The sequence below is a fragment of the Kitasatospora sp. NPDC114501 genome (assembly GCF_055633695.1).
In genome coordinates, this window is record NZ_JBVKDS010000020.1 from 105,421 (window position 1) to 162,178 (window position 56,758).

The 56,758-nt window shown below is 74.8% G+C and carries 47 protein-coding genes and 2 pseudogenes (1 of these 49 cut by a window edge); 25 read left to right on the plus strand and 24 right to left on the minus strand.

The genetic code is table 11. The features are described from left to right. From ACZ7RU_RS32135 to ACZ7RU_RS32150, 4 genes and pseudogenes are all read right to left on the minus strand, one after another. Positions 1-1,805: pseudogene (locus ACZ7RU_RS32135) on the minus strand (ABC transporter ATP-binding protein); its annotated part reaches 157 nt to the left of the window's first position; the annotation flags it as partial. Continuing rightward, entirely contained in the window at positions 1,802-2,380 is a 579-nt protein-coding gene (locus tag ACZ7RU_RS32140) for a TlpA family protein disulfide reductase (protein WP_470344495.1), read from the minus strand. The pseudogene ACZ7RU_RS32135 and the gene ACZ7RU_RS32140, both read right to left, overlap by 4 nt. A gap of 1 nt (position 2,381) precedes the next feature. After that, positions 2,382-2,933: a MauE/DoxX family redox-associated membrane protein gene (locus ACZ7RU_RS32145; RefSeq protein WP_470344496.1), complete on the minus strand. Its 552-nt coding sequence runs from the start codon at positions 2,931-2,933 to the stop codon at positions 2,382-2,384. A gap of 146 nt (positions 2,934-3,079) precedes the next feature. Continuing rightward, positions 3,080-3,280, minus strand: coding sequence for a hypothetical protein (locus tag ACZ7RU_RS32150; RefSeq protein ID WP_470344497.1), 201 nt, complete (start codon positions 3,278-3,280; stop codon positions 3,080-3,082). Between the two features lie 321 nt (positions 3,281-3,601). Here ACZ7RU_RS32150 and ACZ7RU_RS32155 point away from each other — a divergent pair, with 321 nt between their 5' ends. After that, positions 3,602-6,463 (plus strand): AfsR/SARP family transcriptional regulator, encoded by a 2,862-nt coding sequence (locus ACZ7RU_RS32155; RefSeq protein ID WP_470344498.1) that lies wholly within the window; start codon positions 3,602-3,604, stop codon positions 6,461-6,463. Between the two features lie 417 nt (positions 6,464-6,880). Here ACZ7RU_RS32155 and ACZ7RU_RS32160 read toward each other — a convergent pair whose 3' ends face one another. Then, on the minus strand, positions 6,881-7,612 hold the full coding sequence (locus ACZ7RU_RS32160) for a DUF7873 family protein (RefSeq protein ID WP_470344499.1): 732 nt from the start codon (positions 7,610-7,612) through the stop codon (positions 6,881-6,883). Between the two features lie 70 nt (positions 7,613-7,682). On the opposite strand from ACZ7RU_RS32160, the gene ACZ7RU_RS32165 reads away from it, so the two are divergent. Then, positions 7,683-8,612 carry a hypothetical protein gene (locus ACZ7RU_RS32165; protein WP_470344500.1) on the plus strand — a complete coding sequence of 310 codons (930 nt, stop codon included), beginning with the start codon at positions 7,683-7,685 and terminating at the stop codon, positions 8,610-8,612. Here ACZ7RU_RS32165 and ACZ7RU_RS32170 read toward each other — a convergent pair. Next, positions 8,585-9,946 (minus strand): PucR family transcriptional regulator, encoded by a 1,362-nt coding sequence (locus tag ACZ7RU_RS32170; RefSeq protein ID WP_470344501.1) that lies wholly within the window; start codon positions 9,944-9,946, stop codon positions 8,585-8,587. The genes ACZ7RU_RS32165 and ACZ7RU_RS32170 overlap by 28 nt on opposite strands. A gap of 139 nt (positions 9,947-10,085) precedes the next feature. Further along, complete coding sequence (locus tag ACZ7RU_RS32175; protein ID WP_470344502.1) at positions 10,086-11,066, minus strand: helix-turn-helix transcriptional regulator; 981 nt, start codon at positions 11,064-11,066, stop codon at positions 10,086-10,088. 216 nt (positions 11,067-11,282) lie between these two features. Between ACZ7RU_RS32175 and ACZ7RU_RS32180 the strand changes: the two genes are divergently transcribed. After that, positions 11,283-11,873: an isochorismatase family protein gene (locus ACZ7RU_RS32180; RefSeq protein WP_470344503.1), complete on the plus strand. Its 591-nt coding sequence runs from the start codon at positions 11,283-11,285 to the stop codon at positions 11,871-11,873. 300 nt (positions 11,874-12,173) lie between these two features. Then, positions 12,174-12,761, plus strand: a complete 588-nt coding sequence (locus ACZ7RU_RS32185) for an ADP-ribosyltransferase (RefSeq protein WP_470344551.1) — start codon at positions 12,174-12,176, stop codon at positions 12,759-12,761. Between the two features lie 107 nt (positions 12,762-12,868). Here ACZ7RU_RS32185 and ACZ7RU_RS32190 read toward each other — a convergent pair whose 3' ends face one another. From ACZ7RU_RS32190 to ACZ7RU_RS32200, 3 genes are all read right to left on the minus strand, one after another. Further along, complete coding sequence (locus ACZ7RU_RS32190; RefSeq protein WP_470344504.1) at positions 12,869-13,588, minus strand: hypothetical protein; 720 nt, start codon at positions 13,586-13,588, stop codon at positions 12,869-12,871. After that, complete coding sequence (locus ACZ7RU_RS32195; protein WP_470344505.1) at positions 13,581-13,781, minus strand: hypothetical protein; 201 nt, start codon at positions 13,779-13,781, stop codon at positions 13,581-13,583. Before ACZ7RU_RS32195 ends, ACZ7RU_RS32190 begins: the two co-directional genes overlap by 8 nt. A 157-nt stretch (positions 13,782-13,938) precedes the next feature. Beyond that, positions 13,939-14,352, minus strand: a complete 414-nt coding sequence (locus ACZ7RU_RS32200; RefSeq protein WP_470344506.1) for a MarR family winged helix-turn-helix transcriptional regulator — start codon at positions 14,350-14,352, stop codon at positions 13,939-13,941. Positions 14,353-14,406: 54 nt separating this feature from the next. On the opposite strand from ACZ7RU_RS32200, the gene ACZ7RU_RS32205 reads away from it, so the two are divergent. Then, complete coding sequence (locus ACZ7RU_RS32205) at positions 14,407-15,237, plus strand: SAM-dependent methyltransferase (protein WP_470344507.1); 831 nt, start codon at positions 14,407-14,409, stop codon at positions 15,235-15,237. A gap of 79 nt (positions 15,238-15,316) precedes the next feature. On the opposite strand, the gene ACZ7RU_RS32210 is transcribed toward ACZ7RU_RS32205, so the two are convergent. Further along, the gene (locus ACZ7RU_RS32210; protein WP_470344508.1) at positions 15,317-15,991 is read right to left on the minus strand and encodes a helix-turn-helix transcriptional regulator; all 675 of its coding nucleotides are present in this window, start codon (positions 15,989-15,991) and stop codon (positions 15,317-15,319) included. Positions 15,992-16,152: 161 nt separating this feature from the next. On the opposite strand from ACZ7RU_RS32210, the gene ACZ7RU_RS32215 reads away from it, so the two are divergent. Then, complete coding sequence (locus ACZ7RU_RS32215) at positions 16,153-19,362, plus strand: bifunctional cytochrome P450/NADPH--P450 reductase (protein WP_470344509.1); 3,210 nt, start codon at positions 16,153-16,155, stop codon at positions 19,360-19,362. A 119-nt stretch (positions 19,363-19,481) separates the two neighbouring features. Here ACZ7RU_RS32215 and ACZ7RU_RS32220 read toward each other — a convergent pair whose 3' ends face one another. Further along, positions 19,482-20,366, minus strand: coding sequence for a S1 family peptidase (locus ACZ7RU_RS32220; protein ID WP_470344510.1), 885 nt, complete (start codon positions 20,364-20,366; stop codon positions 19,482-19,484). Positions 20,367-21,169: 803 nt separating this feature from the next. After that, positions 21,170-21,862, minus strand: a complete 693-nt coding sequence (locus ACZ7RU_RS32225; RefSeq protein WP_470344511.1) for a phosphoribosyltransferase — start codon at positions 21,860-21,862, stop codon at positions 21,170-21,172. 350 nt (positions 21,863-22,212) lie between these two features. Here ACZ7RU_RS32225 and ACZ7RU_RS32230 point away from each other — a divergent pair, with 350 nt between their 5' ends. The 6 genes and pseudogenes from ACZ7RU_RS32230 to ACZ7RU_RS32255 all read left to right on the plus strand — a co-directional run. Next, positions 22,213-22,665, plus strand: coding sequence for an STAS domain-containing protein (locus ACZ7RU_RS32230; protein WP_470344512.1), 453 nt, complete (start codon positions 22,213-22,215; stop codon positions 22,663-22,665). An 11-nt stretch (positions 22,666-22,676) separates the two neighbouring features. Continuing rightward, complete coding sequence (locus ACZ7RU_RS32235) at positions 22,677-23,174, plus strand: ATP-binding protein (protein WP_470344513.1); 498 nt, start codon at positions 22,677-22,679, stop codon at positions 23,172-23,174. 129 nt (positions 23,175-23,303) lie between these two features. After that, entirely contained in the window at positions 23,304-23,675 is a 372-nt protein-coding gene (locus ACZ7RU_RS32240; protein WP_470344514.1) for an STAS domain-containing protein, read from the plus strand. A 164-nt stretch (positions 23,676-23,839) separates the two neighbouring features. Beyond that, positions 23,840-28,033 (plus strand): HAMP domain-containing protein, encoded by a 4,194-nt coding sequence (locus ACZ7RU_RS32245; RefSeq protein ID WP_470344515.1) that lies wholly within the window; start codon positions 23,840-23,842, stop codon positions 28,031-28,033. A gap of 46 nt (positions 28,034-28,079) precedes the next feature. Continuing rightward, on the plus strand, positions 28,080-30,437 hold the full coding sequence (locus tag ACZ7RU_RS32250; protein ID WP_470344516.1) for a PP2C family protein-serine/threonine phosphatase: 2,358 nt from the start codon (positions 28,080-28,082) through the stop codon (positions 30,435-30,437). A 65-nt stretch (positions 30,438-30,502) separates the two neighbouring features. Continuing rightward, positions 30,503-30,615: pseudogene (locus ACZ7RU_RS32255) on the plus strand (aminoglycoside phosphotransferase); the annotation flags it as partial. A 23-nt stretch (positions 30,616-30,638) separates the two neighbouring features. On the opposite strand, the gene ACZ7RU_RS32260 reads toward ACZ7RU_RS32255, so the two are convergent. After that, positions 30,639-31,169, minus strand: coding sequence for a TetR/AcrR family transcriptional regulator (locus ACZ7RU_RS32260; protein WP_470344517.1), 531 nt, complete (start codon positions 31,167-31,169; stop codon positions 30,639-30,641). A gap of 551 nt (positions 31,170-31,720) precedes the next feature. Here ACZ7RU_RS32260 and ACZ7RU_RS32265 point away from each other — a divergent pair. Further along, positions 31,721-32,104 (plus strand): hypothetical protein, encoded by a 384-nt coding sequence (locus ACZ7RU_RS32265; RefSeq protein WP_470344518.1) that lies wholly within the window; start codon positions 31,721-31,723, stop codon positions 32,102-32,104. A 45-nt stretch (positions 32,105-32,149) separates the two neighbouring features. Beyond that, on the plus strand, positions 32,150-33,292 hold the full coding sequence (locus tag ACZ7RU_RS32270) for a baeRF2 domain-containing protein (protein WP_470344519.1): 1,143 nt from the start codon (positions 32,150-32,152) through the stop codon (positions 33,290-33,292). Between the two features lie 84 nt (positions 33,293-33,376). On the opposite strand, the gene ACZ7RU_RS32275 is transcribed toward ACZ7RU_RS32270, so the two are convergent. The 5 genes from ACZ7RU_RS32275 to gcvPA form a co-directional block, all read right to left on the minus strand. Next, the gene (locus ACZ7RU_RS32275; RefSeq protein ID WP_470344520.1) at positions 33,377-34,030 is read right to left on the minus strand and encodes a GntR family transcriptional regulator; all 654 of its coding nucleotides are present in this window, start codon (positions 34,028-34,030) and stop codon (positions 33,377-33,379) included. A 90-nt stretch (positions 34,031-34,120) separates the two neighbouring features. After that, a complete protein-coding gene (locus ACZ7RU_RS32280) occupies positions 34,121-34,867 on the minus strand; it encodes an SDR family NAD(P)-dependent oxidoreductase (protein WP_470344521.1) in 747 nt (248 codons plus the stop codon). A gap of 27 nt (positions 34,868-34,894) precedes the next feature. Then, a complete protein-coding gene (locus ACZ7RU_RS32285; RefSeq protein ID WP_470344522.1) occupies positions 34,895-36,094 on the minus strand; it encodes an ATP-NAD kinase family protein in 1,200 nt (399 codons plus the stop codon). Next, positions 36,091-37,692 carry an aminomethyl-transferring glycine dehydrogenase subunit GcvPB gene (gene gcvPB / locus ACZ7RU_RS32290; protein ID WP_470344523.1) on the minus strand — a complete coding sequence of 534 codons (1,602 nt, stop codon included), beginning with the start codon at positions 37,690-37,692 and terminating at the stop codon, positions 36,091-36,093. Before gcvPB ends, ACZ7RU_RS32285 begins: the two co-directional genes overlap by 4 nt. Continuing rightward, a complete protein-coding gene (gcvPA, locus tag ACZ7RU_RS32295) occupies positions 37,689-39,047 on the minus strand; it encodes an aminomethyl-transferring glycine dehydrogenase subunit GcvPA (protein WP_470344524.1) in 1,359 nt (452 codons plus the stop codon). The genes gcvPB and gcvPA overlap by 4 nt, the downstream gene beginning before the upstream one ends. Before the next feature lie 96 nt (positions 39,048-39,143). On the opposite strand from gcvPA, the gene ACZ7RU_RS32300 reads away from it, so the two are divergent. Genes ACZ7RU_RS32300 through ACZ7RU_RS32325 form a run of 6 tightly spaced genes read left to right on the plus strand, consistent with a single transcriptional unit; the run spans position 39,144 to position 47,374 of the window. Further along, a complete protein-coding gene (locus tag ACZ7RU_RS32300) occupies positions 39,144-40,535 on the plus strand; it encodes an ABC transporter substrate-binding protein (protein ID WP_470344525.1) in 1,392 nt (463 codons plus the stop codon). Positions 40,536-40,546: 11 nt separating this feature from the next. Further along, complete coding sequence (locus ACZ7RU_RS32305) at positions 40,547-41,476, plus strand: carbohydrate ABC transporter permease (RefSeq protein ID WP_470344526.1); 930 nt, start codon at positions 40,547-40,549, stop codon at positions 41,474-41,476. Further along, positions 41,473-42,345, plus strand: a complete 873-nt coding sequence (locus tag ACZ7RU_RS32310) for a carbohydrate ABC transporter permease (protein WP_470344527.1) — start codon at positions 41,473-41,475, stop codon at positions 42,343-42,345. Before ACZ7RU_RS32305 ends, ACZ7RU_RS32310 begins: the two co-directional genes overlap by 4 nt. Next, entirely contained in the window at positions 42,342-44,447 is a 2,106-nt protein-coding gene (locus ACZ7RU_RS32315) for a beta-galactosidase (RefSeq protein WP_470344528.1), read from the plus strand. The genes ACZ7RU_RS32310 and ACZ7RU_RS32315 overlap by 4 nt, the downstream gene beginning before the upstream one ends. Continuing rightward, complete coding sequence (locus ACZ7RU_RS32320; protein WP_470344529.1) at positions 44,444-46,639, plus strand: MGH1-like glycoside hydrolase domain-containing protein; 2,196 nt, start codon at positions 44,444-44,446, stop codon at positions 46,637-46,639. The genes ACZ7RU_RS32315 and ACZ7RU_RS32320 overlap by 4 nt, the downstream gene beginning before the upstream one ends. A gap of 42 nt (positions 46,640-46,681) precedes the next feature. Continuing rightward, positions 46,682-47,374 (plus strand): ribonuclease H family protein, encoded by a 693-nt coding sequence (locus ACZ7RU_RS32325; RefSeq protein WP_470344530.1) that lies wholly within the window; start codon positions 46,682-46,684, stop codon positions 47,372-47,374. Positions 47,375-47,587: 213 nt separating this feature from the next. Here ACZ7RU_RS32325 and ACZ7RU_RS32330 read toward each other — a convergent pair whose 3' ends face one another. Next, entirely contained in the window at positions 47,588-48,886 is a 1,299-nt protein-coding gene (locus ACZ7RU_RS32330; RefSeq protein ID WP_470344531.1) for a hypothetical protein, read from the minus strand. A gap of 452 nt (positions 48,887-49,338) precedes the next feature. On the opposite strand from ACZ7RU_RS32330, the gene ACZ7RU_RS32335 reads away from it, so the two are divergent. Beyond that, positions 49,339-50,085: a hypothetical protein gene (locus ACZ7RU_RS32335; RefSeq protein ID WP_470344532.1), complete on the plus strand. Its 747-nt coding sequence runs from the start codon at positions 49,339-49,341 to the stop codon at positions 50,083-50,085. Positions 50,086-50,159: 74 nt separating this feature from the next. Beyond that, positions 50,160-50,912, plus strand: coding sequence for a dienelactone hydrolase family protein (locus ACZ7RU_RS32340; RefSeq protein ID WP_470344533.1), 753 nt, complete (start codon positions 50,160-50,162; stop codon positions 50,910-50,912). A gap of 106 nt (positions 50,913-51,018) precedes the next feature. Here ACZ7RU_RS32340 and ACZ7RU_RS32345 read toward each other — a convergent pair whose 3' ends face one another. After that, entirely contained in the window at positions 51,019-51,321 is a 303-nt protein-coding gene (locus tag ACZ7RU_RS32345; protein ID WP_470344534.1) for a hypothetical protein, read from the minus strand. A gap of 360 nt (positions 51,322-51,681) precedes the next feature. On the opposite strand from ACZ7RU_RS32345, the gene ACZ7RU_RS32350 reads away from it, so the two are divergent. After that, positions 51,682-51,948, plus strand: coding sequence for a hypothetical protein (locus tag ACZ7RU_RS32350; protein ID WP_470344535.1), 267 nt, complete (start codon positions 51,682-51,684; stop codon positions 51,946-51,948). Here ACZ7RU_RS32350 and ACZ7RU_RS32355 read toward each other — a convergent pair. Continuing rightward, positions 51,930-52,634, minus strand: coding sequence for a hypothetical protein (locus ACZ7RU_RS32355; RefSeq protein ID WP_470344536.1), 705 nt, complete (start codon positions 52,632-52,634; stop codon positions 51,930-51,932). The two genes, ACZ7RU_RS32350 and ACZ7RU_RS32355, sit on opposite strands and share 19 nt — an antisense overlap. A gap of 268 nt (positions 52,635-52,902) precedes the next feature. Between ACZ7RU_RS32355 and sph the strand changes: the two genes are divergently transcribed. Beyond that, positions 52,903-53,880 (plus strand): sphingomyelin phosphodiesterase, encoded by a 978-nt coding sequence (gene sph, locus ACZ7RU_RS32360; protein WP_470344537.1) that lies wholly within the window; start codon positions 52,903-52,905, stop codon positions 53,878-53,880. A gap of 153 nt (positions 53,881-54,033) precedes the next feature. Next, positions 54,034-54,852, plus strand: a complete 819-nt coding sequence (locus tag ACZ7RU_RS32365) for a thioesterase family protein (RefSeq protein WP_470344538.1) — start codon at positions 54,034-54,036, stop codon at positions 54,850-54,852. Positions 54,853-54,955: 103 nt separating this feature from the next. Here the strand turns inward: ACZ7RU_RS32365 and ACZ7RU_RS32370 are convergent, their stop codons facing one another. Continuing rightward, a complete protein-coding gene (locus ACZ7RU_RS32370; RefSeq protein ID WP_470344539.1) occupies positions 54,956-56,281 on the minus strand; it encodes a radical SAM protein in 1,326 nt (441 codons plus the stop codon). 96 nt (positions 56,282-56,377) lie between these two features. Beyond that, positions 56,378-56,662, minus strand: coding sequence for a MerR family DNA-binding protein (locus ACZ7RU_RS32375; protein ID WP_470344540.1), 285 nt, complete (start codon positions 56,660-56,662; stop codon positions 56,378-56,380). Positions 56,663-56,758: the final 96 nt, after the last annotated feature.

The following is a 56,758-nucleotide window of genomic DNA, read 5'->3' on the forward strand; positions in this document are numbered from 1 at the left end:
TCCTCCAGCACCACCAGGAGGTCGGCGTCCCGCAGCGCCCCGAGCCGGTGCGAGATCAGCAGGCTGGTGCGGCCCGCCCGGTGCTCGCGCAGGCGCCGGTGGATCTCGTGCTCGGCCTGGGCGTCGAGGCCGGAGCTGGGCTCGTCGAGGACCAGGAGGTCGGCGCGGTCGCGCAGGAGCGAACGGGCCAGGGCCAGGCGCTGCCACTGCCCGCCGGACAGGACGACTCCGGTGGCCGGGTCGTCCCTGTCCTCCTCGGAGAAGAAGGTCCGGCTCAGCATCGTGCGGTAGCCGTGGGGCAGGCCGGCGATCACCTCGTGCATCCCGGACAGGCGCGCGGCGCGTTCGACGCCGTCCTGGTCGGCCAGCCGTTCCAGGTCGCCGAGCCCGATGTTCTCGCCGGCGGTGAGGTCGTACTCCATGTAGTCCTGGAAGGTGGCCCCGATGCGCCGGCGCAGCTCGGCCGGGTCGAAGTCCCGCAGGTCGGTGCCGTCCCACCGGACCTCGCCGCGCTCCGGGTCGTACAGCCGGCACAGCAGCTTGACCAGGGTGGTCTTGCCCGCGCCGTTGAGCCCGACCAGGCCGACGGCGCTGCCCGCGGGGATCGTGAGGTCCACCCCGCGCAGCACCCACGGGTGGTCGGGGCCGTAGCGGAACCAGACGTCGCGCAGCTCGATGCCGCCGCGCAGGGCGGGCACCGGTCGCGGGCGGGTGCTGACCGGCAGGTCGTCCCGGGTGCCCCGGACCGCGACGTAGTGGTCGAAGAGCAGCAGCGCCTGGTGCCCGTTCGCGATCTCGGCCGCCAGCGCGGCCAGTGCCGCCTGCACGGCGGGCAGCGCGACCACCAGCAGGGAGACGTCGCCGAGGCCGATGCGGCCCTGCCCCGCGGCCCGGACCGCCCACAGCAGGCCGAGCCCGGCGACCAGCGCGGCGAGCACCCCGAGGCCGGACTGGATCGCCAGCTCCTGCCGGTCCACCGCCCGTCTGGCCGCGTCGGCCCTGCGGCGCTCGTCGAGCATCCGGGCGCGCAGGAAGCCGCCGGCGCCCAGCAGCCGGACCTCCTTGGCCGCCCGGGTGCTGGTCAGCAGCTGGAGGTAGAACAGCTCCCGGCGTTCGGCGGGGCCGATGGTCCAGAACATCCTCGCCCGGCGGCGGCTCACCACCAGTTCCCCGAGGAGCGCCGGCACACCGGAGACGAGCACGGCGACGGCCAGCAGCGGGCTGAGCGCGACCAGCGAGCCGAGGAATCCGGCCATGGTGAGGGTGCCGCGCAGGACCCCGAGCACGTTGTTGACCGCCTGCGTGGGCACCAGGCCCCCGGCCTGCTGGGCCAGGCGCAGCCGGTCGAGGAAGCGCGGGTCCTCGAACCGGCTCAGGCCGGTCAGGGCGTCGACGGCCCGGTGCAGGCGGTCCTGGGCGAGCAGCCCGGCCGCGCGCTGGGTCTGCGCCTGGACGTACTGGAGGAGGTGGGAGACGGCGACGGCGGCGACCGCGGCCGCCGCGAGCGCTCCGGTCGGCGCGAGGAGCGCGTCGGGCCCGCCGCCGGCGGCCAGGCGGTCCAGCACCGCCCGCACGGCCCACGCCGAGGCGACGGGGAGCACCGCGCCGAGGACGGTGAGGAGGGTGAGCGCCGTGAGGTGCCGGGGCGCCGCCCGGAAGGCGAGCCCGGTGGCCGCGCGCAGGACGCCGGCCAGCCGCCGCGGTCCCGGGGACGGTGCCTTCGCCTCCCGCGCGGCCTTCGCCTCCCGCGCGGCCTTCGCCGCCTTCGCGGCCCTCGCCCCCCGCGCGGTCCCCGCCGCCTTCACCGGAGCGCCGGGGCGGGCGCCGGGGCAGGGGCGGGCAGGACGTGTTCGCCCACCGCCTCCACCACGAGTTCGCCGCCACCGACGGCGCGGACCCGGTACACGGCGGGGAAGGCACGGGCGGCGAACGCCTCGGTCACGGGCCCGGTGTCGGGCTCGTGCACGACCCTGGCCACCGGCCCCAGCTCCCCGAGCATCCGCTCGGTCTCCGCCTCCCCGCGCTGGCCGCCCGCGACGACGGCGACCGCGCCGCTGTCCGGAGCGGACGCGAACGCGGCGACCAGCTCCGGCAGTTGGGCGCGACACGGCGGGCAGCCGGGGGTCAGGAAGGCCACGACCGTCCCGGGGGCGAGGTCGCCGCTGCGCAGCGGGCGCCCGTCGGCGGTGCTGGTCTCGAAGGCGCCGACGGCCGCGCCCGGGGCGAGCAGCCCCTCGGCGGCGAACGCGTCGGCGGACGCGCCGGCGGCCGGGCGGGCGGACCGCTGCGCGCGCAGCCTCCTGATCAGCCCGACGGTCACCAGGAGGTCGAGCAGGCACAGCGCGCCGACGAGTACGACGGCGGCGACGAGGTAGGGCATGTCAGCTCTGTCCTTTCCGGACGGTGGCGGGGAAGACGTCGCGCAGCGGCTCGGCGACGTCGTCGAGCACGGTGGCGACGACCCCCAGGACGAGGCCGGTGCCGACGGCCACCGCGAGGCCGCCGGGTGCGTCCGGCAGGCCGTTCGGCGCCGTGGCGGCACCGGTCGCCGCCACGGCGACCAGCAGGCCGTTGCGGACGAGTTGGACGGCTCCGGTGCTGCTCGTGGACGCGCCGAAGCAGCGGCACGGCACCCGTACCCCGCGCCGCAGCGACGCCCCGATCGCGACGGTGAACGCCGTGAGCAGGCAGCCCGTCAGCGCGAACCCGGCGACCGAGGCCGGGCCCGGCAGCACCAGCAGGACGGCCCCCGCCGCCTCCGCCGCGGCCACCAGGCCGGCCACCGCCCGCGCCCTTTCCGGGGACAGCGCGGCGAACCCCCGTACGGAGCCCACGAACGCCCCGAAGGACTCCGCGCTGCGGAGTTTGCCCACCACCGCGACCGCGAAGACCACGGCGAGCAGTACGCGGCAGGACAGTGCGACCAGCGCCATGTCGGCGACACCTTTCCGTCGTGTACCTGGAGTACCGGGGAGCGTTCACGGCACGGGGTGCCGGCGGCCCGCTCCTCGCGGGACCGCCGGCACCCCGCCCCCCTCGCCGTCGCGGCGCGGCCCGAAGGCTCAGCGCCCTGGGCGGATCAGCAGCCGCAGTGGCCGAACTCCATGTAGTAGCTGCCGTCCGAGCAGTTCACCCGGTACTGGGTGTAGTTGCGCTGGCCGGCGCAGCTGCCGGTGATGCACTTCGAGCCGACCCTGCTACAGGTGACGGCGTGGGCCGTCGTCCCGGGCACCAGTCGCTCGACCAGGCGGTCGCCGATCGTCCGCAGGACCTTGGTCATCCGTGACTCCTTCCGCTGTTTCCCGGCATGGTGTGCCGGGTGGCACCGCCGGCTCGGGCGGTGCCGGGGCGCGCGGCCCGGTGCCGCCCGCTCCCTCCCGGCGGGGCGGCGAGCCCGCCGCCGCCCCGTGCGTCCGGCCCCGCCCGGCGGTCCGCGCCGGATCGATCCGGTCGCCGACCGCCGTGCCCGGGCCGGGCGTCGTGCTCCACACCGTGCTCGGGCGGTCTGCGGAAAACCTTCGGGAAGTCTGGAATCGGGCTGTACCCCGTGGTCGGCGGCGGGTAGACAGGGTCGTTCGGCCACGACGGGAGGGCGATCGGCATGGAGGTGCGCTTCGGGGTCCTGGGGGCCGTCGCGGTGTGGCGGGACGCGGCGCCGGTGGACATCGGGCACGCGCGGCAGCAGTGGGTGCTGGGAGCCCTGCTCGCCGATCCCGGGCAGGCGGTGCCGGCCGACGTCCTGGTGGACCGGGTCTGGGGCGGGAGCGCCCCGGGCGGCGGCCGGGACGTGCTGTACGGGTACGTGTCCAGGCTGCGGCGCGCGCTGTCCGGCGTCGGGGTGGACATCGTCCGGGAGCGGGGCGGCTACCGGCTGGGGGCACCCGCCGGGTCGGTGGACGTCCACCGGTTCCGCGAGCTGGCCGGCCGGGCCCGCGACGAGGCCCGCGAACACGAGGCGTCCCGGCTCTGGGAGGAGGCGCTGGGGCTGTGGCGGGGACCGGCGTTCGCCGGGGCGGACACCCCGTGGTTCAACGCGGAGCGCGACCTCCTCGACCGGGAGCGGCTGGCCGCCCGGCTGGACCTGGCCGACCTCCGGCTCCGCCTCGGGCAGCACGAGCGGCTGGTGGCCGACCTGGTCGCCCTGGCCCGGGTCCATCCGCTGAACGAACGGATCGCCGGGCAGCTCATGCTGGCGTTCCACCGGGGCGGCCGGTCCGCCGACGCCCTGGACTGGTACCAGGGGATCCGGCGGCACCTGGCGGAGGAACTCGGGAGCAGCCCCGGCCCGGCGTTGAGCCGCCTCCACGAGCGGATCCTCGCCGCCGACCCGGCACTCGACGCCGCACCGGGCCGCCCGGCCGGGCCGCCCGCTGCCGCGCCACCCCCGGCGGGGCCGGCCCGGCCGGTGCCGCGGCAGCTCCCGGCGGCGCCGGCGGCCTTCGTCGGCCGGAGCCGCGAACTCGCCTTCCTGGACGGGATGCTGAAGGACGGCGGGATGCCGCAGGGCGACCGGACGCCGAGGGATCCGGACGGCGACGGCCAGGTCCTGGTGATCTCGGCGATCGGCGGCGCTGGCGGCATCGGCAAGACCTGGCTGGCCCTGCGCTGGGCGCACGAGCACCTCGCCCGGTTCCCCGACGGACAGCTCTACGCCCAGCTCTCCGGATTCGGCCTCACCGGTCCCACGCCGCCCGCCGCGGTGCTGCGCGGCTTCCTGGAGGCCCTCGGCACGGAGCCCGCGGCCGTCCCCGCCGATCCGCAGGCCCAGGCCGGGCTGTTCCGCTCCCTGGTGGCCGACCGGCGGATGCTGGTCGTGCTGGACGACGCCCGCGACGCCGACCAGGTCCGCCCGCTGCTGCCCGGCAGCGCCTCCTGCACCGTCCTCGTCACCAGCCGCAGCGACCTCGGCGGCCTGACCGCGACGCACGGCTGCCGGTACGTGGCCCTCGACACGCTCCACGCCGAGGAGGCCCGCCGGATCCTGCTGGGCGCCCTCGGCCACGACCGGGTGGCGGCCGAGCCCGCCGCCGTCGCCGCCGTCCTGCGGCAGTGCGCCGGGCTGCCGCTGGCCCTGTCCGTCGTCGCGGCCCGCGCCGCCGCCCGGCCCGGCCTGCCCCTCGCGGCGCTCGCCGCGGAACTCGACGACGCCACCACCCGGCTCGACGCCCTGAGCGCCGGAGACCTGGCCACCGACCTGCGGGCGGTCTTCGACACCTCCTACCGCGCCCTGGACGCCCGGAGCGCGCGGGCCTTCGCCCTGCTGGGCCTGGCGCCGGGGCCCGACATCGGCCTGGACGCCGCGGCGGCCCTCACCGCCCTGCCCTCCCCCCGGGCCCGGGCCGTCCTGCGCACCCTGGAGACGGCCCACCTCCTCCAGCAGTACGCCCCCGGGCGCTACCGGATGCACGACCTGGTCCGCCTGTACGCCGCCGAGCGGGGCCACGAGCGGCCCGCCGCCGTCCGGGACGCCGCGCTGCGCCGCGCGGTCCGCCACTACGCCGACACCGCGCTCGCCTGCGACCGGCTGCTGGCCCCGCACCGGACGCCGATCGCCGAGGACGGCTCCGGCGCGGCGGGCGGCCTTCCCCAGGACGCCGCGGGCGCGATGTCGTGGTTCGAGACCGAGCACCCGTGCCTGCTCGCGGCGCACGCGCTCGCCCTGACGAGCGGCCGGAACCAGGAGGCGTGGCGGCTGGCCTGGGCGCTGGACACCTTCCACTGGCGCCGCGGCCGCCTGCCGGACCGCGTCCAGACCCTGGAGGCGACGCTGCCGGCCCTGGAGGCCCTGGGGGAGCCGGCCGGCCCGGCGCCGGCCCACCGGCTGCTCGCCCGTGCGCTCGTCGACCTCGGCCGGCACGACGGGGCGCTGGACCACCTGGGCCGGGCCCTCGCCCTGTACGAGCGGGCGGGCGACGCCGCGGGGCGGGCGCAGACCCACCTCAACCTGGCGCTGGCTTGGGAGCGCCGCGGCGACGACGCGCGGGCGCTGGCGCACAGCGTCCGGAACCTGAGGATCCGCAGGTTGCTCGACGACCCGCCGCGCGAGGCCGAGGCCCTCAACGCGGTGGGCTGGTACCACGCCCGCCTCGGCCACCACCGGCAGGCCCGGCACTACTGCGAACTGGCCCTGGCCCTGTGCCACCGACACGGCTTCGTGGAGACCGAGGCGTACACCCTGGACAGCCTCGGCTACACCGCCCACCACAGCGGCCGGTACGCCCTGGCCGTCGAGTACTACGGCCGGGCCCTGGTGCTGCGCCGCCGGCTCGGGGACCACTACGAGGAGGCCGACGCGCTCGCCTGCCTGGGCCACGCGCACCGCGCCCTGGGGAGCCCGGCCGAGGCCCGGCGGGCCTGGGAGGAGGCCCTCGCCCGCTACCTCGACCAGCACCGCACCGCCGAAGCCGGGCGGATCCGGGAGCAGTTGGCGGCCCTGGGCGAGCGACAGGACCCGGGAGCGTAGCCAGCTCCCGGGCCCCTGTGTGCCGCCCAATTGCGCACACCGGCACGTTTAAGGGTCGCGGATCAGATTGAAATCGACGCGTTCTGCCTTTGAACTACCGTGCCACGGAGCGGCACAGACAGGACTCGAACCTGCATTCGTCGATATTCGTCCGCGCCCGGTCGATCCGGTGTTCGGCGGCGAATGCTGAGACTGGAGCGAGAGTCTGAGATTCAGGGGGCTGCCTCTGCCTGGTTGGGCCACCCCGGCCGGTGGTGCCGGGGGGAGGATTCGAACCTCCACTGAAACCCCTGGTCAGCTTCAACATCAGTGTCAGCTTTTCGCACCGCGCAGCGCACGCACCCGCCCGGCTCCCCGGACAGGATCGGTGACGCGCCCGGTGCACCCGCCCGGCTCCCCGGGCGGGCGATCATGGGGCTACCGGAACAGGTAGCCGAAGACGGCGTCACCCACCCGCTGGTCGGTGACCTCGACGGCGTTGGCCTCCTCGCGGGCGAACTTGACCGCCTGCTGGAGCTTCTCCACCCGCTCGGCGAGCTCGTTCACCCGGCGGGCCGGCAGCGCGCCGGAGAACTTGACCGTGGTCCAGTAGCCGACCGCGACGTCCTCGTAGTAGACCTCGACCTGGGCCGGGTGCTTCTCGGTGGCCTCGGCCTTGACGTGGTTGCGCGGCACCTTCTTGGTCCGGATGGTGCGCACCGGCTCGGTCTTCCAGGAGTCGGTGGACGGGTCGAGGTTCCAGGACTCGGAGGCGTCCAGCACCGGGAGCTTCTTCACGAAGGTGAACAGGTCGGTGAGCTGCTTCTCCAGGAAGAGCAGGTACGGCACCGGCACCTGGGGGAGGAGCACCTGGCCGTCCACCACCACGTCGGCGCGGGCGTCGACGTTGGCCCAGTCCTTGGTGGCCGTCACGTCGAAGAGCCGGGTGAGGGTGTTCGCGGTCGACCGCAGGATGTCCTCGGCCTTGAGCTGCACCCTGGTCGACTCCGGCGGCAGCTGCTCGCCCTCCTCGTCCTTGGGCTGGTAGGTGCGGGAGATCCCGGCCAGCAGCGCGGGCTTCTGCAGGTCCTGGTGGGCCTGCGTCAGCTCCTGGAAGGACTTGGACTTGACGCCCTTTTCGACGGCGATGATCTGGTTCAGCTTTGCCACGTCCGGGACGCTACCAGTCTCGAACTGAACGATGACACCCAATTATTGATCGAGTGGCGAGGAGAGCGTCATGACCATCGCACTGCTCACCCCCGGCGACTTCCCCACCAGCCCGCTCGCCCTGCGCTTCGCCGACCCCGCCCGACAGACCACGGCCCGCAAGTTCGCCTCCGAGCAGGCGAGCGCGGCCAACGGGGCGGCCGGCCTGCTGGCCCGGATGTGGCAGGCAGCCCCGGACCCGTCGGCCCGGGTGGCCGCGCTGGCCGCCGTCCACGCGCACCTGGTCGACTGGCGCTACCGTCTCGCCGTCACGATGGGCCCGCCTCCGGGCGGCGGCGCCGCCTTCGACCCGGAGCGCTTCTGCACCCCGATCCGGGAGGGCGACACCAACTACGACCGCCTCGGGGACGTCGGCCGCCTGCGCGAGGGCGCCCGGTGGGACCAGGCCACGCGCACCTACACCGGCGGCCGGGCGACCCCGGCCTGGGACGTCATGCTCCGCTACGGCCGTCTCGCCGAACTGCGCTTCGCCGCCGAGGGCGTCAGGGGCGACACCCTCCAGAACCGGGTGCTGCTGCCGGACGGGCGGCGGATCGCCGGCAACCGCCTCCTGCGTGGCGATGCCGCCCGCCGTGCCGACGCCGAACTCGTCGCCCGGGCCGCGTCCCGGGGGCTGGACGTCTCCCGGCTGGAGACCGGCGGCAGGCCGGTCCACACCGCCACGCCCGCTCCCCGGGACAGCGCCGTCCTGCACTCCGCCGCCCTCGACCTCCTGGCCCGGCCCCGTCTCACCGCCGAGGACTACCTGGCGGCCCGCTACCTGCTCTTCCAGGCCCCGCAGACCAAGAAGGGGAGCGACGCCGTGACCAGGACGTTCATCGTGGCGGTCGGCGCAGTCGCCCTCCCCCGCGCCAGGCCCGTCCTGCCCGAGGACGTCGACCTGCGCTGCTACGTTCTCGGCCAGCCGCGCTGTCACCCGTGGCAGGGGACGCGATCGTGAAGCCGACGTCGAGCCGCTCCGAGCGGCGCTCGACCGTGGGCGACCTCCCCGGCGGCATGCTCCCCGGGCCGGTCGTCGTCGCCGGAGGCGCCGAGGGACACCAGGAGTTCCCGGATGCGTAGGCCCAGGTGGAGGGTGATGCGGTCCGCGCCGCTGTCCAGGTCGAGTCCGGTGACCTCCTGGATCTGCCGCAGCCGGTAGTAGAGCGAGGTGCGGTGGATCCGGAGCGCTTCGGCGGTCCTGGGGACCGATCCGGCGTGGTTGAGGAAGCACCGCAGGGTCGCCTCCAGGCGGTGCCCGCCGCTGGACTCCAGCAGGGCGCGCAGCGGTTTCGGGAGCAGCGACTCGTTCAGGGCACGGTCCGGCAGTTGCAGGAGCACGGCGAACTCGCCGAGTTCCTCCCAGGAGCCGATGCCGTCCAGGCCGGGCATCCGGCGTGCCGCGCGGACCGCGACGAGTGCCTGCTCGTGGGAGGTCCAGGCGTCGGCGAGGCCGCTCTGGTGGCCGCCGATGCCGATGACGGGCGCGGCCGAGGCGCCCAGGCGGGCGCCGAGGGCTTCCCTGAGGCGGGCGGACTGCTCCCGGAGTTCCTCCGGTGCCGGCGGCCGGTCGGCGACCTGGAGCAGGACTGCCCGGTGCGAGGTGACCGCGAAGGCCCCGTGCGCCGACCGGGTCCGGCGGAGTCCCTCCAGCACCCCGTGGAGTGCGGACGCCACCTGCCCGGGGGACACCCGGGAGCGCGCCACCTGCACGACGCTGACCACCGCGTGGGAGGCGTCCGGGAGCAGTGCGTCGTCCAGGAGCCGGGTGCGGGAGCCGGCACGCGCGGCGGGGTCCGAGTCCAGCAGCGACAGGAGGAGCCTCTGCTCCCCGGTCCTCCGGGCATCGGCCGCGACGTGGTCGGCGTACAGCTGGCCGACGACGGCGGGCGTCGCCCGGGCGACGGTCCCGATCTCTTCCGGGGCCAGCGTGGCGTCCGGTGCGATGACCGTCAGCAGGCCGAGGAGGTGGCCGCGCTCACGCAGCGGCACGCAGTAGCGGGGGAGCAGCCCGAGCTCCTCCCGGCCCGGGAGGAAACCCGGCTTGGACCACCGGATGACGTCCTGGTCGCGGACGTGCCGGGCGACCTCGCTGCTCACGCGTCCCTGGAGCAGGCTGTGGAGGCGGGCCGGGTCCGCGTCGTCGAAGTGCCGGCTCGAGTAGACGCGCCGGCCCGAGGGGTCGGTCAGGGTGACGGACCGACGGAGCGACTCCGCGAGTTGCTCGATCAGCTCGCGCAGCGCGGCGGTGCCGGCCGGGGTCCGCCGCCGCTGTTCGGTCGTGGCAGTCGTCATTCGTGGTCATCCCTCCGTGTCCTCGACACACGGTGACACCGCCGCGATGCCCCACGGTGCACGGCTCTTGTCCCTGTCTGCGGGGAGTGCCGGAACCTTGTGCCTCGGGGGCGAACCTGTCTCGGACGGACCCGGCGGGTCACCCGGGCCCGTCCGCGGCGACAGCGCCGCCGAGCCGCCGCCATTCGCTCGGGGAGACCCCGTAGGCCGCCTGGAAGCGGCGGCTGAAGTGGCTCGGGCTGCTGAACCCGCAGCGGGCGGAGACCGCGGCGACGGTCAGTCGGTCGTACCGCGCGGAGGCCAGCATGCGCCGTGCCTTCCCGAGCCGTTCGGCGATGAGCCACTGCTCCAGGCTGATCCCCGCCCCGCTGAGCAGGGCGTAGAGCCGGCGGACCGACACGGCGTGCTCCGCCGCGATCCGTTCCGGCGTCAGGTCGCGGTCCGCGAGGTGGGCCCGCGCGTAGGCCGTGATCCGGGTGAGCAGGGTCTCGTCCATCGTCGACCTGACCTCGGGGGCCTGTTCGGCGTGTGCGGCCGACAGCAGCAGCGCGCGGACGAGTTCCGTGGTGGCGGAGGCCAGGGCCTCCGCGCCGGGATCGGCCTCCAGTCGGCCGGGATCGCGCCAGACGCCCCGCAGGTGCTCCAGCACGAGGCCGTACAGCGGACTGGCGCGCAACCGCAGGGACGCCCTCACCACCGTGTCCACCGGCACGCCGAGGCGGTTCATGTCGAACATGACGGCCTGGGAGGCCCCGTCGCCGGACCAGCCGTACACGCGGGGCGACAGCTCGTGGAAGACGCAGATGTCGTCGGCGCCCAGGAGCGTCCGGCGGTCCGCGACCTCGGCCCGGTGGACGCCCCGGGGCTGGAGCGAGACCGAGACGACCGGGTCGCTCCGGTGGTGGTGGACGTGCTGGGCCGTCCGCCGCACCTCGAAGCCCGAGTTCCGGGTGGCGAAGAAGTCCAGTCCGCCGACGCGCCAGAGTTCCATCCGGGCGCGGATCCCGGTCTCCGGCTCCTCGTGGGCGACGTCGTTGGGGACCAGCGAATCCGTCAACGCGTGATGGAACGCCTCCACCCGCTCGCGAGGCGCCACGGTGTCGAGGTCGAGCAGCAGCACACACCCTCCCAGGGAAATGATCTTCAGCCATTCTGCCGCACCGGTGAGCACCGCCGGCCGCGGCCGAGGCGGCGTCCGGCAGAAGGCCCGGGGCGGCGCGTCAACGCCGCTACGGCGGGTTCTCGGCCGGGTGAACATCGCACGTGCGAGGTGCATCGCGCCGGCCGGCCGGGCAGGGGTGGGGGGACCGGGGCTTCCGTCAGAAAGGGCTGTGCCATGGGGCGTGCACTGATCGTGGTCGACGTGCAGAGGGACTTCTGCGAGGGCGGAGCCGTTCCGGTCGGCGGCGGTGCGGGCCGGGCCCGCGCCATCGCCGACCTCGTGGAGCGCACCGCCGGCAGCGAGTACACCCATGTCGTCGCCACCCGCGACCACCACCTCGACCCGGGCAGCCACTTCTCCGACCGCCCGGACTTCAAGGACTCCTTCCCGGTGCACTGCGTCGCCGGCACCGAGGGGAGCGAGTTCCACCCCGACTTCGTCCCCGCGGCCGAGGGGAAGGTGGACGAGGTCTTCTACAAGGGCGCGCACTCCGCCTCCAAGAGCGGCTTCGAGGGCTTCGCCGCGGACGGCACCGCCCTCGCCGACTGGCTGCGCGCGCGGGAGGTCACCGAGGTGGACGTGGTCGGCATCGCCACCGACCACTGCGTGAAGGCCACCGCGCTCGACGGCGTGCGGGCCGACTTCGCGGTCCGGGTCCTGCTCGACTACACCGCGGGCGTCTCCGCCGAGACCACCGTCCGGGCCGTCGCCGAACTCGACCAGGCGGGCGTCGAGCTGAGCGGCACGCCGGTCGTCCTCGCCTGACGGCCGAGCACGTCAACCCGAGTCGCGGACGCGCCCTCGAACGGGTGGGTTGCGGCACCTCGGGGGTGGCGGGCGGCCAGGGTACCGCTCGTGATCAACTTCCGAATTCGCACGGCCGCCGGCGCAGTCGCCCTCGCCTGTGCCGTCGTGCTCACCCCCGAGAGCCTGGCCGCCGCCGCCCCCGCGGCCGAGACCGAAACCGCCCCGTTCCGCTGCCTCGACCCCAGCGGGGAGGCGCTCTGGAGCGGGCCCCAGTGCGACGGCGTCGTCATCCGTGAACTCGGCACCGAGGCCGTCGCCATCGTCCTGGACGGCCGCCGGATCGACTTCGCGGACGAGGCCGAACTGCGCGCCGACGACTGCGCCGCCCGGCCGACCGTCACCCTCCCCGCCAGCACCTTCGAGAGCATCCCGGAGGGACCGGACCCGCTGTACGCCGCCGTGGACCGCCGGGTGGACGTCCCCCGCATCACCCCGGCACCGCACTGGCGCAAGGACTGCCACCCGCTCTTCCGCTCGGACGGCCGCGACCCGTCCGTCATCTTCGAGCAGGGCTTCGCCCCGAAGGACGTCAACGGCCAGTACGACATCACCAGTTACGTGCTGCAGAACCAGCCCTCGCCGTTCGTCAGCACCACCTACGACCCCGAGCTCTACAAGAAGTGGAAGAAGGTGCCCTGGGACTACTTCATCGACGCCCCCGGCGGCATCAACGTGAACGCGACCATCGGCGACCAGCACCAGTACGCCGACCAGGTGGAGGTCGCCTTCCCCGGCGGCGTGGACCGGCACTTCATCCGCCGGGCCTGCCCGGTCGACCGGGCCACCGCCTCGCTGGTCGAGTCCGGCTGCGTGGACAACCCGAACTACCAGCCCTGGCTGCACTGACCGCGGGCCGGAACGACGGAGCGGCCGGCCGGTCTTCGGACCGACCGGCCGCTCCGTCGGCGGCCCGGCGTCCTGCCCGGGACGGTGGGCTCGCCCTGGGCGGGGTGCTAACGGGTGTCCCGGAACAGGGCGGTGATGCCGGCGGTGAGGACCAGCCAGCCGGTGATCGCGACGGCGAGGGCGGTGGCGAAGGACCACCCGATGGTGATCATGACGGTGCTGCCGAAGAAGGCGAGGAAGGCGATGGAGAGGTAGGCGGCGGCGGGGGCCTTCCAGCCGGTCCGGTGGCCCCGCAGCAGGGTCTGGACGGCGAGGGCGGTGCCCGCGCCGATCAGCAGGGCCAGCTCGAGGACGGGGCGCCAGGGGACCGTGACGATCGCGATGCGGTGGCCCCCGTGGGAGAGCTCGATGACGCGGCCGTTCCAGACCGTCAGGTCCACGTCGAGGCCCGTCCGTGCGCTGTCGTAGAGGTCCGCCGAGACGTAGTAGGTGCGGTCCGGCGCCGTCTCGCGGGAGACGGTCAGCTCGTGGCTGGTGCTCTCACCCTCCCAGGTGGTCTTCCTGCCCGTGACCCGGCCGGTCTCCCGGGTGGTGCAGTCCTTGGCGGGCGGGCCGGCGAGGGCGGCGCAGGCGGGGCCGTCGCGGTAGGCGAACACCTCGTCGTAGGTGTCGACGAACCGGGAGAAGCCGAGGGCGACGGCGGCCAGGCCGGTCAGGACGAGCAGGACCCCGGCCACGAGGCGGGCGGTCGCACGTATCTTGCCCGGGTGGGCCGGGCCGCCGGTGCGCAGGGGTGGCGCCGGGGTTCGGCCGAGGAGCTCACTCATCGTCGTCGCTCGGCACCTCGGCGAGGAGCGGCACGGCCCGCGCCTGCTCCGTCCGCCGTCCGGTCAGGGTGACCCGGCCGCGCTTGGTGGTCACTTCGAGCGACGCGTCCGCGCGGCGGGCCCGCAGCCAGTCCCGGAGTTCCGCCGTCTCCCGCAGCTCGTCGCCGCCGACGACCCTGATCCGCGCGTCCATCGCGCTCCCTCCGGCCACGCCCGGGCGGCTCCCGGGCTCAGTCGGGATGATGGCAGGGAACGGCTCCGTGCGGGGAGCAACCGGCGGAGCTTGTGACGGAGTTGTGGAATTCCCGCGTGGCGGAGGCCCTTGGCGGTGGGTGACGCGCCAGGCCGGGTCAGGGCAGCAGCAGGCCGGCGAGCTCGTCCAGCAGTTCGGTGACCCGCCGCGCCTTGTCCGGGTCCGGAACGGCCCTGGCGATGACCGGCTCGGCGGGCCGGGAGACGTGGGCGCGGATGGCCCGCCGGGCCGGCTCGGAGACGGTCAGCAGGGTGCGCCGCCCGTCGCCCGGGTCGGGGGCTGCGTCGAGCAGACCGCGTTCGCGCAGGCGGGCGACGGAGACCGAGACGTGGCTCTGGGCGAAGCCGGTGCGGACCCGGATCTCCTGGACGGAGGAGGCGGGGTGGCGGAACACGTCGGAGATCACGGCGATCTCCCCGGCCGTGAGCTGCTCGGAGGCCGGGTCGGTGATCAGGGCGCGGCCGAGTTCGGTCAACCGCTTGCCCAGTCTGAGGAGTTGCACGCCGTCCATGTCCGCCAGAATACATCTTCACCGATGTATCGGCGCCGATGTAGATTGCCGGGCATGACGACCTCCGAACCGCTCAGCCCGGTCTCCCGCACCGCCCTGTCGGTCGCCCGGGTGCGGGCCTACGAGAGCTCCCGACCCGACCCCCTCTTCGTCGACCCGTACGCCGCCGCGTTCGTCGCCGCCGCCGGTCTCGATCTGGCCCCCGCCGAGCCGGGCAGCGGCTTCGCCCGGGCCCTGCTCGCCCACGGCATCCTGCGCACCCGCTTCTACGACGACCGGCTGCGCGCCGCCGGCACCGGCCAGGTGGTGCTGCTGGCGGCGGGTTTGGACACCCGGGCCTACCGGCTGGACTGGCCGGGCGGCACCCGGGTGTTCGAACTCGACCTGGGCCCGGTGCTCGCCTTCAAGGAACAGGTCCTGGCCGGGATCGGCGCCGCACCGAACGCCGAGCGCACCGCACTGCCCGCCGACCTGCTCGACCCGCGGTGGCCCGATCGGCTGGTCGCCGCCGGCTTCGACCCGGCGCGGCGCTCGGTCTGGCTGGCCGAGGGGCTGCTGGTCTACCTCACCGCAGAGGAGGCGGCCGCCCTGCTGACGGCGGTGGGCGGGCTGGCCGCCCCGGGCAGCCGGCTGCTGCTGGAGCAGGGCCGGGACCTCAGCCGCACCCCGGACGATCCGGCGCTCGCCCACCTCACCGGCCTGTGGCGCGGCGGGCTCGGCCCGGGCACCGACGAGTGGCTCGACGGGCACGGCTGGACGACGGAGGTCACCACCCTCGTCCGGCTCGGGGAGGCCTACGGCCGGCCGTTCCAGAACCCCTCCGCCACGACGGCGTTCATCGAGGCGGAGCGACGGCAGGCGCCGGGCGGGGCCGCTCGGATCTGATCGCGGCCGGTATGCCTCTTCCGTGGCCGTACGGGCGATCGGATCAACTCCCGCTATGAGACAAATACCTGACGAAGCATCACAAGGAGGGAGCCGGACGCGGCGGCCAGGTGCCCGGGAGCAGCACGCCGGTGGCGTAGGCCCGGGCGACCAGGGCGGTGCGGTTGGGGACGCGCCAGCGGCGGGAGAGCCGGGCCAGGTGGTAGTTGACCCCGTCCGGGGTGACGCCGATCTCCCGGGCGATCTGCGCGGTGGTGTCGCCGCGGGCCGCCGCGGCCAGGATCCGGGCCTCGACCGGGCTGGCCTCGGCCCGCGGGCCGGACGGCGGGGCCGCCTCGCCTGCGGGCTCCGCCGCGTTCAGCGACAGCAACAGGCTCGGGGTCTGCTCCGGGGTGTCGCCGACCAGGGCGACGGTCATCTCACCGTGCCGCTCCCGGCCGCCGGCGGGCGTCCAGGACACCCGCGCCGGGTACTGCGAGCGGCGGTGCAACCGGACGGCCTCGGTGAGCGCCTCCAGGGTGCCGCTGTCCCGCAGGGTGAAGAACTCCAGAATCCTACGGTCGCGCAACTGGCCCGGCAAACGGCCGAATTCGGCTGCCATCGCGCGGTTGACGATCAGGATCCGACCGCCGAACTCGCACACCGCGATGGGCAGCGGCACGTGGTCCAGCAGCCGCAGCGCCCGGTTGCGCCAGATCACCGCCGCCTCCAGCCCGTCGTCCGGCGCCGGGCCGCAGCCCTCGGTCGTACGCATGAGTGGTTCTCCTCCCCGGGGGCCGGTGCTGACGGTTCGTGGGCAAGCCCGTGACGGCCCCGGGTACTACACAATCATGTAGTGACCGGGGCCCGGACCCCCGCCCGGTGGGCTCACAGTGGTGGAAGCCGAAAGTTTCCTGCTGTGGGAGGGGCACACCGATGACCGAGACCGTGGAGAGCGCGACCGAGGACGAGCGGGCGGCCGGGGCCGAGAGCCGGGCCGTCCCGCTGGTGGACATCTCGTCGGCGCCGCCGCTCGCCGCCCCGGTGCTGCGCACCATGGAACTGGCCAGAGAGCACGGCCCGGCCTTCGTCCAACGGCTGCACGGCCGGGACACCCTGGTCGTCAGCGGCCTGGAGCTGGTGGCGGAGCTGGCCGACGAGACCCGGTTCACCAAGTCGATCAGCCCGGCCCTGGAGAACGTCCGCCAGTTCACCGGCGACGGCCTGTTCACCGCGTTCAACGACGAGCCCAACTGGGCCCGGGCGCACGACATCCTGATGCCCGCCTTCGCGCTCGGCTCGATGCGCACCTACCACCCGGTGATGCTGCGGGTGGCCCGTCGGCTGGTCGACTCCTGGGACCGCCGGGAGGCCGCCGGACTGCCGGTGGACGTGCCCGGCGACATGACCAGGATGACCCTGGACACGATCGGACTGGCCGGCTTCGGCTTCGACTTCGGCTCCTTCGAGCGGGACGAGCCGCACCCCTTCGTCGAGGCGATGGTGCGCTGCCTGGACTGGGCGATGACCAGGCTTACCCGCGACCCGGCGGCGGACCACCGCGAGCGCGACGCGGCCTTCCGGGCCGACGCCGACTACCTGGCCGCCGTGGTCGACGAGGTGATCGCCGCCCGCGCCGGGGAGGGCGTCCAGGGCCCGGCCGAGGACCTGCTCGCCCTGATGCTCGGCGCGGTCCGCCCCTCGGACGGCACCCGGCTGGACGCCGAGAACATCCGCAACCAGGTGATCACCTTCCTGATCGCCGGCCACGAGACCACCTCGGGGGCGCTCTCCTTCGCGCTGTACTACCTGGTCAAGCACCCGGCCGTGCTGCGGCAGGTGCAGCGCGAGGTGGACGGGCTCTGGGGCACCCGGGCCGACCCGGAGCCCTCCTACGAGGACGTCGGACGGCTGCGCCACACCCGCCAGGTGCTCAACGAGGCACTGCGGCTGTGGCCGACGGCGCCCGCGTTCAGCCGGGAGGCGCGCGAGGACACCCTGCTCGGCGGCCGCATCCCGCTGCGCGCCGGGGAGACCGTCTTCGTCACCACGCCGATGCTGCACCGCGACCCGGCCTGGGGCGACAACCCGGAGCTGTTCGACCCGTCCCGGTTCGACCCCGAGCGCGAGGAGGCCCGCTCCCCGCACGCCTTCAAGCCCTTCGGCACCGGCGAACGCGCCTGCATCGGGCGGCAGTTCGCGCTGCACGAGGCCGTCATGCTGCTCGGCATGCTGGTCCACCGCTACCGGCTGATCGACCACGCCGACTACCGGCTGACCGTCAAGCAGACGCTCACCATCAAGCCCGACGGCTTCACCCTCGGCCTCGCCCGGCGGGCCCCCGTCCAGGCCTCCGCCGCCCTCGGCACCGCCGGGCCGACGGCCGTCGACCGGCAGGCCGGCCCGGCCGCCGAGCGCGCCGCGCGGGTCCGCCGCGGGACCGGGCTGCTGCTCCTGCACGGCTCCAACTACGGCGCGTGCCGGGAGTTCAGCCGGCAGCTCGCGGAGGCCGCCGCCGACCTCGGCTGCGAGACCGAGATCGCCCCGCTGGACGCCTACGCGGAGGGGCTGCCCACCGGCCGGCCGGTGGTGATCACCGCCGCCTCGTACAACGGGCAGCCGACCGACGACGCGGCCCTGTTCGTCCGCCGGCTCCAGGAGGCCCAGGAGGCCCAGGAGGGGCCGGAGACCCGAGCGGCCGACGGCGTCGAGTACGCCGTGCTCGGCATCGGCGACCGCACCTACGCGGCCACCTACCAGCGCGTCCCGGCGCTGATCGACGACCGGCTGGCCGCGCTCGGCGGCACCCGGCTGCTGGCCCGTGCCGAGGCCGACGCCTCCGGCGATCTGGCGGGCACCGTACGGCAGTTCACCGCGGCGCTGCGCGAGGCCCTGCTGGCGCGCCACGGGGACGCCGACGCCCCCGCCGCGCCGCGGCCGGAGGCCGCCTACTCGGTGACCGAGGTGACCGGCGGCCCGCTGGCCGCGCTGGCCGCCCGGCACGACATGGCGGAGCTGACCGTCACCGCCGTCGGCAGCCTGACCGACCCCGCCTATCCCCGGGTCAAGCGGCTGGTGCGGCTGGCCCTGCCGGAGGGCGCAGGCTACCGGACCGCCGACCACCTCACCGTGCTCCCGGCCAACGACCCGGTGCTGGTCGAGCGGGCCGCCAAGCTGTTCGGCGCCGACCCGGACACGGTGCTGGGCATCGTGGCGCACCGGCGCACCGGCCTGGCCGTCGACCGCCCGGTGACGGTGCGCGACCTGCTCACCCGCCACGTCGAGTTGCAGGACCGCCCGAGCGCCGAGCAGCGCGCCGCCCTGGCCGCGCTCAACCCCTGCCCGCCCGAGCAGGCCGCGTTGCGGGCGCTGCCCGAGGACGACCCGCGCACCCTGCTGGACCTGATCGAGGACCACCCGGCCGTGCAGGAGCGGCTCACCTGGCCGGTGCTGCTGGAACTGCTGCCGCCGATCCGGCCGCGGCACTACTCGATCTCCTCCTCGCCCGCCGGCGACCCGGGCCAGGTGGAGCTGATGGTCTCGGTGCTCAGCGCCCCGGCCCGCTCTGGCCGGGGCGCCTTCCGGGGCACCGGCTCCGGCTACCTCGACCGGGTGGCCGTCGGCGACACCGTGCTGGCCCGGGTGCAGCCCTGCCGGGAGGCGTTCCGGATCGGCCACCGCACCCCGGTGGTCATGATCGCGGCCGGCACCGGCCTGGCGCCCTTCCGGGGCGCCGTCGCCGACCGCCGGGCGCTGCTCGCCGAGGGGGCCGGGCTCGCCCCGGCGCTGCTGTACTTCGGCTGCGACGACGCGGCGGCGGACTACCTGCACCGCGGCGAGCTGGAGGCGGCCGAGCAGGCCGGCGCGGTCTCGCTGCGGCCCGCCTTCAGCGAGCGGCCGCAGCACGGGCGGCGGTACGTGCAGGACCGGATCGCCGCCGAGGCGGCCGAGGTCTGGGAGCTGCTCGAAGCCGGAGCCGAGGTGTACGTGTGCGGCGACGGGGCCCGGATGGCGCCGGGCGTCCGGGAGGCGTTCCGGGCGATGTACCGGGAGCGCACCCCGGGGGCCGACGAGCGGCGGGCGCAGGCCTGGCTCCAGGGGCTGGTCGAGACCGGGCGGTACGTCGAGGACGTGTACGCGGGCTGACCGGTCGCCCCCCCGGACAGGGCCGTCGGCCCGCCGCGCAGATGCGGCGGGCCGACGGGGTCATGACGGCTCGGACGGCTCGGACGGCTCAGAGGGTTGGCAAGGCTGGAAGGGCCCGGTCAGTAGACGCTGACCTGGTACGCGGAGAGCGCCGCGTTGACCGGCTGGTAGAAGGTCGTCCCGCCCGAGGTGCAGTCGCCGCTGCCGCCCGAGGTGAGGCCGAGCGCCTTGGCGCCGTCGTACAGCGGGCCGCCCGAATCGCCCTGTTCGGCGCAGACGTTGGTCTGGATCAGGCCGGTGACGGTGCCGCCGCCGGCGTAGCGCACGGTGGCGTTGAGGCCGGTGACGGTGCCGCCGTGGGTGCCGGTGGTCGAGCCGGTGCGCTGGACCGACTCGCCGACGAAGGCGTTCGGGGCGGAGGTGAAGCCGCCCGGGTGGCTGAGCGCGGCGTTGTCGTAGCGCACCAGCGCGTAGTCGTGCCCGGGGAAGGTCGAGCTGATCGTCGGGCCGATCCGGGTGAGGTGGTTGGCGTCGGTGTACCAGTCGGGGGCGACGTTGCCGCAGTGCCCGGCGGTGAGGAAGTAGTGGGTGCTGCCGCTCACCACGTTGAAGCCGAGTGAACAGCGGTACTGGCCGCCGTAGATGGCGTCCCCGGCGGCGACCAGCGGAGTGAAGGTGCCGGGGACGCGGTGGATGTCGACGGCGGCGGCGTTGGCGCCGACGGCGCTCATCAGCCTGCCGAGCGCGAGGGGGGTGACGGTGCTGTCGGCGGTCACCACGACGCGTCCGGCGGCCTCGTCGACGTACCAGGCGGTGCCGTCGACCTCGGCGTTCAGGATGGCGTCGCTGACCGCCGAGAGCTGTCCCGGTTGCGCGGTGGGGGTGGGGGCGGCGGCGGCGCCCGGCGTGGCGACCGCGGTCGCGGTCAGCAGGCCGAGGGTCGCGGCGAGCAGCCGGAAGCGGCGCCTGGTGCCGGTGCGGGGCGTGGTGCGCGTGGTCCTCACCGATGTCCTCCTGAGGGGGTGACGGCCCTGGGGTCGGGGCCGTGAAGCGTGGTCAGGCGGTGGGCGGACCCCGGCCGGTGCTCTCCGGAAGCGCGGCGGATGATCTGCTCCTGACAGACGCTGACCGGAAGTATGAGGAAACGGACCTTTCGGTACAAGCTTCCTGATGGGGTGTCGGCGGACCCGCGGGCCCGGGGGTGACCCCGCGGATCCGCCGTTCGGCGGCTGCCGCCCGGGGACTACCGGGCGGGCACCGGTTCGGGTCCGGCGAGGTGCCGGCCGGGGTGGAGGGCGCGGTGGAGGTCGTGCGGCGAGAGCGCACGGAGCGCCCCGAGGGCGCGCAGCGCCGGCGGGGGAGCACGGCGAACCCGGCCGCGCGGGCGGCGTCCAGGGCCGCGTCGGTCAGCGGGTTCCCAGGGCGATGCCGATCCCGTGGCTGGTGGCGACCAGTCGGGTCCAGGAGCCGGACGGGCCTGACGGGACGCCGCGCGGCCGCACGGCGGCGGCAGCGGATCGGCGACGGCGGGGAGTGCACACGGGCTGCGCAGGCCGGCACGCACCGCGGGGCGGGCGTGGCGGGGCACGGACCCCAAGACAGGCCCTAGACCCTCAGCCGGGCGACCCGGTGGGGGAGTTCGGGTGATCCGGCCTCGGCTGTCCGGACCGCCGGTTCCGCCGGGCCGGGCGTCCCGGACTGTTCACCGGAAGCCGGTCGGACGGCGACGGCGGGCTGGGCGGCCTCGGCGGCCGGGCCGTCCTCGGGCATGCCGGACGGACGACTGGAAGGAAGCCCCGGACGCCCCTCAGGCCCGGTCGCTCCGCGCCGCCGCGTGACCGGCGCGGGGCCGGCCGGGCGGGGTGCGGCGCTGGAGCAGGACGGCCGCCTCGCGGTCGGTGACCTCGTGGAACTCGCTGTACCAGGGCCCGGCGGCGTGCGCGTAGCGGGGGAGGTGGAGGCAGACCACCGCGTCCACGTCCCGGCGCAGCCCGGCCGCGATCCGGGCGTCGCCGACCGGCGCCGCGACGACCAGCTGCCGCGGGCGTTCGGCGGCGAGCGCGTGGAGCGCCGCCCGGGCGGTGAGGGCGTCGGTCAGGCCGTCGAGGACCAGGACGGCGGTGCGCCCGTTCAGCGGCAGCCGGGCGCGGCCCTGGCGGTAGAGCGACTCCCGGCGGTGGACCTCGACCCGCTCCCGCCTGACGCTCGCACCCAGCTCCGCCGCGGTGACGCCGAGGCTCGTCAGGGTGCACCGGTCGAACAGCGGCGGATCGCCGTCGGCGATCGCGCCGACCGGGCGGTCGTGGCCGGGCACGGCCAGCGGCCGCACCACGGTGGCCTCGAGCGGGGCGCCCAGGGCCTCGGCGACCTCGGCGGCCACCGGCAGCCCGCCCGGTGCCAGGCCCAGGACCACCACTCCGTCGCCGCCGCGTCCGCTCAGCAGCGGGACGAGCCTGCGGGCCAGCTGGTGTCCGGCGGTGCTGCGGTCGAGGAATCTCACGGCCCGTCCCTGCCTTCCGTGCGTCCGGGCGCTCCCGGTCGGGCCCGGGGCACACCGGCGAGCGGCCTGCGGCCCCCGCCACCGGTGCGGCTTCCCCCGGGGGGGCCGGGCTCCAACGTCCAGGGCAGGGCCCGCGAGCCGTACGGTCCGGGCCGCGATGCGAGCCGTACGGCCCCGGCGGGTGTGCCCCGGCGGGGGCCGGGCAGACGCGGGGCATGGACGGCCGACGGTCGGCGCTACCGCCCGTACCCGGTGTGCTCGCGGGTACCGGCGTCCGCGCGGCCCGGGACGGCGCACGCGATGAGGTCGGAACGGCGCCCAGCCGTCCCCATCGGGCGTGGGAGCGAGCCGTGCCGAGGTCACCCGAGCCGTCCCGCGAGCCCGTCGGTCAGGACGGCCCCGCCGAGCCGGAACCCGACGGCCTGAGCGTCGCGGTGCGCGACCGGGGGCCGGTGCGGATCGTCACCGTCGCCGGGGGACTGGACCATGACAGCGCCGACGCGCTGCGCGCCGCGCTCGCCCGGCCCCCGTCGGCGGACGGCATCGAGCGGATCGTGGTGGACCTCGCCGGTCTGCGGTTCTGCGACTCGACCGGCCCGAACGTCCTGCTGCGCGCCCGACTGGACGCGCGGGCGGTGGGGCTGCGGCTGGAGCCGGCCGGCCCCGGCCCGCTGGGGGCGCGGCTGATGGCGCTCACCGGGGCCGACCGCGTGCTGCGGGTCCGCCCCGACCTCCGTGCGGCGCCGGCGGCCTCCGGCGGGGCCTCCGTCGACGGGGCCGTCGCGCCACCCGGACCGAGGTGAGGAGGCAGGCCGTGGAGCGCCCCGCGAACGGTGGGCCGCCGGGCCGGGAGCAGACCAGGCGGCTGGTGCTGGAGGGCAGCGCAGGCGCAGTGCAGCGCAGCCGCGACTTCAGCCGGCGGGCACTGGTGTCCTGGCACTGGCTGCCGGCCGCCGACGAGGACCGGCGGGCCGCGGCCGAGGACGTCCTGCTGATGGTCTCCGAGCTGGTCACCAACGCCTGCCTGCACGCCCCCGGCGGCCCGCGCGAGCTGCGGCTGCGCTGGGACGGCGACCGGCTGCGGGTGGAGGTCGCGGACGCCAGCCCCGTCCCGCCGCGGCTGCGCCCGTTCGCGGGGGCGGGCCGTCCGGGCGGGCACGGGCTGCGGGTGGTGGACCGGCTCGCCACCGCCTGGGGCTCGCGGCCCGAGGGCGGTGGGAAGCTGGTCTGGCTGGAGGTGCCGCGCCCACCCGTCGGGGCGGCGGTGGACGGGGACCGGGCCAGGGGGCAGGCGGGGCCGGGCCCGGGCTGATCGGCCGTCCGTCCCGACCGGGACGTACGGAGGGGTTTCCGGCGCGCCGCAGCGGATAGCCGTGGGGGTGTCAGCGCCGGCCGTCGACCGGCGCGTGCGGTCCGGACCGTGCGAGAGGAGTCCGCAGCCATGGCGCAGCGCCCGTCGAAGTCCGGGGACCCTGCCGTCGGCCGGGCCGAGGGGCTCACCGTCGATCTCCGGCCGTGGGCCCTGGGCACCGTGCTGGTGCTGCGCGGCGATCTGGACCTGGACTCGATCGCCGATCTGCGGACCGCGTTCGACCGGGCCCTCACGGAACCCGCCTCCGTGGTCGTGGTGGACTGCGCCGGGCTGGAGTTCTGCGATTCGACGGGGCTCAACGCCCTGCTGCGGGCCAAGGCCCGGGCGGCGGTGGACGGCAGCCGGATCGAGCTGGCCCGGCCCCGGCCGCTGATCCTGCGGATGCTCGAACTCACCGGCGCCACCGACGCCTTCCCGATCCGCGAGACCGTTCCGGGCTGAGGCACCACCCCGCGACCTCGTCCCGCGGGTCACCCCCGGCTCCTCCCGCGTGTCACCCCCGGCCCGCGGTGGCACAGTGGGAGCAGGGCGGCGCCCGCCGCCCTCGGGGCTGAGGTGTCCGGACGGCGCACCCCGGCCGTGCGGGCGATCCGGACGGTGGACGGATGGACGAGCACCCGGTGGCCGGAGCCCCCGTGCCCGACCCCGCCGAGCAGGCGCTGCGGCAGCTGCTCGCCGGGCTGACGGCCGTGTGCGACGGGGACTTCCGCACCCGGCTCGCTCCGGACCGGCCCGGGGTGCTGGGGGAGATCGCCGTGGTCTTCAACGGCATGGCCGACCAGCTGGCCCGGGTGACCTCGGAGGTGACCAGGGTGGCCCGGGAGGTCGGCACCGACGGGCGGCTCGGCGGCCAGGCCCAGGTGCCGGACGCGACCGGCACCTGGCTGGAGCTGACCGACTCGGTGAACGCGATGGCGGGCAACCTGACCTGGCAGGTCCGCAACATCGCCCAGGTCACCACGGCGGTGGCGCGCGGCGACCTCACCCAGAAGATCGAGGTGGACGCGCGCGGCGAGATCCTGGAGCTCAAGAGCACCGTCAACACCATGGTGGACACGCTCTCCTCGTTCGCGGACGAGGTGACCCGGGTGGCCCGGGAGGTCGGCACCGAGGGCCGGCTCGGCGGCCAGGCGCAGGTGCCGGGCGTCGCCGGGACGTGGCGCGACCTGACCGACTCGGTGAACGCGATGGCGGGCAACCTGACCTGGCAGGTGCGCAACATCGCCCAGGTGGCGACCGCCGTGGCCGAGGGGGACCTCACCCAGAAGATCTCGGTCGCCGCCCGCGGGGAGATCCTGGAGCTCAAGACCACCATCAACACGATGGTCGACCAGCTGTCCGCCTTCGCCGCCGAGGTGACCAGGGTGGCCCGGGAGGTCGGCACCGAGGGCCGCCTCGGCGGCCAGGCGGACGTCCGGGACGTCTCCGGCACCTGGAAGGCGCTGACCGAGTCCGTCAACGTCATGGCCGACAACCTCACCGCCCAGGTCCGCTCGATCGCCGAGGTGACCACCGCCGTCGCGGAGGGCGACCTGACCCAGAAGATCCGGGTCGACGCGCGCGGGGAGATCCTGGAGCTGAAGGAGACCATCAACACGATGGTCGACCAGCTGTCCTCGTTCGCGGACGAGGTGACCAGGGTGGCCCGGGAGGTCGGCACCGCCGGGAACCTGGGCGGCCAGGCCACCGTCCGCGGCGTCTCCGGGACGTGGAAGGACCTCACCGACAACGTCAACGTGATGGCCTCCAACCTCACCGGCCAGGTCCGCTCGATGTCCGAGGTGGCGACCGCGGTGGCCCGCGGCGACCTCTCCCGGAAGATCACCGTCGAGGCCGAGGGCGAGGTCGCGGCCCTCGCCGACGCGATCAACACCATGGTGGACACCCTGTCCGTCTTCGCCGACGAGGTGACCCGGGTCGCCCGCGAGGTCGGCACCGAGGGCATCCTGGGCGGCCAGGCCCGGGTGCCCAACGTCGCCGGGACCTGGAAGGACCTCACCGACAACGTCAACTTCATGGCGCACAACCTGACCAGCCAGGTGCGCAACATCGCCCAGGTCACCACCGCCGTCGCCGAGGGCGACCTGACCCGCAAGATCGACGTGGACGCGCGCGGGGAGATCCTGGAGCTGAAGACCACCGTCAACACGATGGTCGACCTGCTGTCCTCGTTCGCCGCCGAGGTGACCAGGGTGGCCCGGGAGGTCGGCAGCGAGGGCCGGCTCGGCGGGCAGGCCCGGGTGGAGGGCGTCTCCGGCACCTGGAAGCGGCTCACCGAGAACGTCAACGAGCTGGCCGGCAACCTGACCCGGCAGGTCCGGGCGATCGCCGAGGTCACCAGCGCCGTCGCGGCCGGCGACCTGACCCGCTCGATCAGCGTGGACGCCTCCGGCGAGGTCGCCGACCTCAAGGACAACATCAACGCGATGGTCGGATCGCTGCGCGAGAGCACCCTCGCCAACCAGGAGCAGGACTGGCTCAAGACCAACCTGGCCCGCTTCTCCGCCGCCATCCAGGGCCGGCGCGACATCCGCGCCGTCGCCGAGATGATCACCGACGAACTGACCCCGCTGGTCGGCGCCCAGTACGGCGCGTTCTTCCTCGCCGAGGAGGGCGCGGACGGCACCGAACTGGCCCTGATCAGCGCCTACGGCCGCCCGGCCGGCGAGCGGCGGCTACGGCTGGGGGAGACCCTGGTCGGCCAGGCCGCCCGGACCCGGCGGACCGTCGCCGTGGACGAGCTGCCGCCCGGCTACGCCACCGTCTCCTCCGGCGCGGGCAGCGCCGACGCCCGCTCCCTGGTCATCCTGCCGATCGCCCTGGAGGAGTGGCTGATCGGCGTGATGGAGTTCGCCTCCGTCCACCCGTTCACCCAGGTCCACCGCGACTTCCTGGCCCAGTTCGCCGAAGCCTGCGGGGTCAACCTGGGCAACCTGCTGGCCAATGCCCGCACCGACGAGCTGCTCGGCGAGTCCCAGCGGCTGACCGCCGAACTCCAGGCCCGATCCGAGGAGTTGCAGGAAGGGCAGGAGGAACTGCGGCGCTCCAACGCCGAGTTGGAGGAGAAGGCCGCGCTGCTCGCCCAGCGCAACCGGGACATCGAGGCGAAGAACCTGGAGATCGAGCAGGCGCGTCAGGAACTGGAGGAACGGGCACGGGAGTTGACCCTCGCCTCGATGTACAAGTCGGAGTTCCTGGCCAACATGAGCCATGAGCTACGGACCCCGCTGAACAGCCTGCTCATCCTCGCCCAGCTGCTCGCCGAGAACAGCGGCGGCAACCTCACCCCCAAGCAGGTCGAGTACGCGGGCGTGATCCACTCGGCCGGCACCGACCTGCTCCAGCTCATCAACGACATCCTCGACCTCTCCAAGGTGGAGGCCGGGAAGATGGACCTGGCCATCGAACCCTTCGCGGTGCGCGAGCTGCTGGAGTACGTGGAGTCCGGCTTCCGGCCGCTGGCCGACCAGAAGGGGCTGGCCTTCGAGGTGTCCGTCGACCGGAACACGCCGGAGCGGATCGTCACCGACCAGTCCCGGCTGCGCCAGGTGCTGCGCAACCTGCTTTCCAACGCCGTCAAGTTCACCGACGTCGGCCGGGTCGAGCTGCACATCGAACGCGTGGAGGAGGCGGACCTGCCGCCCGGACTCGGCCGGACCCGTGCCGCGGTGGCCTTCCACGTGGACGACACCGGGATCGGCATCGACCCGGCCCACCTGGACACCATCTTCGGCGCCTTCCAGCAGGCCGACGGATCCACCGCGCGGCGCTTCGGCGGCACCGGCCTCGGGCTGTCGATCAGCCGGGAGCTCGCCCGGCTGCTCGGCGGCACCCTCACCGTGCGCTCCGCGGCCGGGCAGGGCAGCCGGTTCACGCTGTACCTGCCGCTGGGCGAGGCCGAGCAGACGCCGGACGGCGCGGCCGGGCCGCGGGTCCTGGTCGTGGAACCCGACCCGCCGGGGCTGCTCACCCAGCTCGCCCGGGCGGCGGTGGGGACTTCCCCGGGCGGGTCCTCGGACGGTCCGACGGGCGGTTCTCCGGACGTACCGGCGGAGGGCGGGCCTTCGGACGGCCGGCCCCCGGAGGGCTGGCCGTCCTCGGCCGTACGGGTCGACGGGGTGGGCGACGAAGCCGGGCTGCGGGCCGCGCTCGCCGGCGGGCCGTACCGGTGCGTGCTGCTGGACCTGGTCGGCTCCGCGCACCTCGCCCCGTTGCTCGGACAGCTCACGGCGGGCGGCACGCCGGTGCTCGGCTATGGGGCCTGCGGTGCGCGGCCCGACGGCGTGGAGCAGGTCGGCGGACTCGACGAGCTGCGGGTGCGGGTGATCCGGGCGCTCGGTGGCGAGCCCCCGGCCGTCCGGGAGCCCGGGGAGGCGGAGGAGGCCGCGCGAACCGGCGACGCCCCGGCCGTGGCCGGGCCTCTCGCCGGTCGGACCGTGCTGATCGTCGACGACGACATCCGCAACGTCTTCGCACTCACCGCCGCCCTGGAACGGCACGGACTGGACGTCCTGCACGCCGCCGACGGCCGGGCCGGGCTCGACCTGCTGCGCGCCCACCCGGAGACCGACCTGGTGCTGATGGACGTCATGATGCCCGGACTGGACGGCTACGCGGCCATCGCGGCGATCCGCGCCGACCCGCGCTTCGAACGGCTGCCGGTCGTCGCCGTCACCGCCAAGGCCATGCCCGGCGACCGGGACCGCAGCCTGGCCGCCGGGGCCGACGACCACGTCACCAAGCCGGTCGACACCCGCCGGCTGCTGGAGCGGATGCGGGACTGGCTGGACGCGTCATGACCGCTCCTCGGCACGGGCGAACCGCGCTCCGACCCCGGGGTGTGCGGTGACCGCCGGGCGGGATGCCACCGGCCAGGAGTCCGCCGGGCGGGATTCCGCCGAGCGCACCGCCCGGGCCCTGGCCGAGACCGTCCGCCGCCTCCAGGCCGCCGCCGCCCGGTCACACACCGAGGCCCGGACCAGGGCCGCCGTCGACCTCGCCACCGGCATCCTGGCCGAGCGGCTCGGCCTGCCGGTCGCCGAGGCCGCCGCGCACCTCGCCCGGCTGGCCCGGGAGGCGGGCGTGCCGGTGCTCGCGCTGGCGGCGGACGTCGCGGGGCTGCCGGAGCCGGGTCCGGGCCCCGGCCAGGAGCCGGCACAGGAACCGGAGGCGGGGCCCGGGCGGTCCGCCGTCGGCCTGACCGCCGTCGAACCGCCGGAGGCCGGCCCGCCCGTCGCGCCCGCGCTCGCCGCGGCGTCCGACCTGGAACACGCCGCCGGGGCCGTCCTGGACCACGCCGCGGCGGCGCTCGGCGTCCGTGCCGTTGCCGTCTGGCTCCGGCTGCCCGGCGGTGCGCTGGCCCTCGCCGCGCACGCCGGGCTGTCCGCCGAGGAGGCGGCCGGCTGGGCCCGGGTACCGCCCGGCGTGCCCACCCCGGCGCAGCTGGTCGTCGGCGGCGGAGCCGAGCTGTGGCCCGGCGACCCGGGGACGGACGCGCCCTCGGTGGGCGCCGACGCCGCCCGGGCGGTCCTCCCGCTGATCGACCGGCGCCGCCGCCGCGGCGCGCTGGAGCTGCTCTGGCCGGCCGCCGGCCCGGGATCCGCCCCGGTGCTCGGCCCGGCCCAGCGCCGCGAGCTGTGCGCCCTCGCCGACCTGTGCACCACCCTGCTCGGCCCGCCCCCGGAGCCGGTGGCCCCCGAGCAGGCCGCCGTCCTCCTGGACGGGCTGCTCACCCCCGCGCTGCTGCTCGCTCCCGCCGTCCGGGCCGAGCGGATCGCCGACTTCACGGTGCTGCGGGTCAGCGCCGGGTTCCGCGACCCGCTCGGCCGCTCCCGGGCGGAACTGGAGGGCGCCTCGTTGCTGGAGACCTATCCGGCCGCCTGCGCCGCCGGACTGCTCGACCGGCTGCTGCGCGCGTACGAGACCGGCGTGCCGTCGACCGCCGAACCGGTCCGGCTGGCCTTCCGCGAGCACGGGCCGGCCGTCCCGGTGGCCGTGCTGCTCTCGGTCGTCCCGCTCGGCGCCCGGCTGCTGGTCTGCTGGCAGCTGGACGACGAGCGGGAGGACGACGAGCGCACCGCCCTGCTGCGCCAGGCCCAGCGGCTGGCCCGGGTGGCCGGGTTCGAGGAGCGCCCCGCCGAGGGCCGGATCCGCTGGAGCGACGGGCTGCGCGAGCTGTACGGGCTGCCGCCGGGTGCCGCGCCCGTACCGCTGGACCGGCTTGCCCGGCACACCCACCCGGACGACCGGCCGGCGATCCGGCGGCTGCTGGACACCGTCCGGCACCACCACCGCACCGCCTCCGCGGTGGTCCGGCTGGACCGCCCGGACGGCACCTACCGCTTCACCCGGGTGATCGCCGAACCGGTGGTGGACGAGGCCGGCCGGCTGGTCGCCGTCCGCGGCGCCTACCACGACGTCTCCGCCCAGCACTGGACGGAGGTCGCGCTCGGCGCCACCCGGGAGCGGCTGGCCGACACCGAGCAGGAGTCCGCCGAGCGGGCGCAGCTGGCGCTCCGGCTCCAGCAGGCGATCCTGCCGGCCGCGCCGCCCCCGCTCGGCGTCACCGGCCTGCACGCCGCCGTCCGCTACCGCCCCGCCGGCCAGCGCGACCGGGTCGGCGGCGACTGGTACGACGTGCTGGTGCTGCCCGACCGGCGGGTGCTGCTCGCGGTCGGGGACGTGGCCGGGCACGGCGTCGGCGCGGCCACCGGGATGGTCGCGCTGCGGCACGCGCTGCGCGGCCTCGCCGTCACCGGGGCCGGCCCCGGCCGGCTGCTGGGCTGGGCCAACACCGTGGCCCTGCGCGAACCGGGCCAGATCACCGCGACCGCCGTCTGCGTGCTGCTGGACCCGGTCAGCGGCGAACTGCGCTGGGCCCGGGCCGGCCACCTGCCGCCGATCCGGCTCGGCCCGGACGGCGCCCACGTGCTGCCGCTGCCGCACGGCGTGTTGCTCGGCGCGCTCGACGACGCCGAGTACGAGGAGCACACCGCCCGGCTCGACCCGGGGGACGTCCTGCTGCTCTACACCGACGGACTGGTCGAGCGCCGGGACCGCCCGGTGGAGGAGTCGGTGGAGCAACTGCTCCGGGCGGCCGGCGCCCCGGGCCCGGACCTGGAGCAGTACCTTGACCGGCTGCTCGAACTCAGCCCCGCCGACACCGACGACGACACCTGCCTGATCGCCGTCCAGACCGAATAGCGCCACGCGGGCGGGTCTCCCGACCGGCGTTGCTCCGGATGACCCACTCCGGGACCGGGACCATCGCGAAGCTGGTCCGCGACCTGCTGCGCGACCAGCACCCCGACCTGGCCGACGTCCCGTGACGCTCGGCGCCAGCGGCTGTGACAACCAGCTGTGGCGGCTCGGCGACGACCTCGTGCCGGGCGTGAGGAAGGGCGGCTACTTCAGCGGCCTCGCTGACCGTCGGCCCGCCGCGGACGCGAAGCCGGGCTCGATGAGATCGAAGACCTCCTCCACCGCGGCCGGCGGGTTCTCGGCGTCCCGGGCCAGGGAGTACGCGTCCAGGGTGAAGCGGGCGAGCGCACGACAGGCGGCGGCGGACGTGGGTGCCTCGGGGTCTGAGGAGATGGCGGAGACGGGGGCCTGCTCGTGCCGCGCCCGCATTCGGGAGGCGTAGCCGCGCAGCGCGGCCGAGCTTTCGACGAGGGTCCAGAACGAGACGGATTTCGGTGTGGAGAACCATCGGGCGGCGTCGAGCACCTCGGCGCGCAGCGCGTCGAGCAGCGACTGATCGGGACTCCGGTTCGCTACCGCGCCGACCAGGCGTTCCTCGTGGTGTTCGTCCTGGTCGAAGTCCAGTGCCTCCTTGGCGGCGAAGTGTGCGAACACGGTGGTCACGGCGACGTCCGCTTCCTGTGCCACGTCGCGCATGCCCACCTCGTCATGGCCGTGTTCCACGAAGAGGCGCAACGCGAGCTCCCTACCGGTTCGGCCTCGGCCCGCTGCCCGACGTCGCCGGGGTCAACGCCTACCCGATCGGCTCCGACCTGATCGACCCGCACGCCGCGGCGGGGTCGGCGTATCAGGCTCACGACGGCGAACTCGTCGTGGTCCGCCCGGACGGACACGTCGGACTGCGCACCCGGGACGCAGCCGCCGTCACCGCGTACCCGGCCGCCGTGACGGCAGGCTGAGCGGGACCCCGGTCACTTCGCACAAGACCGGTGACTTCACACGAGAGGTGGAAGACGACGACTTCGCCCGCGTCCTCGGCGGCAGCGATCTCCCTGCGGCGTGGATCGGGGATCCCAGCGTGTGGCCGCGGAGTCATGGCCACTCGTTGACGGCAGGCGATGAGGACAGTCGCCTCGTGGCGGACCGCGAGCTCCTCGTATCGAGTGGCGACAGCCCGGTTCCTCCGGGTTCCGCCGTGTCGCCCGGCGGCCGTTAGGGGCTGCCGGGGGCGGGTAGACGCGACCGGACGAGGGGGGCCGAGACCAGGACGGAAGGGACCGATCCCCATGTTGCTGCTGGGACTTCTGCTGATGGCGGCGTCCGGAGCGTTCGTCGGACTGCTGATCGCGGACAACCTCTCCGGCGGGCCCGACTACCAGGTGACGATCCTGGGCAACGACCTGGTGACGCTGAACAGCCTGAGCATCTTCCTCGCCGGGGTGGCGCTGGCCCTGATCTTCTGCCTCGGCCTCGCGATGATGCGGCTGGCCCGGCGGACGCCGCGACGGGTGCGGCGGGCGCGGCCGGTCGCGGCTCCCGTGGAACGCGAACGCACCGTGGGCGGCTCCGACGACATGCGGGTGCCGCCCGAGGAGCGGGCCGCCGAGCAGGGCGGCCGGGAGACGGCGGCGCGACCGGGCGGCCGGATCCGGCACATGTTCGGACACTGACCACCCGTCGCCGGCCGAACCGACCCGCCACTCCCGGAGGCCGTCATGGACCTCGCCTTCCTCACCCCGCTGCTGGACCGGCCCGGCCCCTGGGCCTCGGTCCACCTCGACACCTCCCGCGCCACCGAGGACGCCGCCCGGCGGCGGGCGCTGATCGACCGCGCCGCCGTCCAGCGGCTGGCCGAGGCCGGCGCCGACGGGGCGACCTGCGCGGCCGTCCGCGACCACCTGGCCGCGATGCCCGCGGCCGGCTCCCCGCCCGGCCGGGCGGTGTTCGCCGCGGACGGCGAGGTCGCGCTGGACGTGCCGCTCGCCGTCTCCCCGCCCGACGTCGCCGTCACCTGGGCCCCGCTCCCGCACACCGGCCCGCTGCTCGGCCTGCTGGACGACGCGGTGCCCGCCTGCCTGGTCGCCGCCGTCGACCGCACCGGCGCCGACCTGCGACGCTACGAACTCGGGCACGGCGAGCCGATGGGCACCGTCGAGGGCCCGCAGTGGCAGGGCCGGGGCCACCGCGCCCCGCCCGCCGACCGCTACGAGTGGCACTACCGGCACCGGGTCGAGGACACCTGGGAGCGCACCGCCGGGATCGTCGCCGAGCACCTCACCCGGAGCTGGCCGCACAGCGGTGCCCACCTGCTCGTCCTCACCGGCGGTACCCGGGAGCGCCGCGCCGTCCACGACCGGCTGCCCCCGCAACTCCGGGAAGTGACCGTCGAGTTGGACGGGGGAGCCGCCGGGGGAGCCTTCGACCGGCGCCTCGCCGAGGCCTGGGCCGACCACCGCGGCCGGCACCTGGCCGAGCTGCTGGACGCCTTCCGCACCGGTGTCGGCCGTCCCGGCGGACACCGCACCGACGGCGACGGCACCGAGACCGCGCCCGGACCGGCCGCCCAGGGCATCCCCGCGGTGGTGAGCGCCGCCCGGCAGCACCAGCTCGCCGCGCTGCTCCTGCAGACCGGCGGCCACGACCCGGAGCGTCCGGTGTGGACCGGCCCCGAGCCCGAGCACCTCGGCGTCGACCGGGCCGACCTGCGCCGCATGGGCGTCCGCCACCCGGAGCAGGCCCCCGCCGCCGACGCCCTGCTGCGCGCCGCCACGGCCTGCGCGGCCGAGGCCGTGCTCGTCCCGGAGACCGTCCCCGGCCCGCCGGGTGGCCTCGGCGCGGTGCTGCGCTGGCCCGCCTGAACGCCGGAGGTACCTGTCGCTCCGTCGAGGGCGGAGCGACCGGTGCCGGGCCTACCAGATGCGGTACGCCCGGGCCTCGGCCGCTCAGCGGGCGGCGATCGGGGGCAGCCGGTCCAGGATGCGCTCCATGCCGCTGGTCCAGTTGGCCTCCAGCGCGGCGACGGCCTGGTCGAGGTCGCCGTCCAGCAGGCACTGGGCGATCCGCTCGTGCTCCTCGGCGGCGCGTTCCAGGATCTCGTGGTCGCCCACCACCACCCGCTCGTAGCGGTGCAGGGTGAGCTTGAGCGAGTCGATCATCTCGCGCAGCCGGGCGTTGGCGCAGCCGGAGAGCAGCAGGGCGTGCCAGGCGTCGTCGTAGCGCTCTATCGTGCCGTGCGGGGCCTGCGGGGCGGAGAAGGCGCGGGCCTCGGCGAGCAGCCGGGGGGCGATCTCGGCGAGGTGTGCCGGGTCGGAGGTGCGCAGGGCCAGCGACTCCAGGGCGATCACGATCGCGGTGAGGTCGAGGAACTCCTGTTTGCCGGTGGGGGCGAAGCGGAAGCCCTTGCCGCGCTCGCTGGTGATGATGCCCTCGCGTTCCAGGCTGATCAGGGCCTCGCGCAGGGGGGTTCGGCTGACGCCCAGCTCCTCGGCGAGCTGGACCTCGTTGATCGACTCGCCGGGGGTGAACCGGCCGCGGCCGAGCTGCTCCAGGAGTTCGTCCTTGACCTGCTCGCGCAGCGGACGCCGCTCGATCGCCATCGGGCTTCCTTTCGTTCTCGGTCGGTAGCGTACCGGCCGGGCGACCGGCACCGGCGGTCGGGCGCCCGGGGCCGGGTACGGGGGTGCGGGTCAGGCGGTGCCGGCTCCGTCCACGGCGATGACCGCGCCGCTGACGAAGGCGGCGGCGTCGCTGGCCAGGAAGGCCACGGTCCGGGCGATGTCCCGGGGTTGGCCGATCCGGCCGAGCGGGCGGTCGGCGGCGTCGGTGTAGAAGGTGTCCGGGTCCTCGCCGAGCTGGCGGGCCTCCTCGGCGAGCATGCCGGTGTCGGTGTCGCCCGGGCAGACGCAGTTGACCCGGATGTTGTCCGGGCCGTGGTCGATGGCCATCGCCCGGGTCATGTTGACCACGGCGCCCTTGGAGGCGCAGTAGGAGACGGCCCGGCCGCCGCCCCTGATGCCCCAGCCGGAGCCGGTGTTGACGATGCTGCCGCCGCCGTTCGCGGCCATCAGCGGCACCACCAGCCCGCTGAGCAGCATGATCGAGCGGACGTTGACGGCCATCACCAGGTCCCAGTCCTCGTCGCTGATCTCGGTGACGGTGGAGCGGCGGATGATGCCCGCGTTGTTGAACAGCACGTCCACGCCGCCGTGTTGCTCCACCGCGGCGCGTACGGCCCGCTCGCAGTCGGCGCGTCGGGAGACGTCGCAGCGGACGAAGGTGCCGCCGGTCTCCTTGGCGGCCTGTTCGCCGCGCTCGGCGTCGAGGTCGAGGAGGACGACGGCCGCGCCGAGTTCGGCGAGCAGGGCGGCGGTGGCCCGGCCGATGCCGGAGGCGGCGCCGGTGACGATCGCGCGCTTGCCGTGCAGGTCGATCATGGGGAGCTCCTCTGCGAGGGGGGAGGGTCAGGCGGAGAGGCGGTAGACGGCGCCGGAGCGGCGGCCGGTGATCACCCGGATGTGGCCGGCGAGGGCGTCGTCCAGGTCGGGGTCGCCGGTGTCCAGCAGCAGCGGGCGCCCCGCCAGGGCGGCGAGCTTCGCCTCGGTGGCGAGCACCAGCAGCCTCTCCCGGCCCGTGGCGCGCAGCAGTTCGGGGCTGAGCTGCTGGTTGCCGCGGCCGAGCAGGAAGCCCTGGCCGCCGATCGGGGAGAGGGCGATGAAGGGGGTGGTGGGCAGGGAGCGCAGCTGGTCCGCCCGGGCGTCGCGGATCAGCACCCGGGCGGCGGTGGCGAGGCCGTCGGCGTGCCCGGGGCCGAGGGCCTGGCGTCGGACACGCGTCCGCGGGGCGCCGGCGGGGCCGAGCCGCAGCAGGTCGACGCCGGTCAGGCTGGTGTCCGGCGCGCCGAGCGCGGTGGCCACCGCGTGGGTGGTGCTGCCGGGCCCGAGGACCAGCAGCCCGCCGGGGCCGACCCGTTCGGCGACCTCGGCGGCGAGGCCGGCCGGCGTCCCCGGGTCGGGCCCGGAGCTGCCGGTCTTGCGCTGCTGCACCCGGGTGGGCAGCACCGGGACGGTTAGCCGGCCGTACAGCCGGGCGGAGACCAGGCCGGCCCGCAGCGCGGCCTCGTCCCGGTCGACCACCTCGGCGGCCGCCAGGCGCACGCCCCGGCCGGCCGCCCAGGCCGCCGCGACCTCGGCGGCGGCCCGGGGGTGGACGGCGAACACCGCGGAGTGCATCTTGACCCCGGCCGGGATGCCCAGCACCGGCAGGCGGGGTTCGGGCCCGAGCGCCTCCAGTACGTCGCGGGCGGTGCCGTCGCCGCCGCAGAACAGCAGCAGTCCGGCGCCGGCCGCGACCAGGGCGCGCACCGCCGCCCGGGTGTCGGCGGCGGTGGTCGCCGCCCCGGCGGGCCGGTGGACGACCCGCGCGGGCCGTCCGGCCGCCCGGGCGGCGTCGGCGCCCATCGGGCCGTCGGCGGTGATCAGCTCCACGCCGGGCAGGTCGCGGAGCGTCAGCGCGGCCCGGGCGACGGCCTGCGGGTCGGCCCCGAGTTCCAGGGCCCGCCGCTGGACGTCGGCGCCGTCGCTGCCCTTGAGGCCGACCCGGCCGCCGAGCCCGGCGACCGGGTTGACCACGAGCCCGATCCGGGCGCCCGGGGCGGACGTCACGGCCGCTCGCCCAGGACCTTGCGGCGGTAGGCGCGCCAGCTGACCGCCCAGACCGCCGGGTCGTCCAGCGGTTCGGGCCGGATCCGGTGCACGGTGGAGTTGTGCGGCGCGGTGCGGACGGTCTCCGGGTCCTCGTACGCCTCTCGGGCGACCTCGGCCAGGATCGCCGCGTACTCGTCCAGGTCGGCCCGGGAGTAGGACTCGGTGGGCTCCAGGGTCATCGGCTCGGGGACGACGTACGGGTGGTGGCTGGTCCAGTAGTGGGTGCCGAAGTCGGCGGCGCGGTAGCCGAGGTCCTCGCTGTGCAGGCCGGTGTCCTCGTTGAGCCGCTGCCAGCTGTAGCGGACCTGCTCGACCCGGGGGCGGCCCTCGGCGTACGGGACGGAGACGCCGCGGATCCGCCGCACCCGGTGCAGCAGGTAGTTGTTGTTGAGCACGGCGGTCTCGGCGGCCGCGCGCAGCCCCTCGGCGCCCAGGGCGGCGATCCAGGCGTAGGCGCGCACCAGGTTCGGCACGACGCCCAGGTAGGGGCGGATCTTGCCGACCGAGTCCGGCCGGTCGTCGTCCAGGTAGTACCGTTCGCCGTCGAACTCGACGGTGGGGCGCGGCAGGTGGGGCGCCAGCTCGGCGGTGACGCCGCAGGCGCCGGCCGCCGGGCCGCCGCAGGCGTGCGGGGTGGAGAAGGTCTTGTGCAGGTTGAAGTGGCACAGGTCGAAGCCGGCCTCGCGGGCCCGGGTGATGCCGAGGATGCCGTTGGCGTTGGCCTGGTCGTAGGCGCACAGGCCGCCGGCCTCGTGGACGATCCGGACGAACTCGGCGATCCGGGGGTTGTAGATGCCGGTGTCCTCGGGGTTGGTGATCAGGAGGGCGGCGGTGCGCGGGCCGACGGCGGCGCGCAGCGCCTCGATGTCGGGGTAGCCGTCGGCGTCCGGGTGCAGGGTGATCACCCGGTAGCCGGCGGTCCTGGCGCAGGCGGCGTTGGAGGGGTGGGAGAAGGCGGTGGTGATGACCTCGTCGCGCTGTTCCGGCTCGCCGCGCGCGGCGTGGTACGCGCGGATCACCGAGACGTTCGTCCAGATCGCCGCCGAGCCCGCGCCGGGCTGGAGGCTGACCCGGTCCATGCCGGAGATCTCCTTGAGCGACTGCTCCAGCCGGTGGACGAGTTCGAGCACGCCCTGGACGGTGGAGGCGTCCTGGGCCGGGTGCAGGGCGGCGATCCGGGGGTCGCGGACGAAGGTGTCGTTGACCTTGGGGCTGTACTTCATGGTGCAGGTGCCCTGGCCGACGTCCACGTTGAGGTCGGCGCCGAGGTTCTCCTGGGAGAGCCGCAGGTAGTGCCGGAGCACCTGCTGCTGGCCGAGTTCGGGCAGGGCGGGCGGTACGGCGCGGCGCAGTGCGGCGGGCAGCCGCTCGGCCGGGTCGCCGACGGCGGCGGTGACGGCGGGCTCGGGCAGCGGGGGCAGGACGCCGCGCTCGCCGGGGGTGCCCAGCTCGAAGACCAGCTTCTCGTCCCAGCGGGCCTGGTGGAAGCGGCGCAGCGCGGGTTTGGCGGCGATCCGCGGGTCCACCGGCCGGGTGGTCTCCTGACGGTTCGTCACTTCACGATCTCCTCAAGCGCGTCGGCGAGGCGGTCGATGTCGGTCCGGGTGTGCAGTTCGGTCACGCAGTACCGGCCCTCGTGCGGCCCGGCCGGGGTGCCGCCGTGCAGGCCGAGGGCGAGCAGTGCCGCGGCGATCTCGGCGGCGCCGCGCTCGCCGGTGTAGCGGACGGTGAAGTCGGCGAAGTGCACGGCCTCGGGGTCCTCCAGCTCCACGCCGGGGACGCGGGCCAGGCGCCGGCGGGCGTACTCGGTGTTGGCGAGGATCGTCCCGCCGATCTCGCGCATGCCGTGCGGTCCCATCAGCGCGAGGTAGACCCCGGCGGCGATGCCGTGCAGGGCGGCGGCGGTGCCGACCCATTCCTTGCCCTCCTCGCGCAGTGCGAAGGAGGTGCGCTCGTACGCGACGTCGCCGAAGCCGTACTCGCCGGGGACGTCGGTGGGGGTGAGGCCGAACAGCCGGCTGGGGTACTCGGCGACCAGCCGCTCGTCGTCCGGGCTGCCGATGAAGCCGGCGTTGCCGCCGCCGAAGCTCGGGTGGATGCCGAGCGGCTGGAGGTCGCCGCAGGTGAGGTCGGCGCCGAGTTCGGCGGGCGGGGTGAGCACGCCGAGGCTGAGCGGGTTGACGTGGACCACCGCCAGGGCCCCGGCCCGGTGGGCGAGTTCGACGTACTGCGGCAGGTCCCGGTCCACCCGGCCGCGGTGGTCGGTCAGTTGGGCGTAGACCGCGGCCGTGTCGCCCTGCTCCAGCGCGGCCCGGACGGCGGCGGGTCCGGCCGGGACGGGCACCAGTTCGTGGACGCCCCGGACGTAGTCGCGGATCCGGGACAGCCGGTCCGGGTCGATCGCGCCGACCAGCACCAGCCGGCGCCGCCCGGTGGCCCGTCCGGCCATCCGCAGCGCGGTCGCAGCGGCCTGGAAGCCGTCGTACGTCGGCACGTTGACGACGTCGACGGCCAGCAGCTCGGCCATCAGCGACTGGTACTCCCACAGCGCCTGGAAGCGGCCGTGGTCCTCGTACGGTTCGCCCGCGTAGGCGGTGAGGAACTCGCTGCGGTTGACGATCTCGTCCACCACGGCGGGTACGTGGTGGCGGTAGCAGCCGGCGCCGAGGAAGCTGCGGCCCGGCGGCACGGCGGTGTTGCGGGCGAGCAACTCCTCCATGTGGTCGACCAGTCGGGCCTCGGAGGCCAGCGGCTCGGGCAGCCGCAGCGGGCGGTCCAGCCGGAGGGCGGCGGGGATGTCGGCGTAGAACTCCTCGACGTCCTGGGCGCCGATCGCCGCCAGCATCGCTTTCCTCACCTGCGGGGCGGAGTTGGGGATGTACGGGTGGGTCCGGGGGGCGCGTGTGCTCATCCTGGCACCTTCCGCGATTTCAGTCACAAGCCTTGACGGGGTTGTGAATGCTGAGTTCTGTATACAGCATTCGGCATTCACCAGTCGGGAGGCAAGATGTCCGCAGAAACCCGGCACGAAAAACATCCCCAACTCGCCCACGGCCAGGGAGGGTTCACCCGGGGCCCGACGCGGCGCCGGATGCTCTCCGCCGGACTCGCGGGCGGCGCACTGCTGTTGAGCGGCGCCGCCGGGTGCGCGACCGGCGGCGCCGGCGGCACCGGCGCCAAGCAACTCGCCGCCGGCCCGGGCGCCGCACTCACCGGGAAGGTCGTCATCTGGTCCTGGGACGTCGCCGCCAAGGCCATGCAGCGGCTCGGCAAGGCCTTCGAACAGGCCCACCCCGGCACCACCGTCGAGGTCGTGGACATCGGCTACGACAACGCCTACGACAAGATCACCGTCGGCCTCGGCGCCGGCAGCGGACTGCCCGACATCCTCACCGTCGAGGGCCACCGACTGCCCACCTACACCGGCAACTTCCCGAACGGCCTGGTCGACCTCACCAGCCGCGCCGCCGACCTCCGGCCCCGGTACGCCGAGGCCTCCTGGCGCGCCGTCTCGGACGCCCAGGGCCGGGTCCACGCCCTGCCCTGGGACAGCGGGCCGTGCGCCCTGTTCTACCGCCGCGACCTGTTCCAGCAGGCCGGCATCGACCCGGCGGCCCTCGCCACCTGGGACGACTACCTCACCGCCGGCACCACCCTCAAGGCCGCCACCGGCCGGAAGCTGCTCATCCTGGACGCCAAGCAGGACAGCCTCTTCGCCATGCTGCTCCAGCAGCAGGGCCAGCGCTGGTTCACCGACGGCAAGGTGGCCGTCGCCACCCCCGCGGCCGAACGCGCGCTCACCCTGCTCAAACAGCTCGTCGACCGCGACCTGGTCGACTTCGAGAACGGCTGGGACGGACTGGTCTCCGCCACCCACGACGGCAAGGCCGCCACCACCCCCACCGCCGCCTGGTGGGACGGCACCCTCACCGCCGAAATGGCCGACCTCGGCGGAAAGTTCGGCGTCGTCCCGCTCCCCGCCTTCACCCCCGGCGGCACCCGCACCTCCAACAGCGGCGGCTCCGCCCTGTGCGTCACCGCGCAGAGCGGGAACCCCGAGACGGCATGGGGATTCCTCTCCTTCCTGCTCGCCGACCAGGCCAACCAGGCCTCGATGATGCGCAACGAAGGCCTCTTCCCCGCCTACCTCCCCGCCCTGGACGACCCGTACTTCCAACAGCCCGCCCCCTACTACGGCGGCCAGGCCGCCATGCAGCTGTTCGCCGGGCTCGCCCGCTCCATCCCCACCGTCGAGCTCACCGCCGACGACTCCAAGGCCGGCGACATCGTCACCACCGCCGTCAACCAGGTGCTGCACAACGGCGCCGACCCGGGCACCGTGCTGCGCTCCGCCGCCCGCCAGATCGCCACCGCCACCGGCCGCCGCACGGTCGGGTAGGGGCGGGCCCGATGACCAGTCCTCCGGTGCCCCCGCGCAAGCCGGCGGCCTCGATCCAGGCCGCCCCCGCCCGCCGCCGACGCTCCCCACGCACCGCCGCCTGGCTCTTCGCCGGGCCCACCACCGCGCTCTTCGTCGCCTTCTTCGCCTACCCGCTCGGCGCCAGCCTCTACCAGAGCTTCACCGCCCGCCGCGACGGCGCCGACGTCTGGGTCGGCCTCGACCAGTACCGGCGGATGCTTGACGACCCCGCCTTCCTGCACTCCCTGGTCAACACCGGCATGATCCTCGCCGTCCAGGTGCCCGTGATGACCGGCCTCGCCCTGGTGCTGGCCGTCCTGCTCAACCAGTCCTGGCTGCGCTTCCGGGCCGGCTGGCGGGCGGTGTTCTTCCTGCCCGCGATCACCACCCTGGTCGCCTACGCCGTGGTCTTCCAGGTCCTGCTGCGCACCGACGGCGGCCTCGCCAACCAGTTCCTCCAGGCGCTCGGCCTCGGCCCGGTCGACTGGCTCAACTCGCCCACCTGGGCCCGGATCTCGCTGATCGGCTCGGTCACCTGGCGCTGGACCGGCTACAACGCCGTCATCCTGCTGGCCGGACTGCACGCCATCGGCCGCGACCAGTACGAGGCCGCCGCCCTCGACGGCGCCGGCACCGTGCGCACCTACACCGGCGTCGTCCTGCCGCAGCTGCGCCCGGTGGTGCTGTTCTGCGTCGTCACCTCCACCATCGGCACCCTCCAACTCTTCGACGAGAACTACGTGCTGACCCGCGGCGGCCCAGGTGACGCGACGCTCACCCCGGTGGTCTACCTCTACAAGGTCGGCTTCCAGCAGCTCGACTTCGGCTACGCGGCCGCCATCGCCTGGGTGGTGGTGCTGATCATCGCGGCGGTCTCACTGCTCCAGTTCCGGCTCTACGGAAGGGAACGCCGCCGATGACCAGCACCCCGCCGACCGGCCCGCCCACCCGGGCCGCCCGCACCCCGCTGCCCGCCCGGCTCGGCCGGGCCGCGGTGCTCGCCGTCCTCGTCCTCGGCGCCGTGCTCAGCCTGGTGCCCTTCGCCTGGATGCTGATCGCCAGCACCCACAGCAGCTCCGAACTGTTCCACTCCCCACCGCCGTTCCTGCCCGGCGGCCACCTGCTGCGCAACCTGGCGCACCTCCAGGAGACCATCGGCTTCGGCCGGGTGCTGCTCAACAGCCTCGGGATCGCCGTCGTCCACACCGCGCTCAGCTCGCTGCTCTCCGCGATGTGCGGCTACGGGCTGGCCAAGTACCGCTTCCGCGGCCGCGGACTGCTGCTCGGCCTGGTGCTGGCCACCATGATGATCCCCCTCCAGGTGCTGCTGGTCCCGCTGTTCCAGATGATGGCCAGCCTCGGCTGGATCGACAGCTACCAGGCCGTGATCGTGCCGTTCCTGGCCAACTCCTTCGGCATCCTGCTGATGCGCCAGGGCTTCCTGGACTTCCCCGACGAACTGCTGGAGTCCGCCCGGATCGACGGCTCCGGCGAGCTGCGCACCTTCTACCGGGTCGTCCTGCCGTGCGTGCGGCCGCAGTTGGGTGCGCTGGTGATCTTCACCTTCATGGGCCAGTGGAACAGCTTCATCTGGCCGCTGCTGATGCTCAACACCGAGGACAGGTACACCGTGCCGGTCGCGCTCAACACGCTGACCGGGCTGACCCACGTCGACTACTCCGGCCTGATGCTCGGCTCCTTCCTCGCCACCCTTCCGCTGATGGCGCTCTTCCTGGTCTTCCAGCGGCAGTTCGTGGCCGGCCTGCTCGGCGGAGCCCTGAAAGGATGACGATGGACCGTCTCACCCGGGTGCCCGGCCTGCTGTACGGCGGGGACTGGAACCCCGAGCAGTGGCCCGAGCAGGTGTGGGCCGAGGACGTGAAGCTGATGGCCGAGGCCGGGGTCAACCTGGTCACCGTCGGCATCTTCTCCTGGGCGCGCCTCCAACCCGAAGCCCACAGCTGGGACTTCGGCTGGCTGGACCGGCTGCTCGACCTGGTGCACCAACACGGCATCGCCGTCGACCTGGCCACCGCCACCGCCTCGCCACCCGCCTGGCTGGTCCGCGCCCACCCCGAGCTGCTGCCGGTCACCGCCGACGGGGTACGGCTGGAGTTCGGCTCGCGCCAGCACTACTGTCCCTCCTCGCCCGCCTACCGGGAGGCCGCCGTCCGGCTCACCCGGATGCTCGCCGAGCGCTACCGCCACCACCCGGCGCTCGCCCTGTGGCACGTCCACAACGAGTACGCCGACCACGTCGAGGAGTGCTTCTGCCCCGCCTCGGCCGCCGACTTCCGCCGCTGGCTGCGACAACGCCACGGCACCGTCGAGGAGTTGAACCGCTCCTGGGGCACCGCCTTCTGGTCCCAGCACTACAACTCCTTCGACCAGATCGAGCCGCCGCGCACCGCGCCGGGCCCGGTCAACCCCACCCAGCTGCTGGACTGGCGCCGGTTCTGCTCGGACGCGCTGCTCGCCCTGCACCGCGCCGAGAAGGCCGTCCTGGACGAGGTCTCGCCCGGCGTCCCGGTCACCACCAACTTCATGTCGATGCTCAAGGCGCTGGACTACTGGGAGTGGAGCCGGCACGAGGACTTCGTCTCCGACGACGCCTACCCCGACCCGGCCGACCCGCGCGCCCACGTCACCGCGGCGATGAACTACGACCTGATGCGCTCGCTCAAGGGCGGCCGCCCCTGGCTGCTGATGGAACAGGCCCCCTCCGCGGTCAGCTGGCGTCCGGTCAACCTGCCCAAGGGCCCCGGCCGCTACCGCCTGTGGTCGCTCCAGGCGCTGGCTCGCGGCGCCGACGGCGTCCTGCACTTCCAGTGGCGCGCCTCGGTGGCCGGAGCCGAGAAGTTCCACAGTGCGATGCTCCCGCACCGGGGCACCGCCTCGCGCGGCTGGCAGCAGACCGTGCGCCTCGGCGCCGAACTGCGCCGGCTCGGCGAGGTCGCCGGCAGCCGGCTGCGCGGGCGGGCCGCCGTCCTGCTCGACTGGGACAGCTGGTGGGCGCTGGAACTGGACGACCACCCCTCCGCCCGGATGCGCTGGCTGGACCTGCTCCGCCCCTGGTACGCGGCGCTGTACGAGCGCGGCGTCACCGTGGACTTCGTCCCGCCCACCGCCGGGCTCGACGACCACCCGCTGCTGCTCGCCCCCAACCTCTACCTGCTCGACACCGCCACCGCCGAACGGCTCACCGCCTACGTGCGGGGCGGCGGCCGGCTGGTCTGCGGCCCGTTCAGCGGCATCGCCGACCGGCACGACCACATCCACCCCGGCGGCCACCCCGGGCCGCTGCGCGAACTGCTCGGGATCGTGGTGGACGAGCACTGGCCGATCCCGGACGGCGCGACCACCGCCGTGATCCTGAACGGCACGGATCCGGACGGCAGGGACCTGAACGGCACGGGCCCGAACGGCACGGGCCCGAACGGCAGGGTCCTGAACGCCGAACGGTGGAGCGAGTGGATCGAGACCGAGGCCGCCGAGACCGTCGCCCACTACGGTTCCGGCGCCCTGGCGGGCCTCCCGGCCGTCACCCGCAACCGCCTGGGCGCCGGCAGCGCCTGGTACCTCAGCTGCCACCTCGGCGCCGACCTCGGCCCGGTGCTCGACCTGGCACTCGTCGAGGCCGGGGTGGGCGCCGAACCGCCCGGTCTGCCCGAGGGCGTCGAGGCCACCCGCCGGCAGGCCGCCGACGGCACCGGCTACCTCTTCCTGCTCAACCACGGCCCGGAGGAGCGCCTGGTCCCGCTGCGCACGCCCGGCAGCGACCCGCTCGCCGGTACGGACCTGCTGACCGGTGCCGAGGTCGCCGGAGCCGTCACCCTCGCGCCGCTCGGCGCCGCCGTCATCCGACTCCCCGCCGCCCAGGAGCGCGCATGAACCCGCTGACCCGCCGCCACTTCCTGGCCGGCTCCGCCGCCCTCGCCGCGGCCGGCCCCCTCGCCGCCGCGCCTTCCGTCCACGCGGACACCCCGGAAGGCCCCGACGTACCGGACGAGGCCGCCAGGCCGGACGACCGCTACGCCGACGTCCTCGACCTGCGCGGCACCCCCGCCCAGGCCTACCCGGGCGACGCCCGCGGCAACAACCCGATCAACGTCTTCGCCGACCTCGGCGCCTGGCACGCCTACGCCCTGCCCGGCCCGGCCGACCGCCCCGGCGGCTTCACCGGCCCGCTGTACCTCGCCCAGGAGTACCCCTGGTGGCTCAGCGACGGCCTGAACCGCCTCGAACTCACCGAACGGGGCCGCCCGCTGGACCTCACCGCCGGCGCCCCCGCGCGCGGCACCTCACTGCCCGGCCTGCTGCGGCTGACCCACGACCTCGGCGATGGCCTCGCCCTCACCCTGGAACTGCGCTTCGCCGGCAACCGCACCGCCCTGCTCCGCGCCCGGCTCGCCAACACCGGCCCGGCCGTACGGGCCCTGGCCGTCGCCTGGACCGGCCGGCTGCTGCGCCCGGCCGCCGGCCCGCAGCGCGACGCACCGGAACTGCTCCCGGCCGAACACGGCGTGGAGGTGCGCTTCGCGAAGGTCCGGCAGACCTGGGACTACCTCACCGACGGCACCGAGCGCTTCGCCGTCCGCCACGCGCGGCCCGTCCGGGTCGTGCTGAGCGCCGACGGCGACGGCCACCGCACCGAACTCGCCGAGCCGCTGCGGCTGGCACCGGGGGAGAGCCGCGGCCTGGACTGGACCGAGAGCTACACCTTCACCGGCGCCGAGTACGCCCGGGCGGCGGCGGAGTCCGCCGCCGCGCTGCGTGCCCCCGACCGGATCGCGGCGGAGGGCGCCGCCCGCTGGCACGGGTACCTGACCCGGGCCACCGAGGGCGTCCCGGCCGCCCGCCGCCGCACCGCCGTCAAGTGCGTGCAGACCCTGGTCACCAACTGGCGCAGCCCCGCCGGGCGGATCCGGCACGACGCCGTCACCCCCACGCTCTCCTACAAGTGGTTCAGCGGGGTCTGGGCCTGGGACACCTGGAAACAGGCCGTCGGCACCGCCGCCTTCGCGCCCGGCCTGGCCGCCGACCAGATCCGGGCGGTCTTCGACCACCAGGTCCCGACCGGCTCGCCCGAGCGCCCGCAGGACGCCGGAATGGTCCCCGACTGCGTCTTCTACAACGGCCCGGGCACCGGCGGCGGCAACTGGAACGAGCGCAACTCCAAGCCCCCGCTGGCCTCCTGGGCGGTCTGGGAGGTCTACCGGCGCAGCGGCGACCGGGCCTTCCTGCGGGAGCTGCTGCCCGGACTGACCGCCTACCAGGACTGGTGGTACCGCACCCGGGACCACCTCGGCGAGGGCCTGTGCGAGTACGGCGCCACGGTGGATCCGGCCAACGCCACCGCCGAGGACTGCCGGGAGGCGGCCGCCTGGGAGTCCGGCATGGACGACGCCCCGCGCTTCGACGCCGCCACCGTGCTCCCCAACCGGGACGCGACCGGGACCCTGCTCGGCTGGTCGCTCGACCAGCGCTCCGTCGACCTCAACGCCTACCTGGCCGCCGACCACCGCCACCTGGCGCTGATCGCCGCCGAACTGGGCGACCGGCCCACCGCCGAGCGACTGCGCGCCCGCGCCGAACGGATCGACGCCGCCGTGCGCGACACCATGTACGACCCGGCGACCGGCTGGTTCCACGACACCGACCTGGCCACCGGTGCCCGGCTCACCGCCCGGGGCCGCGGCATCGAGGGCGCGATCCCGCTCTGGTCGGGCACCGCCACCGCCGCGCAGGCCCGTACCGTCCGCCGGCTGCTGCTCGACCCGGCGGAGTTCGGCACGGCCATGCCGTTCCCGACGGTGGCCCGCAGCTCGGCCTCCTTCGACCCGGCCGGCTACTGGCGCGGGCCGGCCTGGCTCGACCAGACCTACTTCGCCGTCGAGGGCCTGCGCCGGTACGGCTGGGAGCAGGACGCCCGGCGCACGGTCGAGCGGCTGCTCGCCACCGCCGCCGGGCTGGCCGGGGACGGCCCGGTGCGGGAGAACTACGACCCGCTGACCGGGGAGGGGCGCAGCTCGACCAACTTCAGCTGGTCGGCGGCGCTGCTGCTGCTCCTGCTGCGCGGCTGAGCGGCTTTGGCTCCGGGCCGTCCGACCAGGCATGATCGGGGCATGGTCGAACGAGTCATCGCAGCGTGTGACGGAGCAGCCAAGGGCAACCCCGGTCCGGCGGGCTGGGCGTACGTGGTCGCGGACGCCGCCGGGGCGCCCCAGCGCTGGCAGGCCGGCGCGCTCGGGCACAGCACCAACAACGTGGGCGAGCTGACGGCGCTGCGCCAGCTGCTGGCCTCGACGGACCCGGCGGTCCCGCTGGAGGTGCGGCTGGACAGCACTTACACCCGCGACTCGGTGACCAAGTGGCTCAAGGGCTGGAAGCGCAACGGCTGGAAGACGGCGGCCGGCAAGCCGGTCGCCAACCAGGAGCTGATCCAGGCGATCGACGCCCTGCTGGAGGGCCGGGACGTCACCTTCGTGTACGTGCCGGCCCACCAGGTGGACGGCGACCCGCTGAACGCCATCGCCGACAAGGCCGCCAGCGACGCCGCCCGCACCCAGCAGGACGCCTCCGGCACCGCCGCCGACCTGCCCGTCCCCGACCCGGCCGCGGCCACGAAGGCCGCCCCCAGGGCGCGCGCCGCCTCGTCCGGAACCGGCGGCGCGGCCAAGCGGAGCGGCGGCTCGCGCACCCTGAACGCCCGCTTCCCGGGCACCTGCCCGTGCAGCCGCCCGTACGCCAAGGGCGACAAGATCACCAAGGTCGGCAGCTCCTGGGGCCACCCGGAGTGCGCCGCCGCCCACGCCTGACGACCGGCCCGGGTACACCGACGCCGCCGGGTGGGTATCCGTACCCACGCGGCGGCGCGGCCGGCGGCGGACGACGGCGATCATGACGTCGTCGGGGCGCTGGTGCTCGGCACGGTCGGGTACAGGGCGTACGAGGCGGCGCCTGCTCCGCCCGGGCCGGGAACGCGCGACCGGCCGACCGCTGGTGTGCGGTCGGCCGGTCACGGGTGAGGGTCAGGCCCGGGGCGGGGTGCCGTCCTGGGCGATCTCCTTGATGTCCTCGTAGGTCAGGCCGGCCCGGTTGAAGGCGCGCGCCTCGGTCTCGGTGACGCCGAGGCCGGCGAGCTCCTTGATCTGGGCGTCGGTCAGCGGCGGGGCGATCGGGAGGTCGGTGCGCGCGTCCTCGGGGTCGAAGTCGCCCCCGGTGCCCGCAGTGGCCAGACCGAGCACCGCGTCCGTCATCTGCTCGTCGGTCAGCTTGACGGCGTCGGCCGGGGCCTGGACGTTCGGGGCCGCCTGGTCGAAGGCCAGCTTCACCGGGAAGTTGACACCCGGCTCGACCTTGTCGGCCAGCTGGGCGAAGTCGAAGGTGGCGGAGGAGAAGGCGCCGTTCCTCAGGTACAGGTCGAGGCCGATCCGGCGGTCCGGCACGTCGCTCGGGGCCTGGTCCGGGAAGGTGCCCAGCTGCTTCGGGAACTTGGCGGACAGCGGCTTGACGGCCTTGTACATCTCGTCCACCAGCTGCCGGGCCGGGGCGCTGACCCAGAGGTGCTCGGTGCCGTCCTTCTTGCCCTTGTCCTCGTACGTGACGGTGCGGCCGAGCACGTCCTTGATCGAGTTGAGCAACTGCTTGCCGAGCTCCGGGTCGACGCTCGGCGCGGCGTTCGGGGCGGCCTTCTTGCCGTCGGACCCCTTCGCCTCGTCCGCGAGCGACTGGAGGTCGAAGGAGACCCACTTGCCGGCCAGCACGTCCCCGACCGGCTTCAGCTTCTCGGGCAGGTCCTCGCGCATCTCGTCCACCACGGACGGGTCCTCGCCGACCAGCTTCACCAGGCCCTTGGCGTCGGCGTGCAGGTAGCCGGTGGCGTCGACCTGGCGGTACTCCAGCAGCGCGGTGCCGTTGCGGTCGGCGAGCAGGTAGGAGACGCGCACCGACTTGTCGAGCGTCAGGTCGGCGTTCCTGTCCGCCTTGCCGGCGTTCTTGAAGGCCTCGACGTCCTTGAGCGGCTTGTCGGCGGAGATCGCGACCGAGACGGAGAGGCCGGAGATCGCCTTGGCGGTCTTCTCGTCCATCTCGCGGTCGCCGCGGGCGGAGCCGACCAGGCCGTTGCCGCCGCGCTCGTGCTCGCCGCTCTTCGCGAACGCGGCGACCTGCTCGGGGGTGGCGTCGATGGAGAGGGTGAAGCCGGCCGACTTGCCGTTACCGACCTTGTCGAAGGCCCTGGACACCTTCTGGGCGGCGGACAACTGCTCGACGGTGCCGCAGGCGGCGAGACCGGTGGCGAGCACGGAGGCGGTGACGGCGACGGGCATCGCCCCACGGGCGGCCTTGCGGATGGCGGTGTTGATGGTGCGACTCCTGTTGATGGGGCCCGCTCGGTGAAGCGGACCGGTCCCTCCCCTGCGACGCGCAACGCCACAGTGCCTGCACATGTGATCACATTATCGGCAAGGGGTCACTCGCTTATTTGGCCGGGTCTTTAACCACATCGTCCAAAACCGCGACCAAGAGCCCGAAATCTCCCCTCGCCGCCGGTGCGCGGACTCCCGGGACGGGTCACGGGCGTGAGGGAGCGCCGGAACGGCCCGCCTCCCACCGCGGGCGCCTCGGCGCTCCGGGGGGCGCGCAGCCACCCGGCGTGACGGGGGAATTCGCGGATTCCCGGGCGCGGCTCGGTCACCGTTCGTACCATCGGCTCGGTCCGGGGCTGCCGGGGTGGGCGTCGGCGGCCGATGGGGCCGGGGGAAGGGGAACGATGGGGCCGGTGGGCTGGATCCTGGTGGTCGTGGGGGCGGTCGCCGGAGGGGTGGTCTGGCTGATGCTGCGCTACCCCGGCGGGTGGCGGTACACCTTCGGCGCGGAGTACGCCGAGAACCGGCGCGACCTGGACGCCGCCCGCGGCAGACTTCGCGACCTGCGGCAGGAGGCGGGCCGCGAGCGCTCCCGGGCCCGCGGTGAGGTCGAGGCGGCCGCTCGGGCCCACCGGACCCGCGTCGGAGAGGCCCGGGCGCACCTGGACTCGCTCCGGTCGCCGGGGCGGGGAGCGCTGCGGTCCTCGCTCGGGGACGGCCTCCGGCTGTACGACCACGCGCTGGAGGTGAAGGCGGAGGGCCGCACCGACGAGTACCCGCTGGACGAGGTCTCGGTCCGTGACGAGTACTCGCCCACGGAGGGCCACCTCTACCTGTCGCTGCCGAGCGGCCGCCGGCAGATGCTGTCGATCCCCCTGGCGGAGGTACCCCAGGCCGAGGTCCGGACGTTCGTCGTGGAGGTGTTCAACGCCGCCACCGACGCCAAGTCGTCCAGGGCCGACCGCCAGGCGCTGGTACCGCGGGCCGAGGCCGACCTGCGCGACGCGATCGCGGACACCGCGGGCGAGGAACTCGCCCGGCAGCGGCTCGATGCGGTGCTGGCCCGTCAGAAGGCGGACCTGCGCATCCCCCGGGCCCGCCGTGAGCTGGACGAGGCGCGCGACCGGTGGCAGCGGCTCACCGGCAGCCGGCCGGAGTAGGACCCCGACCGCCCGCTCTGCCGAGGGCTAAGTCCGGCCCGGACGGGGCCCGGCGGTCACTACAGTCCGGTCCCATGACGACGGTTACCACGCGCACGGTCGAGTACCCGGCCGACGGACTGACGATGATCGGGCACCTGGCGCTCCCCGCCGGGGCAGGCCGCGGGCCCGCGGTCCTGATCGGGCCCGAGGGGCCTGGCCTGAGCGACGTCCTGCGCCGCCGCGCCGACGCGCTCGCCGAACTGGGCTATGTGGCACTGGCCTTCGACCTCCACGGCGGCGGCCACTGGTTCACCGACCCGCAGGAGATGCTGGCGCGGGTGATGCCGCTGCTCGCCGACCCCGACCGGATGCGGGGCATCGGCCGGGCGGCGCTCGACGTGCTGCTCGCCGAGCCGCGGACCGACCCCGAGCGGGTCGCCGCCATCGGCTACGGCACCGGGGGTGCGATCGCGGTCGAACTCGGGCGCGACGGCGTCGACCTGCGGGCGATCGGGACGGTCAACGGCCTGACCACGGGCCGACCGGGCGAGGCGGCGCGGATCCGGTGCCCCGTCTGGGCCGGGGTCGGCTCGGAGGACCCGATCATGGCGGCCGAGCAGCGGGACGCCTTCGCCGCCGAGATGCGGGCGGCGGGCGTCGACTGGCGCCTCGTCGTCTACGGCGGGGCCCAGCACGCCTTCCACCACCCGACGGTCGACCACGCCGTGCTGCCCGGCGTCGGCCACCACCCGCGGCAGGCCGAGCGGGCCTGGCGCGACATCGTCGGCCTGCTCGCCGAGTGCCTGCCGGTGCAGCCGACCGCGCACCCGCCCGTGCACCCGTGACGGAGTGAGCCCGGCTGCCCGCCCACCTGTTCGGAGCCGGCCGGGCGCGCGCCCGTACGGCCCCGGACCGGTCCGGGGCCGTACGGGATCCCGGGGACGCCACGGACTACACGGTGGCGGCGATCCAGCCGACGGTCTCGGTGGTGTGCGGCCCGTCGGACAGCGCCCTGCCGCCGCCCACGAGTTCGTTCATGCGGATCTTGAAACCGGTGGTGGTGACGTCGGTGATCCGCAGCCCCGGGGTGTCGGGGCCGTTGAACGTCTGGACGAACGGCACGACGACCACCGCCGCGTTGTCGGGGAAGGGCGAGGGGAAGGTGACCTGGGTGAAGGTCGAGGTGGCTCCGCCGGTCAACTCCGAGGCGCGGGTGGAGTTCAGCTGCAACCTGCCGGTCTGGATCATGCTCATCGCTTCTGCCTTTCGCTCGACGGCGTAGGCGCTGCCCCACTGCGAAGCAACTACGGGTGGGGTGCCCGGGTCGGTCCGTGTTTAGCGGGGCCGTCGCCGGTTCGAGGTATTCCCGGCCGCGCGTCCTCGGGCCGATCCTGGTCGACCCGTGTGGGCGGTGCGCGCTTCCCGTGTGCGGGCGTCGGCGGAATCGTGCCCATCCCGGGGTGACCGCGGCCACGACCGGACGGTTGGCTCGGCCGGAGCGACGGGGAATCCAAGGGGAGGGGAGCCCGTGAGGACGGCGTCGGTACGGGTGCCCGCGCGCTGGCGGCCGCGCTGCCGGCGGGCACCGGAGCACCGGCGGCGCACGCCCGGCCCGTGCCCGCGTCCGCCACCGCGCTCACGCCCGCGTCCGGGCCCGCGTTCGAGGCGTCCGGCGGTGACACCGTGCGGGTGAACGTGAGCCCCGACGGCGCCCCCGCCGACGACTGGTCCGAGCCGCTCGGGCCGAGCGCCGACGGCCGCTACGCCCTGTTCACCTCGCTGTTCACCTCGCTGGTCTCGAACCTGGTGCCCGGCGACACCAACGGCGCCCCGGACGGCACCCGCGCCGACGTCCTGGTGCGCTACCCGCCGCCCCGCTGACCGGCCGCGGCGCCCGACTCCCGCAGGGTGCGGCGCGCCGCGACGAGGGTGAGCAGGCCCCACAGGACGGCCAGCACCGCGGTGACGTACACCCCGCCGCGGCGGAACTCGAGGTCCTCGTCCAGCGGCACCGGCGGCGCCCAGCCCGCCGGGTCGACCAGCACGTTCTCGGTGTCGCCGACGTCGTACGCGCCCGAGCAGCCGAAGCCGCCGACCCGGCCGTGCGGCAGCGGCCGCCCGTCGGCGCGCCGGATGTCGCAGGTCCAGCTCACCTTCCCGCTCCGGTCCGTCGCGCGGTGCGCCTCGGTGACCACCACCGCGGTCTCCACCCCGCGCCGCGCCATGATCTGCGCGCGGATGCTCGTCGTCGGCAGCGCCAGCAGCAGCACGCCGAACAGGACGGCCGGCCAGATGATCCAGCCGCGGCCCCGGACGAGGCCGATCCCGATGACGCCCACCGAGAGCACCAGGAACGCCAGGACGCCGCAGGGGAGCTGGTAGTCCGGGTTGGAGCCGAGCACCGCCGCCCCGACCATCAGCGCCGGGGTGAGCAGCCCGGTCAGCCACGCCGTGACGCGCACCGCCCGCGGCGACAGCTGCGGCTCCGGGCGTCTGCGGACCCGCTTCGGCGGCGGGACCACCCCCTCGGCGAGCGGCCTCTTCTGCTTCCTCTTCCTGCCGGCCACGGTTCCCCCCGTCCGTTGTTCCGTCACGTCGCTTCCGTCACGTCTTCCGTGATGTCTTCCGTCGCGCTGGGGACAGTGTGACCGCAGGCGCCGACCGGCGGTACGCGGCGGGTCGGGCGGTGACCGGCCGTCAGGTCGGTGCGACGGTGTTACCGGCGAGTTCACCGAATGCTCGCCCGATGTCTTGCGGGCGGTGCCGGGAGCCAAGTTGGATACACAACATCCCTCGATCCGACGGGTCCACGACAACGCCCCCCATGGAGGCCCGATGCCCCTGTCGTCTGTCCGCCGCGCCCTCGCCGCCGGCGCCGCCGCCACCGTCCTCGCGGTGCTCGGCGCCGCCCCGGCCTCGGCCGAGAGCGCCCCGGCGACCGCGCCCCCGCTCGACGTCCTGACCTACAACACGTTCCTGATGAGCACCTCGCTCTACCCCAACTGGGGCCAGCAGTACCGCGCGCAGGCCATCGCCTCGGCGGACTTCTTCCAGGGCCACGACGTGGTCGTGCTGGAGGAGGCCTTCGACAACGCGGCCTCCGACGCGCTGGTCACCAAGGCCTCGGCCGCATACCCGTACCACACGCCGGTGGTCGGCCGCTCGACCGGCGGCTGGGACGCCACCTCCGGTGGCTACAGCTCCACCACCGCCGAGGACGGCGGCGTCACCCTGCTCAGCAAGTGGCCGATCCTGCGCAAGGAGCAGTACGTCTTCAAGGACGCCTGCGGCTCGGACTGGTTCTCCAACAAGGGCTTCGCCTACGCGGTGCTGGACGTCGACGGCCGCCGCACCCACGTGGTCGGCACCCACCTCCAGTCCACCGACTCGGGCTGCGCGAGCGGTCAGGCGGCGGACATCCGGGCCAAGCAGCTGACCGCGATGCGCTCCTTCCTGGACGCCAAGCGGATCCCGGCCGACGAGCCGGTCCTGGTCGCGGGCGACCTCAACATCGACTCGCACGGCTCCGAGTACCAGGCGCTGCTGACCAACGGCAACCTCGCCCCGGCCTCCGAGCGCACCGGCTGGCCGTACTCCTTCGACACCGTCGACAACTCCGTCGCCGCCTACCGCTACCCGGGCGAGCCCAGGGAGGACCTCGACTACGTCCTCTACCGGGCCGACCACGCCCGCCCGCAGCAGTACACCAACCAGGTGGTCCGGGTGCACAGCGCGCCCTGGACGGTGAGCAGTTGGGGCAAGAGCTACACCTACACCGACCTGTCCGACCACTACCCGCTGGCCGCGCGCTGACGGCCCGGATCCTCCGGGGGTGTGGGATGCGTCACCCGTGACGCCCTCCAGGCGGTTCGGCCCCTTACGATCCTGAACGCCGAGGTCGGGCGCCGTCGTACCACGGCGGCGCCCCGCCCGGCAGCCAGCGATCCGGCCCGAGGAGAAGCGCACGTGACCACCCCCATCGCCGCGCCCGACAGCTACTACCAGCGCACCGGCGAGAACGGCTACAAGCCCACCGTGCAGGCGCAGGGTGCCTGGCACCCCGACGAGCAGCACTTCAGCCCGCTCGGCGGCCTGATCGTGCACGCCATCGACCGCCACCGCGCCGCCCACCAGCGGGCCGACCGTCCCGCCGACGGGCTGGCGCTGGCCCGGATCAGCTACGACATACTCGGCCTGATCGCCCTCGACGAGTTCGAGATCACTGTGGAGACCGTCCGCCCCGGGCGCACCATCGAGCTGGTCGAGGCGACCGTGGTGGTCGCCGGGCGCGCCGTGGTCCGGGCCCGCGCCTGGTTCCTCGCCCAGCTGGACACCACCGCTGTCGCCGGCACCCACGACGAACCGCTGCCCGCGCCGGAGGAGTTCGAGCCCTGGGCGATGGACGGGGTCTGGGGCGGCGGCTACATCTCCTCGATCGACGTCCGCCACCGGGGAACCGCCCCCGGCCGCGCCGCCGCCTGGATCTCCACCCCGGTCGAGCTGGTCGCGGGGGAGCCCAGCGGCCCGCACGCCTCCTTCGTCATGCTGGTGGACACCGCCAACGGCATCGCCGTACGGCAGGACCCCACCGAGTGGATGTTCCCCAACACCGACCTGACGATCCACTTCCACCGCCGCCCCGAGGGCCGCTGGACCGGCCTGGACACCAGCGTCAGCTTCGGCCCGGCCGGGCACGGCGTCACCAGCACCGTGCTGCACGACGTCCACGGACCGGTGGGCCGGGCCGAGCAGATCCTCACCGTCCGCCCGCTGAACGGGAGCTGACGGAGCCGGGCGGCGCGCGGGCGGGCCTGGGCGGGCCCTGGCGCCACGGGGCCGGGCCGCCCGCGCGCCGCCCGGGCCGCCCGCGCCCCGGGGCGGCAGGGCCTCAGCCGGTCAGCGAGTCCATGAAGGAGCTCACCGAGAAGACCGCCCGCCCCGGGCCGGCCGGCCCGTACCCGGGCGGGGAGGAGAGGCCGAACTCCTCCAGGGTCGCCCGGTAGGTGCGCAGCAGCCGGATGTGGTACTCCAGCGGCGCGCCCTGCGGGTTGGCCTTGCCGAGCGGGGTGGTCGGCTCGGGGCACCAGGTGGTGAAGCGCGGCACCACGCCGTGGGACATGAAGAAGCGCAGGCCCTCCTCGGTGGAGGCGATCGCCTCGTCCACCGTGGTGAAGCCGAAGGGCTCGGCCATCTCCACGCCCGCGACGAAGTTGGGGATCACGTTCTCCGGGCCGAACACCTCGGTGGAGTCGAGGATCCGGCGGTGCCACTCGTCCCGGCCGACGTAGCGCTCCTTGCCCGGGCAGTACAGCTCGAACAGCCGCTTGTCCCACACCTCGAAGTTGGGGTGGTAGATCCGCACCCCGTAGTCGTGGAAGCGCTGGACGTCCTCGCGCGGCAGCGCCTGGGCCACCACCTTGCCGATCCAGCGCCCGGGGAAGCGCTCCTCGATGGCCCTGGCGTACTGCCCGTAGAAGTCGGCCTCGTCCCGGCCGCCGACGTGCGAGGTGATCGCCCCGCCGGTGAGGGTGTACGCCTGGGAGGCACGGGCGGTGTCGTGCTCGTCGATCAGCGCGAGCGCCTCCAGCACCTCCTCGACCGGCTTGACCCCGGTGTACGGGCGGCCGGCGGCCTTGTGCTGGCGCCAGTTGTGGTTGATGTCGCAGTACTGGCACTCCTCCTTGGCACCGAAGTACTGGCAGACCCGGAACACCGTGAGGTAGATCAGGTAGCCCCACTGGATGGTCGGGGCGACCTCCATCACCGACTTCCCGTTGGCCAGCGTGTGCCGGTAGTAGTCCGGCATCGGCGGCAGCCCCACGTCGGCGATCCGGGTGCCGTCCAGGTGGAGGCCGAGCGTGCCGTCCTCGCCGGCGCCGACCCGGTACGGCGAGTCCGGGTTCACCCGCACCGACACCACCGTGCGGCGCAGCCCGTACGGCCCGCCGGTCAGCACGATCTCCTCCGGCGGCCGGTTGAGCGCCGCGGCGCCCAGTTCGGGCAGGGTGCGGTGGTCGAAGGAGAAGATGAAGTACGACTTCGGCTTGACCTCGCCGCCCCCGTCGGCACCGGCGCTGCCGCTGAGCGCGGACTCGTCGAAGGCCATGCCGCCGCGCAGCAGGTCCTCCTTGATCACCGCCTCGCGGGGCACGTCGGGATAGCGCTCCATGAGTTCCTCGACGAGTGCGGTGCGGCTGCGGGCCTGGCTCTCCATGCGCTGGTCTTCCTTCCTGGCACCGTCCTCACGGCGCCCAGCCCATTCTGGTCCCCCTTACGCAGCCGGTCGCGCACCGGTGTCGGCCGGAGACGATCAACCGGTCGGATCGGGAGTCCGCCACGCCGCCATCTGGTGCCGGAACTTCGGACAGTCGACGATGTCCTCCTCGCCGCACCTGAGGGCGTGGAGCAGGAGCTGTTCGGCGTGGTCGAGATCGACCATGCGCTGCCGGATCTCGGTGATCTTGGCGCGGATCATGGCCTCCCGGCGCGGCTGCTCCTGCTGGAACTCGCTGATCTCGGCCAGGCTGAGCCCGGCCTGCTGGCACGTGCGCTCGCGGGGATAGCTCCAGGCCGGGGGCCCGGGTCCACCCGGCAAGGTCGTCGGCCCCGCGCTCGCGGGGATAGCTCTCTCGCCCGCGCTCTCGCCTCACGAGGCGACCGGTCGGCCCCGCGCTCGCGGGGATAGCTCTGT

Excerpts from the sequence above, each read along its gene's own strand:
- ACZ7RU_RS32370 (WP_470344539.1), bottom strand. The coding sequence starts at position 56,281 with ATGGAGAGCCAGGCCCGCAGCCGCACCGCACTCGTCGAGGAACTCATG.
- ACZ7RU_RS32190 (WP_470344504.1), bottom strand. The coding sequence starts at position 13,588 with ATGAGTGAGCTCCTCGGCCGAACCCCGGCGCCACCCCTGCGCACCGGC.
- ACZ7RU_RS32315 (WP_470344528.1), top strand. The coding sequence starts at position 42,342 with ATGACGATGGACCGTCTCACCCGGGTGCCCGGCCTGCTGTACGGCGGG.
- ACZ7RU_RS32305 (WP_470344526.1), top strand. The coding sequence starts at position 40,547 with ATGACCAGTCCTCCGGTGCCCCCGCGCAAGCCGGCGGCCTCGATCCAG.
- gcvPA (WP_470344524.1), bottom strand. The coding sequence starts at position 39,047 with ATGAGCACACGCGCCCCCCGGACCCACCCGTACATCCCCAACTCCGCC.
- sph (WP_470344537.1), top strand. The coding sequence starts at position 52,903 with ATGCCCCTGTCGTCTGTCCGCCGCGCCCTCGCCGCCGGCGCCGCCGCC.
- ACZ7RU_RS32300 (WP_470344525.1), top strand. The coding sequence starts at position 39,144 with ATGTCCGCAGAAACCCGGCACGAAAAACATCCCCAACTCGCCCACGGC.
- ACZ7RU_RS32170 (WP_470344501.1), bottom strand. The coding sequence starts at position 9,946 with ATGACGACTGCCACGACCGAACAGCGGCGGCGGACCCCGGCCGGCACC.
- ACZ7RU_RS32215 (WP_470344509.1), top strand. The coding sequence starts at position 16,153 with ATGACCGAGACCGTGGAGAGCGCGACCGAGGACGAGCGGGCGGCCGGG.
- ACZ7RU_RS32200 (WP_470344506.1), bottom strand. The coding sequence starts at position 14,352 with ATGGACGGCGTGCAACTCCTCAGACTGGGCAAGCGGTTGACCGAACTC.
- ACZ7RU_RS32205 (WP_470344507.1), top strand. The coding sequence starts at position 14,407 with ATGACGACCTCCGAACCGCTCAGCCCGGTCTCCCGCACCGCCCTGTCG.
- ACZ7RU_RS32310 (WP_470344527.1), top strand. The coding sequence starts at position 41,473 with ATGACCAGCACCCCGCCGACCGGCCCGCCCACCCGGGCCGCCCGCACC.
- ACZ7RU_RS32195 (WP_470344505.1), bottom strand. The coding sequence starts at position 13,781 with ATGGACGCGCGGATCAGGGTCGTCGGCGGCGACGAGCTGCGGGAGACG.
- ACZ7RU_RS32155 (WP_470344498.1), top strand. The coding sequence starts at position 3,602 with ATGGAGGTGCGCTTCGGGGTCCTGGGGGCCGTCGCGGTGTGGCGGGAC.
- ACZ7RU_RS32145 (WP_470344496.1), bottom strand. The coding sequence starts at position 2,933 with ATGGCGCTGGTCGCACTGTCCTGCCGCGTACTGCTCGCCGTGGTCTTC.
- ACZ7RU_RS32180 (WP_470344503.1), top strand. The coding sequence starts at position 11,283 with ATGGGGCGTGCACTGATCGTGGTCGACGTGCAGAGGGACTTCTGCGAG.
- ACZ7RU_RS32150 (WP_470344497.1), bottom strand. The coding sequence starts at position 3,280 with ATGACCAAGGTCCTGCGGACGATCGGCGACCGCCTGGTCGAGCGACTG.
- ACZ7RU_RS32345 (WP_470344534.1), bottom strand. The coding sequence starts at position 51,321 with ATGAGCATGATCCAGACCGGCAGGTTGCAGCTGAACTCCACCCGCGCC.
- ACZ7RU_RS32275 (WP_470344520.1), bottom strand. The coding sequence starts at position 34,030 with ATGGCGATCGAGCGGCGTCCGCTGCGCGAGCAGGTCAAGGACGAACTC.
- ACZ7RU_RS32210 (WP_470344508.1), bottom strand. The coding sequence starts at position 15,991 with ATGCGTACGACCGAGGGCTGCGGCCCGGCGCCGGACGACGGGCTGGAG.
- ACZ7RU_RS32325 (WP_470344530.1), top strand. The coding sequence starts at position 46,682 with ATGGTCGAACGAGTCATCGCAGCGTGTGACGGAGCAGCCAAGGGCAAC.
- ACZ7RU_RS32245 (WP_470344515.1), top strand. The coding sequence starts at position 23,840 with ATGGACGAGCACCCGGTGGCCGGAGCCCCCGTGCCCGACCCCGCCGAG.
- ACZ7RU_RS32280 (WP_470344521.1), bottom strand. The coding sequence starts at position 34,867 with ATGATCGACCTGCACGGCAAGCGCGCGATCGTCACCGGCGCCGCCTCC.
- ACZ7RU_RS32330 (WP_470344531.1), bottom strand. The coding sequence starts at position 48,886 with ATGCCCGTCGCCGTCACCGCCTCCGTGCTCGCCACCGGTCTCGCCGCC.
- ACZ7RU_RS32240 (WP_470344514.1), top strand. The coding sequence starts at position 23,304 with ATGGCGCAGCGCCCGTCGAAGTCCGGGGACCCTGCCGTCGGCCGGGCC.
- ACZ7RU_RS32165 (WP_470344500.1), top strand. The coding sequence starts at position 7,683 with ATGACCATCGCACTGCTCACCCCCGGCGACTTCCCCACCAGCCCGCTC.
- ACZ7RU_RS32140 (WP_470344495.1), bottom strand. The coding sequence starts at position 2,380 with ATGCCCTACCTCGTCGCCGCCGTCGTACTCGTCGGCGCGCTGTGCCTG.
- ACZ7RU_RS32265 (WP_470344518.1), top strand. The coding sequence starts at position 31,721 with ATGTTGCTGCTGGGACTTCTGCTGATGGCGGCGTCCGGAGCGTTCGTC.
- ACZ7RU_RS32340 (WP_470344533.1), top strand. The coding sequence starts at position 50,160 with ATGACGACGGTTACCACGCGCACGGTCGAGTACCCGGCCGACGGACTG.
- ACZ7RU_RS32270 (WP_470344519.1), top strand. The coding sequence starts at position 32,150 with ATGGACCTCGCCTTCCTCACCCCGCTGCTGGACCGGCCCGGCCCCTGG.
- ACZ7RU_RS32320 (WP_470344529.1), top strand. The coding sequence starts at position 44,444 with ATGAACCCGCTGACCCGCCGCCACTTCCTGGCCGGCTCCGCCGCCCTC.